General features: G+C 41.9%; 37 protein-coding genes, 1 tRNA gene and 1 pseudogene (2 of these 39 running past the window's edge). 23 read left to right on the top strand and 16 right to left on the bottom strand.

Annotation, left to right across the window (positions count from 1 at the left end; translation table 11 throughout):
• Positions 1 to 622: the beginning of a DUF6119 family protein gene (locus AC59IL_RS07055; RefSeq protein WP_496551398.1), read on the bottom strand. 1,199 nt of this gene lie to the left of the window's left edge; 622 of the gene's 1,821 nt are visible here — the first part of the coding sequence; the start codon lies at positions 620 to 622; the stop codon falls past the left edge of the window.
• A gap of 590 nt (positions 623 to 1,212) precedes the next feature.
• Between AC59IL_RS07055 and AC59IL_RS07050 the strand changes: the two genes are divergently transcribed.
• The 5 genes from AC59IL_RS07050 (at position 1,213) to AC59IL_RS07030 (ending at position 5,296) form a co-directional block, all read left to right on the top strand.
• A complete protein-coding gene (locus AC59IL_RS07050) occupies positions 1,213 to 1,866 on the top strand; it encodes a hypothetical protein (RefSeq protein WP_496551397.1) in 654 nt (217 codons plus the stop codon).
• A gap of 90 nt (positions 1,867 to 1,956) precedes the next feature.
• The gene (locus AC59IL_RS07045) at positions 1,957 to 2,586 is read left to right on the top strand and encodes a hypothetical protein (RefSeq protein ID WP_496551396.1); all 630 of its coding nucleotides are present in this window, start codon (positions 1,957 to 1,959) and stop codon (positions 2,584 to 2,586) included.
• A 240-nt stretch (positions 2,587 to 2,826) separates the two neighbouring features.
• Complete coding sequence (locus tag AC59IL_RS07040) at positions 2,827 to 3,264, top strand: hypothetical protein (RefSeq protein ID WP_496551395.1); 438 nt, start codon at positions 2,827 to 2,829, stop codon at positions 3,262 to 3,264.
• Positions 3,261 to 3,542 (top strand): hypothetical protein, encoded by a 282-nt coding sequence (locus AC59IL_RS07035; RefSeq protein ID WP_496551394.1) that lies wholly within the window; start codon positions 3,261 to 3,263, stop codon positions 3,540 to 3,542. Before AC59IL_RS07040 ends, AC59IL_RS07035 begins: the two co-directional genes overlap by 4 nt.
• Positions 3,539 to 5,296 carry a hypothetical protein gene (locus tag AC59IL_RS07030; RefSeq protein WP_496551393.1) on the top strand — a complete coding sequence of 586 codons (1,758 nt, stop codon included), beginning with the start codon at positions 3,539 to 3,541 and terminating at the stop codon, positions 5,294 to 5,296. Before AC59IL_RS07035 ends, AC59IL_RS07030 begins: the two co-directional genes overlap by 4 nt.
• A gap of 589 nt (positions 5,297 to 5,885) precedes the next feature.
• Here AC59IL_RS07030 and AC59IL_RS07025 read toward each other — a convergent pair.
• Positions 5,886 to 11,879: a right-handed parallel beta-helix repeat-containing protein gene (locus AC59IL_RS07025; protein WP_496551392.1), complete on the bottom strand. Its 5,994-nt coding sequence runs from the start codon at positions 11,877 to 11,879 to the stop codon at positions 5,886 to 5,888.
• Positions 11,880 to 12,562: 683 nt separating this feature from the next.
• Between AC59IL_RS07025 and AC59IL_RS07020 the strand changes: the two genes are divergently transcribed.
• From AC59IL_RS07020 to AC59IL_RS07000, 5 genes are all read left to right on the top strand, one after another.
• Positions 12,563 to 13,408, top strand: a complete 846-nt coding sequence (locus AC59IL_RS07020) for a PIN-like domain-containing protein (protein ID WP_496551391.1) — start codon at positions 12,563 to 12,565, stop codon at positions 13,406 to 13,408.
• Between the two features lie 255 nt (positions 13,409 to 13,663).
• Positions 13,664 to 14,971 (top strand): DUF6602 domain-containing protein, encoded by a 1,308-nt coding sequence (locus AC59IL_RS07015; RefSeq protein ID WP_496551390.1) that lies wholly within the window; start codon positions 13,664 to 13,666, stop codon positions 14,969 to 14,971.
• Positions 14,972 to 15,202: 231 nt separating this feature from the next.
• Complete coding sequence (locus AC59IL_RS07010; RefSeq protein WP_496551389.1) at positions 15,203 to 15,694, top strand: hypothetical protein; 492 nt, start codon at positions 15,203 to 15,205, stop codon at positions 15,692 to 15,694.
• A 265-nt stretch (positions 15,695 to 15,959) separates the two neighbouring features.
• Positions 15,960 to 16,475 carry a hypothetical protein gene (locus AC59IL_RS07005; protein ID WP_496551388.1) on the top strand — a complete coding sequence of 172 codons (516 nt, stop codon included), beginning with the start codon at positions 15,960 to 15,962 and terminating at the stop codon, positions 16,473 to 16,475.
• Positions 16,476 to 16,554: 79 nt separating this feature from the next.
• Entirely contained in the window at positions 16,555 to 18,282 is a 1,728-nt protein-coding gene (locus AC59IL_RS07000; protein ID WP_496551387.1) for a hypothetical protein, read from the top strand.
• A gap of 694 nt (positions 18,283 to 18,976) precedes the next feature.
• Here the strand turns inward: AC59IL_RS07000 and AC59IL_RS06995 are convergent.
• Positions 18,977 to 19,282: pseudogene (locus AC59IL_RS06995) on the bottom strand (TIR domain-containing protein); the annotation flags it as partial.
• A gap of 180 nt (positions 19,283 to 19,462) precedes the next feature.
• Here AC59IL_RS06995 and AC59IL_RS06990 point away from each other — a divergent pair.
• Positions 19,463 to 19,777 (top strand): hypothetical protein, encoded by a 315-nt coding sequence (locus tag AC59IL_RS06990; protein WP_496551386.1) that lies wholly within the window; start codon positions 19,463 to 19,465, stop codon positions 19,775 to 19,777.
• 119 nt (positions 19,778 to 19,896) lie between these two features.
• On the opposite strand, the gene AC59IL_RS06985 is transcribed toward AC59IL_RS06990, so the two are convergent.
• Together AC59IL_RS06985 and AC59IL_RS06980 are read right to left on the bottom strand one after the other, a co-directional pair.
• Positions 19,897 to 20,211 carry a helix-turn-helix domain-containing protein gene (locus tag AC59IL_RS06985; protein WP_496551385.1) on the bottom strand — a complete coding sequence of 105 codons (315 nt, stop codon included), beginning with the start codon at positions 20,209 to 20,211 and terminating at the stop codon, positions 19,897 to 19,899.
• A gap of 53 nt (positions 20,212 to 20,264) precedes the next feature.
• Positions 20,265 to 20,981 carry a hypothetical protein gene (locus tag AC59IL_RS06980; protein WP_496551384.1) on the bottom strand — a complete coding sequence of 239 codons (717 nt, stop codon included), beginning with the start codon at positions 20,979 to 20,981 and terminating at the stop codon, positions 20,265 to 20,267.
• A gap of 242 nt (positions 20,982 to 21,223) precedes the next feature.
• On the opposite strand from AC59IL_RS06980, the gene AC59IL_RS06975 reads away from it, so the two are divergent.
• The 3 genes from AC59IL_RS06975 to AC59IL_RS06965 are packed head-to-tail and all read left to right on the top strand — an operon-like array spanning position 21,224 to position 23,446.
• On the top strand, positions 21,224 to 21,400 hold the full coding sequence (locus tag AC59IL_RS06975) for a hypothetical protein (protein ID WP_496551383.1): 177 nt from the start codon (positions 21,224 to 21,226) through the stop codon (positions 21,398 to 21,400).
• A gap of 2 nt (positions 21,401 to 21,402) precedes the next feature.
• Positions 21,403 to 21,840: a recombinase family protein gene (locus AC59IL_RS06970; RefSeq protein ID WP_496551382.1), complete on the top strand. Its 438-nt coding sequence runs from the start codon at positions 21,403 to 21,405 to the stop codon at positions 21,838 to 21,840.
• A gap of 55 nt (positions 21,841 to 21,895) precedes the next feature.
• Entirely contained in the window at positions 21,896 to 23,446 is a 1,551-nt protein-coding gene (locus AC59IL_RS06965) for a recombinase family protein (RefSeq protein ID WP_496551381.1), read from the top strand.
• On the opposite strand, the gene AC59IL_RS06960 is transcribed toward AC59IL_RS06965, so the two are convergent.
• A tRNA-Lys gene (locus AC59IL_RS06960) sits at positions 23,412 to 23,484 on the bottom strand. The genes AC59IL_RS06965 and AC59IL_RS06960 overlap by 35 nt on opposite strands.
• Before the next feature lie 144 nt (positions 23,485 to 23,628).
• On the bottom strand, positions 23,629 to 24,468 hold the full coding sequence (locus tag AC59IL_RS06955) for an MBL fold metallo-hydrolase (RefSeq protein ID WP_496551380.1): 840 nt from the start codon (positions 24,466 to 24,468) through the stop codon (positions 23,629 to 23,631).
• 191 nt (positions 24,469 to 24,659) lie between these two features.
• Between AC59IL_RS06955 and AC59IL_RS06950 the strand changes: the two genes are divergently transcribed.
• Positions 24,660 to 25,034: an iron chaperone gene (locus AC59IL_RS06950; protein ID WP_496551379.1), complete on the top strand. Its 375-nt coding sequence runs from the start codon at positions 24,660 to 24,662 to the stop codon at positions 25,032 to 25,034.
• 59 nt (positions 25,035 to 25,093) lie between these two features.
• Here the strand turns inward: AC59IL_RS06950 and AC59IL_RS06945 are convergent, their stop codons facing one another.
• The 9 genes from AC59IL_RS06945 to AC59IL_RS06905 all read right to left on the bottom strand — a co-directional run bounded on the left by AC59IL_RS06945 (position 25,094) and on the right by AC59IL_RS06905 (position 47,247).
• On the bottom strand, positions 25,094 to 26,605 hold the full coding sequence (locus tag AC59IL_RS06945; protein WP_496551378.1) for a glycosyl hydrolase family 39: 1,512 nt from the start codon (positions 26,603 to 26,605) through the stop codon (positions 25,094 to 25,096).
• Between the two features lie 368 nt (positions 26,606 to 26,973).
• A complete protein-coding gene (locus tag AC59IL_RS06940; RefSeq protein WP_496551377.1) occupies positions 26,974 to 27,261 on the bottom strand; it encodes a hypothetical protein in 288 nt (95 codons plus the stop codon).
• A 14-nt stretch (positions 27,262 to 27,275) separates the two neighbouring features.
• Positions 27,276 to 27,785, bottom strand: a complete 510-nt coding sequence (locus AC59IL_RS06935; protein WP_496551376.1) for a hypothetical protein — start codon at positions 27,783 to 27,785, stop codon at positions 27,276 to 27,278.
• A 2-nt stretch (positions 27,786 to 27,787) separates the two neighbouring features.
• Complete coding sequence (locus tag AC59IL_RS06930) at positions 27,788 to 32,641, bottom strand: hypothetical protein (RefSeq protein WP_496551375.1); 4,854 nt, start codon at positions 32,639 to 32,641, stop codon at positions 27,788 to 27,790.
• 130 nt (positions 32,642 to 32,771) lie between these two features.
• On the bottom strand, positions 32,772 to 34,547 hold the full coding sequence (locus AC59IL_RS06925; protein WP_496551374.1) for a hypothetical protein: 1,776 nt from the start codon (positions 34,545 to 34,547) through the stop codon (positions 32,772 to 32,774).
• Positions 34,548 to 34,662: 115 nt separating this feature from the next.
• Positions 34,663 to 38,880, bottom strand: coding sequence for a T9SS type A sorting domain-containing protein (locus tag AC59IL_RS06920; protein ID WP_496551373.1), 4,218 nt, complete (start codon positions 38,878 to 38,880; stop codon positions 34,663 to 34,665).
• Between the two features lie 17 nt (positions 38,881 to 38,897).
• Positions 38,898 to 40,970 (bottom strand): fibronectin type III domain-containing protein, encoded by a 2,073-nt coding sequence (locus AC59IL_RS06915; RefSeq protein ID WP_496551372.1) that lies wholly within the window; start codon positions 40,968 to 40,970, stop codon positions 38,898 to 38,900.
• 21 nt (positions 40,971 to 40,991) lie between these two features.
• Positions 40,992 to 45,377, bottom strand: coding sequence for a hypothetical protein (locus tag AC59IL_RS06910; protein WP_496551371.1), 4,386 nt, complete (start codon positions 45,375 to 45,377; stop codon positions 40,992 to 40,994).
• Between the two features lie 352 nt (positions 45,378 to 45,729).
• Positions 45,730 to 47,247: a hypothetical protein gene (locus tag AC59IL_RS06905; RefSeq protein ID WP_496551370.1), complete on the bottom strand. Its 1,518-nt coding sequence runs from the start codon at positions 47,245 to 47,247 to the stop codon at positions 45,730 to 45,732.
• A gap of 826 nt (positions 47,248 to 48,073) precedes the next feature.
• Here AC59IL_RS06905 and fusA point away from each other — a divergent pair.
• The 8 genes from fusA to AC59IL_RS06865 form a co-directional block, all read left to right on the top strand.
• Entirely contained in the window at positions 48,074 to 50,137 is a 2,064-nt protein-coding gene (fusA, locus tag AC59IL_RS06900; protein ID WP_496551369.1) for an elongation factor G, read from the top strand.
• 99 nt (positions 50,138 to 50,236) lie between these two features.
• A complete protein-coding gene (locus AC59IL_RS06895) occupies positions 50,237 to 50,680 on the top strand; it encodes a hypothetical protein (protein ID WP_496551368.1) in 444 nt (147 codons plus the stop codon).
• 70 nt (positions 50,681 to 50,750) lie between these two features.
• Positions 50,751 to 51,434 (top strand): protein-L-isoaspartate(D-aspartate) O-methyltransferase, encoded by a 684-nt coding sequence (locus tag AC59IL_RS06890; RefSeq protein WP_496551367.1) that lies wholly within the window; start codon positions 50,751 to 50,753, stop codon positions 51,432 to 51,434.
• A gap of 20 nt (positions 51,435 to 51,454) precedes the next feature.
• Positions 51,455 to 53,863: a hypothetical protein gene (locus AC59IL_RS06885; protein ID WP_496551366.1), complete on the top strand. Its 2,409-nt coding sequence runs from the start codon at positions 51,455 to 51,457 to the stop codon at positions 53,861 to 53,863.
• Between the two features lie 77 nt (positions 53,864 to 53,940).
• Positions 53,941 to 54,504: a YcxB family protein gene (locus tag AC59IL_RS06880; protein WP_496551365.1), complete on the top strand. Its 564-nt coding sequence runs from the start codon at positions 53,941 to 53,943 to the stop codon at positions 54,502 to 54,504.
• Positions 54,505 to 54,797: 293 nt separating this feature from the next.
• A complete protein-coding gene (locus AC59IL_RS06875; RefSeq protein ID WP_496551364.1) occupies positions 54,798 to 55,250 on the top strand; it encodes an SRPBCC family protein in 453 nt (150 codons plus the stop codon).
• A 36-nt stretch (positions 55,251 to 55,286) separates the two neighbouring features.
• Positions 55,287 to 55,781 (top strand): (2Fe-2S)-binding protein, encoded by a 495-nt coding sequence (locus AC59IL_RS06870; protein WP_496551363.1) that lies wholly within the window; start codon positions 55,287 to 55,289, stop codon positions 55,779 to 55,781.
• 66 nt (positions 55,782 to 55,847) lie between these two features.
• Positions 55,848 to 57,671, top strand: the 5' portion of a protein-coding gene (locus AC59IL_RS06865) for a xanthine dehydrogenase family protein molybdopterin-binding subunit (protein ID WP_496551362.1). It continues 561 nt past the right edge of the window; the window shows 1,824 of its 2,385 coding nt (coding positions 1-1,824); the start codon lies at positions 55,848 to 55,850; the stop codon falls past the right edge of the window.

Here is a 57,671-nt window from a genome sequence, read left to right as displayed (position 1 = left end):
AACCCGACCCTTTTGCTTTGACCTCGTCCGGATTAAAGCCGAAGATTTCTGTGAGTTGTCTTTTTTTTACCTGTACCTGAAATCTGTTTTTCACTTTACCAAACTCGTTTTCGTCGGAAAAACGCTGATCGCCCCTATAGTGTCGCGTTTGCCCCAACACATTTCCTGAAACGCTGCGTTCTTGGCTGGACTTTACAACACGATCATGTTTTTGAAATAACCTGACTAGCAGCTGCATGCCGAAATCGTGCACCAAGAACTGCCTAATAGCAGCTGCTCCGGCACCGCCGCAAACAGCAAAAACATATTCTTTATAATGGATGAACAGGAGAAAGGAATGCGTTTTATTTCTTGCATTTGCCAGAACGGCATCATCTGCAAGAATCCCTTTTAAAAATCCGCGCCACTGTGGGGGTTTAGTTTTTACTTGGTAATAGACTTTAAAAGAGAATTCATCTTTAGGTCGCCGGGCCAGTTTATCAGGCTGAAAGTTGAAGCCGGCCGTTTCTACCTTGTTGATGATTTGTCTGGTGATGTAATTAAAGTCGTCATCAACAAAGAGGGAGGTATCGACTTGGTAAAGCGATACCGGCATTGTGTCTTTTTCGCTACTGGCAGGCATGGTTTGGCTGTTTTATGGGTTATGCGCCTGAAAGGTCGGTGGTTCCTGTTTTTCAGAGATACCGTTTTTTCACGGTACTTCTGATAACGGTACTTCTGATATAAAACAATTAATATAGAAAACACCTACGGGTACCAGAATCGACTCAGGTAAGTGCAAATAATATATGCACTTATGTCAATGGAGTAGAGCTGGCGAGTTCCTAATCGCCTCCCCTTTTTTTATCTCCCTCTATTTCAATTCATTAGCGCATTGGAACTGAGTTATACAATATCCCAGAATAACCTGGAAAGCGCCCTTGTCAGCCATTATTTAATGGTCGACACTGTTTACCAACCGGGGATGGATTAGATTTTTTTTATGTTAATTGCATCCGGAAAATTAACATCATTATGGCTCGTCTAAGACGCGATAACTTTTCTTTAGAAACAACACGGACTCTCGAAGCAAGAGCTGGTACTATGTGCTCGAACCCTGATTGTAGAGTGCACACCACAGGGGCGCATACTGACCCCGCTGGAGTTTTGAGGGTGGGCGTAGCAGCACATATCACAGCCGCTGCGCCAGGAGGACCCCGTTACGATCCTGATATGCAACCGAAGGAACGCTCTTCCATTTCAAACGGTATTTGGCTCTGCCAGACCTGTTCAAGACTAATCGATAGTGACGCCAATCTATATCCGGTGGCTCTTCTTTTAAAGTGGAAAGTAGATGCAGAATCTAGAACCAGAGAATTAGTCCAACAAGGAAGGGAGGCAGTTGCCACAGCTCAGCCAGCGCCCCATATGGATGTTGAGCTAACATGGAGCTACGGAGGTCGTTTCATTCGGGCATATAGCGATAAAAACCCTTTCAAAGAAGTAAATGGGGAAAAGATTATGGTGCTTATGGTGGGTGGTCCGATAATCAGGCACTGGAAATTGGACTGGCACTATGAGTTGCGCCTTTATAATAATTCCAGGAGGGAAATGTTTAATGTGGTTGTCGAAATAGGCGATCCCGGCTTTGATACCATTACAGATCTACCACAATTAAACAATCTGGAACCATTGACAGATTTTAGATTAGATGCTGTAGCCGTCCAGGATTTTGAAGGAACAGCAAAGGAGGCTGATGTTGTACTTCGGCAAGATTATCCAGCTGACCTGGAAGGGATGAGCCTTACCATCCGGTACCGCGACGATCTGCAACAAGCCTACACTCAAAATTATCGCCTGCGTAATGGCAACTTTGAACAGGTGTAGTGGTTGAATACCTGCAAAATCATAGTTTTATGATAGAAAGATATATAGTGGAGGCCTGTATCTTTCCTTTATTTAAAAAGCTTCCATAATATGGAGAACATAGATTATTTAAAACGGAATTTTTTTAATACCGCCGTGGCTGATATTTACCGTACTATCGGGGGCGGCGCATATACGGGTGCATTCATCCTGAATTTTTGTTTGATAGATTCTTTGGGGTTTATAGAGTTTGGCTCATCATCAAGCGGTTTCAATAAAATTATAAAAAAGCGTTATCAGCCATTAAATATATTCTACTCAGGGAAAGAAGAAGAATTATACAGTATTCGAAACGGATTAGTTCATGCTTATGGCCCTTCAAAAGAAATAAGTAAAAAAAGATACGGAGGTTATGAGCTAATGTATGAAAACTGTGCATTCCATTTACAAAAAGTAAATAATAATGTTCTTAAAATTTGTTTATATAGCTTTTTAACAGAAACTGTTTTTGTAGCCCATACAATGTTTGAAGAATTTCGGGTTTCGATGACAGATGCACAGAAAGAAAGAATTAGCCTGCAAATCCGAACCCGGGGCCATAACTATAAACCACCGCACCTATATGCAGACATGCATCCCGCTCTTGCCTGCCTGGATAGTGTGCAAGCAATCACCCTTAATGATATTAAATCAGATTATACAACCAAAGTTTTATATCCTGATATTGGACAAGTCGGTTAGCAAGTAAAAATTATATGTAATACACCTTATAATAATAAAATCTGGGAAAGGTCATGCTTAAACAGTATCAGCGGCGAAATTATAGTTGAATTGATCAAAAAATAACCATCAATTCTATGAGTATCCGTATCTGATTGATTTTCAATTATTTTTGATGCCGTTTTGGGCGGTGTAGAGAATACCAATGATAGCAAATAGTAACTTATCCTTCGAGTACCGGTGGTCTGTATCTTTGCTGTCATGGAAACACGCACTGTTGCTGATGAGTTTTTGGAGACAAAACCAGAACTTTTAAATGCTATCGAATCATTCGAAAGTAGGAGAGGGGTATCGCTGCTTCGCAATCTTCAGGAAGAAAAAAACACAATTAATTTCTTTTCCATGCTGGCAGAAATCCGTACCGGATTGTTCTTTGATGCATTATGCAGTGAGCTACGGTATAATTTCCCGTTGGATGGAATGCGACCCGACTGGTACCTCACGTTAAATGGTCAGCATATACTTTGTGAAGTATTGCGCTTAAATACGCCGGAAGAGGAATGCAAGGCCAGTATCGAGCGCAACCGCGAAATAAGGAGATTCAAATTGAAAACTATGGCGTACCGGTCTTTGCATACGATGGAGCAAAGAGTATTGATACTGCCTTTCTTTGCGGGGCTCAATCCAAACTACAAATGAAAGAGGCCAAATATCGTAATACCATTGAGCGTCATCGGCTCCCTTATATTATTTGTGTTAACCCATCGGTAGAGACTTTTATTAACGAAATTGATCTTAATGATTTCCTGATGGGGCGGTATGGATTCTTTGCTACCGATGAATGTTTCGGTCGCTATGTTACCGGCGTGCTGCTGCAAGGCTATTTTACCGGGCATTGGGTTTATTTTCCAAATGAAAATGCTCAGTTTACGTTGACGGAAGAAAATAAAAGGCTGATGGAGGAGTGGCTTATATGAAGGTATTTACCATTACTGATAGAATCACCGTCTTGCGCGGAGAAAAGAACGCGGAGCCTAAGTATAGGCAAGTGATTTCTGCCCGTATAATTACACAGTTTGGAAAGGGCCCTTATCCGCCGGATATACAGAAAGAGGTTTTTACTTTTTGTCAACAGTATTTTATTGAAGAGTTTGAAAAAGTCTGCGAAAAGGAAACTTCTTATACTTTCTACCGGGAGATATTTACGTTGCATGAGCAGGCCACCGACTTACGGAGATCAGAACATTATCATCAGCTCCCGAATGGAATAGACAAACAATATATCTCTATTTACCGTCGTATATTGAAAATGATTCTTGAAAAAGGTTGTGATATCGATATGCAAAGGGGGGAGAAAAGAGATCCCAGTTTCATCTTTCGCATTCAGCCGGTTCTAAATGTCCTACTGTATTTGGGTCATATGATCTTTGATTTTACAGAGTCCTTTGCTGAGTTTTCTATGGTGGAAGGCATCTCCCAAGTAACTTTTGATGAGCATGATCTGTACAAGCAAGTACGGGAGCCTCACTTGGATCACGTGTTCTATAATATCTCGCAGGATATGGAGAGGGCGCGCGAAGAATATGTTAGCGATCCGACCGGTTCCAAAGATTTCAAGGCTGCTGTTCAGCAAGCCTTTGGGTTTGACTATGATAAAATCGGCCTGTTAATAGCTGCCTTGTATGACAAGTTTAAGTTAGAACCACCTGATTGTTTATCAGCCGATAAACAAAATTTTATCATTGACGCCGCAAACATTTGCGAAGTTTCACGCGAGGTCATCGGGGATTTTTTTTCAGGGCTAATTTTGGATCGGAATAATAAAATGCCGCTAGTCGAATTGGTTCGAAAGCCTTATTTGATGAACCGGTTCTTATATCGTCCATACTTGGAATGGAGAATCAATAGTACCCTGTATCTTATCTGCGGGATTTACAGCATAGATGAAGCCGAAAACAGTCTCATCCTAAATGCAATCCCTTGGGGCAAGATTCCCAATGAGTGGCGTGCGGCTCCAGGCATAAAAGATTATGTGAGTCGCAAACACAAGGACCATGATGATTGGTTGGATGACCACGTTGAAAAAATAGTCACAGGATGTGGGTTGCGATATGATCGTGGTGTTGAAAAAATACACACGAAGGGCAAATCATTTTCGCTCCTCGAAAAATCACTGGGTGAAATTGATTTTCTGATTATCAGCCCAGCTACCAAAAAGCTGCTGGTCACCGAATGTAAACATCTGCTGGGACGCTATGATATGGTCAACTGGAAACAGGATTACGATCATTTCACGGTGGATGGGCCAAAGCTCGGTTACAATACCCGGCTCGCTGCCAAAGTCAAGTGGATCATCAACCATCTACCACAGGTCGAAGAACATTTCAGGATAAAATACAAGGATAGTGCTATTAGTCTCCACAATTACGAAGTGGAAGGGATATTCGTAATTAATACGCCTACCTTTTACATGTACAACGCTCTTTATCGGATTTATACCTACCACCAATTCGAAAATGTAATCACTGGCCAGCATACTGATCCAGTGTATACGCTGGTGCATGAAACGGACGAATCCATTTCGACTTATTGGGTTAAGTATCCTTATTTCGCTAAGCGCGAGGTAATATTTTTTGATCCTGGAGACGATGATGATGGTGAAGTGGATAAGTATGGATTTCCGATTACAAAACCCGGTGGAGATGCATCAATGCCGGAAATCAAAGAATGAAAATCGGTTATTGATCTAATTGATCCCGCAAAAGGGATGTACAGGAGCGGTTATATTTGCACGAATGAAAAAGCGAAGTATCTTGAATAAAAGTGGTACTGGATTGTACCTCGGAGGTTATAAGTATTTAATTTTCAGGATTTAGTAAGTTTTGTATTTGAAGTAATTATATGTAATTTGCTTATAATCAACAAATTAAAAATTCTAAAGATTTCGTTTTTGTTGGTAGTTATGTTTGATAATCAATATGTTATAAAATTGTATCCTATAATTTTACCTCTGTTTCTGGACTTTTGACATTCCCTGCCAGGCTATTTTAATCATTATTGCTTTCTTTTTCGTTTTGCAATTCATTTTATTCCGATTTTATAAGCAAATATGGGGCGTTGAAAAAGCGATTATTCACAGATAGGAGAAAGATGGGAGAAATGGTTTTGAAGGTGCGATCTGTCTTATGGCTGTGGGCGCTAAAGTTGTTTTGAAGTAAGACATAGTAATTGCTCTTTAAATTTCCTATGATAGGCTGCCGGAAGGAGTCACCCTTCCGACAACCGTCCGGTGAGCGAGCAACCATTTAATCCAACAGCATCTATCGAACTACCAACAATTTATACGAAAAGGACCTTTTATCAACGATTAGTTGTAAATGATACATTCCTGCCGGCATTTTATTTAAATCGATCATTTTTTGAATATCGCCCGACCACAATACAGCGGGAACTTCTACCACTTTACTACCAAAACTGTTATAAACTATCAATGAAACCTGTTTGGGTATGCTGGTCGACAGATTGATCACAAAGTTTCCAGTAGATGGATTCGGAGCAATATAGAAACGACTAATACCGGGAATCTCTTCAATACCAGTCGGTACACAGTCAACAAGTATGGTATTCGATTGTACAGTATCTACCTGAACACATGGATTATAAGGGAGCATCTTTGCATAAATTCTGGCGCCTTTTGAGAGATTGTTAATTGTAATCACTGTATCACGAGAACTTAAGAGCGTATCATTTTTAAACCATAAGAGCTTCGCATTTTGCCCGGCATTTGTTACTGATGAAACTTTGAATGTAGAAGGCATCGCACAACCGTTACTCGAAATTTGCAGGGTTGGGATTTGCGACGACAACACCCGTACCATTACTGATTTGGTAGTCGTACACAACCTGTCGTAAGAATAAGCTTTCTCAGTGTATACTAAATTTCCGTCTTGGGAAGGTTGAACTTGTACCACTCCTCCGAAACCCCCATTCAAACCAGGGCCCGACCAAACAATAGAATCTGCGCCTATACCAAGCGGGTCATACAAGTCGACCGTTTGGCCCAGGCAGATCTGAGTGGGATCGGCAACAGGGTAAATGCCGGGCGGATATTTGAAGTTAATTCTTTTTGATGCAGATAACTGGCCACAAACATTGGTTACAGAAACGTAGTATAAACCTGATTGCTTAATAGTGGTGTTGATGGTAGAATCACCAGTGGTCCAGCTGAATTTACAACCTATGCAGGATGCGATCTGCGCGGTTAGTCGAACACTATCGCCAACACAAGCGATATCGGATGCATGATCAGAAACAATAGATAAGCCGGCAGGCTTAGAGGGGCCTGATTCAATGATCAGCTTTTTAAAATATAAATTGTTTTCTTCATCAGACTCATCCACACTATTACTAGGATCAGCAGCCGCAATAAGAAAATAGGTGCCTGCTCCGGTGCCACAAGGAATAGATATAATTTGTTGCAGGATGCCAGTTTGCTGACCTGCCTGCAGGTACTGGTTTATATTGAAAGTACCTATCACTTTATCTATATTGCCTGATTTATTCAACGCACTGTCAGGCGACAGGTAAATCGTTGTTTTATGATAGCCTGCGATTCCTATTCCTATATTCTTTTCCCGGAAACTAAGTGTAAAACTATCGGCACTTCGGGTCGTATTTACAGGAACGGTTATATCTGCAAGTGTTATATCTGCCTTCGGCCCGTTGTTGGTGATAAAGGCTGATCCACTCCCAAACCGATTGATGTAAAATTCACTGATGTAATAAGTGTCCTGGGCAAAGTATTTGAAATTATGCAAGGTGGCTGAAGTATCATTTTGATAAACTGTAACCGCGCCGGAGGGAATATTGGCGGCATGTGCCGAGGTGCCATGGACCTGGTAAAACGTCAATTGTTCATGATTGACAATATCCTGATTGGCGCTTTTGACATCTTCAAAATCTTTTTTAGTGTAGGGGAAGCGAACTTGCAGGCTATCAGTAATATTATAGTCTGATAATGCAAACCAATACTTATTCATCGCATACAAAGACCCACCCGAGCTGTTGAATGTGTTGTTAGACAGGTTGAGAGCTTGCATAGTACCAAAATTGGCATTAGTTACTACACCTATCTTTAATGTACTATCTGCAATGTTTCCAATGTTCCTGTTCAGCTTTTTGATCGATAACAGGTAGGTACAGTCTTTAAAGTAATGCGTCCAGCCCAGAGAATCGGTATATTCTTTATTGGCTATTACTGAATCAGCGGGTTGCTGTACTGTAGCGGTTCCGTCCAGGCTGTGAATGTATTCATAAGCGCCAATGTCTACCGTACTATACCGTATACGGTCATTATCGATGATGTCTTTAGATACATTACTTACCGCATCATTCCGTCCGCGATCGATGCAAGGAGAACAATGGGTAAGGCGAAGGCCGTCATCACCGGTGAGCCATACCCCGTCCTTGCCTGCGGGATTATCAATATCAACAAATGCAGGATTACCGTAAACCGGATTATCACTATTCCAGCCACTCTGTAACTTACAGTTAAAGAAGGGGGTATAGAAACAGCCGCTTAAATCAATACACCTGGTAAAGTAGGCATCAGTCCAGAATGCATTAAATGTACTTCCCACGGTATTTTCGTGAAAGATAGTATTGTAAAATAATGCATCTGTTCCGTCATAATCCTGCTGTATATATACACCACCGCCCTTATAAACGGAGGATGTATTGCGTGTAAAAGTGCAGTTGACGTAATTGACATTTCGCGGATTGTCATTATAAGCGCCGCCTCCCCGGTACATGGCAAAATTGTGATGAAACACCGTATTGGTGATCTGTATATTCCGGTCATCGGTATACAGTCCACCTGCCATGTTATCGGAGAAGTTATCGACGATGGCGGAATTATTTAAAGTGCCCGAAGAGCTGATACTAATGCCACCGCCTGAAAAACCGGCCCTGTTGTTTCTGATAAGCGTCTTTTCAATATTGAATTTCGAAAATGCAGAGATAAATACTCCGCCTCCAGAACTTGCAGTAATATTATTTTGAACGGTACAGTTTTTAACTGTTATATCGCTTGCATTAACATGTATACCAGCTCCCCCAGTTGCATTGATATTGCCATTTGAATAACCTCCCTGAATAGTAAATCCATCCAGTACAACCTTGCCATCTACCTGAATTACATCGACAACATGGATTACATTATCCAGTGAGTCAGTCAGGTTACCGGCATTACCACTTAATATGGTTTGGTGCAGTCGAGGATTTCTATCGTTGTTGGAAGGATTGCCTGTTGCAGGGTATCCTGCCAGTATAATCCGTCCATAACGTATAGCAAAAGAGCTGTCAATCGATTTAATAGATGCATAATACGTTCCCGCTGCCACTTTAACAGTATCGGCACAAATATTATTTAGTGCGTCCTGCAGTCTGGTATAGGCGTTGGGCCATGACGATCCATCATTGGTGCCCATAGCTGCCGCATTAACATATACTGTATTGCTGGTATTGATAACATCCGAAAACTCATAAGCTCCAATATCTATAACAGCCCCATTGAGTCTGGGTTTTCCCCGCAGGTCGGTCGTAACACCTGGAAGATAGAGATTACTGCCCGCATCGATCAGTGGGGAACAGGGCGACAGTCTAAGGCCATCATCTTCTGTAAAAAAGGTATCATCGGGGCCATCTGCATCATAGTAATTTACCAGACGCGGACTGGTTCCTACGATATTATTATTTGTTCCATTCACACCATAGAACTGTGTAACAGAATTGTATACACTGGCCGAAGATGGCCGGGTTGCGCCGGTAACATTATTGATGTCCGAAAAAGTGGTTGCCACAAATTCCCGCACGCCCAGGGCATTGGCCCACAAAATACTGTTCCTGATCACTATAACAGAACTGTCACTATTGACCACCGGAGCTGATCCGCTATTGGCGGTGAAGGTACTGCTCTCCACCTCTACGGTTGAACGTACATTGTTGAGTACACTACCACTAGTGGAATTGTTATAGCTAGCCGCGCAATTGATCAGAGCAACTGTGCGAGAATCAATATTGTAAATAGCGCCGCCGTTACCGGCATTTTGTGCAAACACACATTTTTTAAATAGAGGAGAAGAAGCATTATTATATACTGCACCTCCAACTCTTGCCTGACACAATATAAACTCACATTCTTCAAATAACGGAGAGCAGTTCTTGTTATAAACGGCACCGCCGTTCGGCGTTGTACTCGTTTCAGAAAAACGACATTTATAGAAGCTGGCATTTCCACCATCGTTATACATACTGTTGCCGGATTCCTTAGCAAAGTTTCCGGAAAAAGTGCAATTCCGAAAAGTGACGGGTGGGTTCCCGTTGGTATAAATCGCACCTCCATAATTGTTGGCAAAATTATTCCTGAACTGGCAACTATCAAATACAACACTTGCATCGTTTATATTTCCTACCCCACCATCTCCTTCAATCGTATTGCTCTCTACTACAGAATTCCCTTCAAACATGCAATTTTTGAAAAAGAGACTGGATGAGTTGCCTGTCCAGAAAGCGCCACCACCATCAAATGATCTGTTGTTCGCAAAGCGGCAACCAAAGAAGGATGGCCTTGATTGATTGCTCACCTGCATGCCACCGCCAAAATCGGCTGTGTTATTCTCAAACCGACAATTAATAAAGACCGGATTGCTATTATTGGTAATCCTTGTGGAACTTTTTGAGGTGTACTCCAAAAAAGCATTGGCTTCACTGATTGTAAGGCCATCGATGATACAGGTGCTGTCTACGTGATCTACAAAAAGCACATTGGCCGACTGCCTTGTTCCACCGGGAATTTGGCCGCTGAGTTTAGACGTATTTGAAAATGGATCCCGCTGTGCTTCGGAAGGACTACCTGTATTGGGATAGCCGCCCAATATAATCAGCTTGCTATGTAACCAGAATGCGGACGCAAGATTGTTACTGGATGGATAGTAAGTGCCCGCCGCCACCTTGATGGTGTCTGCACAATAAAGCAAAGCCTGCTGTAAACTGGTAAATGCGTTTGCCCAACTGCTGCCATCATTATTGCCTGTTGCCATTTGATTTACATAAACAACTTTCATAGGAGCAGCAGGAGTGTTTTGCATTTCATAGGCGCCAAGGTCTACTACACCATTATTGAATAATCTTGGCTGATCTATTACATCGGTTGTAATACCGCTGATGGCAGTGTTGTTTCCGGAGTTCAAGGCGGGTGAGCAGGGAACTGTAAGCTGCAATCCGTCGTCACTGGTAAAAAACCTTTTATCGGGCCCTGCTAAATCTGCCGTATCCTTAAAGCGCGGATTTACAGCTGGAAATAGTTGTGATCCCTGAGTGTAATGCTGTGTAATACAATTGGAGATATTGATAGTAGCCCCCAACGCTGTCATCTCCATCGCCTCAAACGTCCCCTTGACTGTATTGGCAAACAAGATAGAGTTATTAATAGAAAGAACTGAACCGCCCATGGCAATGATGGCCCCGTTATCAGAAGTGGTGTTTGGCGCTACAACCGTATTTCGGAAAAAAGTATTGTTTGTGACCGTGATATTGCTTTGAGTAAGGTAAAGCGCCGTTCCTGCAAGGCCTGCTGAATTGTCTGCAAACACGCAATTGATCAGGCGTGTGCCCGAAGCGTTCTGTATGAACACCGTACCGGCTTCCGAACTGTAGTTGTTAACAAAAATGCAGTTGAGGATATCGGGACTGCTGTTTTCAATAATGCCTATTGCTCCTCCATTCCGGCCATTATTGTTCCTAAACAAACAATTCCGAATCATGGGTTTGCTGTTTGATGAAATGAGCATACCACCTCCCATTTCAGGAACATTAAAGTCCGTTATACTGGCATCACCGTTTTCAATTATGAATCCATCGATTATAGTATTTGCGTTGGAACCAGAGATCTTTATGATATGCTTTACTTTTCCGATTCCGGCAGTACTGTATCTTCCGTTAAGAGAGGTGGCAAATGCACTAAAGTTCCTGGCTTTCGTAGAATCCAACGCAGAATAGCCTCCCAACATTATAGTACCACTTTTAATACCGAAATAGGCATCTTCGTAACTACCCGGGATGTAAGATCCTTCTGCTACTTTTATGGTATCACCTGTTTTCGATGAATCAATCGCCTGGCGAAGATTTTTCAACGCGGTAGCCCAATAATATCCATTTTGGACAGTGTTGACGGATGCTTGATTTACATACCAGATTTTGGCAAATAGGCTATTGAAAGACAGTATCAGGGTAAGGAGAAAAAATATTTTTTTCACAAACAGTGGTTAAAAGTTAACATGATAATATACTTATACCGTAAGGCATAATGTCAATGAAATAGGACCTTACAAAGATTGGAACTGTGTAACGGTGTTGGCTTTAAAAGAAAATTGGGATGAAGTGGTTATCACAAGAATACAAGATAGGCTCAATTTTTTTTCAAATATAATCCAAAATACCAGAATATTCTATCTGACCATTCTAAACAGTGGTAAGTGATTCAAACTACAGGCATCATTATTCAGTCATTAATTTTGAATATCAAAAAGCGAATAGGGATTTTCCTCGTTAGAAGCCATCGGCGTTCAATCTAACAGGATAAAAATTGAAAGGACTCTACTTAACAGAACTGAAAGAAGATATCAAATCGCTTTCAAACCTACAGTAGGTTTAAATTCGTTAACAGAAAAATATTTCGATGCGAAGACTGCCATATTGTGAGGGCAGTCACAGGTGTCGTTTGTACATTGGGAACCTCTTATTATTCTAATCAGGCATTCTTTATTGGTAGCGTGCCTGCTTATTTATCGGTAGCATCAGGAACATATAATCGCTTTATGGGGATGTCTTCCCGGTGTTTACGTAAAGCAAGAAACGAAAAATATTGAGATAGGCATGGCCGTGGATTGTACCTCTTGATAGGCAAATATTTGAAAGTCAAAGGAATGTAAATTCTGTATTGGAAATTAACAAAAGAGAAACTGAATTAAAAAAATTGGAAACTGACGACGATGTATATAAGTCGGTATCCGAATATTTTAAAATTACCGGGGGGTATGATTATGAAACAATAGAGGGTATAGTTAAAAATTCAGGTTTTCGGTTTGAAAATAAAATTCCTCCTGGATTCAAAGATGCTCAAGGAAAAAATGAAAAAGAAGGCATTCAGAAGTTTGGAGATTTGATAATTTGGAATCAAATAATTGATTTAGCTAATAAGGAAGATAGACCAATTGTTTTTATTACAAATGACGCGAAAGAAGATTGGTGGGATATTGAGAAAGAAGGAAGAGAAAGATTGAAGCCCAAAGAAGGTTTAATTTTCGAATTCAAATCCAAAACCAAAAAACAATTTTGGTCATATAGATTTAGCCAATTCTTACATAAGGCTAAAGAGTTATTGGGAATAGATATTACAACAAAGGCATTGGAGGAGATTAGAAAAATTTCAAATATCTTAAAAACACAAGCGACTGATAAAGAATATTTTATATACTGGAAAGGTGATAACAATTTGTATTCCTTTTCATTTAATATGGCTAACCAGCAACCTATTCTTTTTTCGATTGATATGTATCGTGCTAAAGAGGAATGTTATAATGCAATTATAAAAGTAAAAATGTATTTGACATTAGACAGTGCTATTGAAAAGCAAAGCCATGCTAATGGGGATTTTTCTTTTAGAGTTTTGGGACCTAAAGGAGCAATCGCCCAAAGTGTTTTGTATTCATCAGCCTTTGAAAGAGATCAAAACATTGAGATTTGTAGAACCCAAAGTCCAGCTTCTTTGATAATGGAATTGTAAATATTTTTCTATAATAATTTATTCTAAATACTCTAAAAAGGGTGATGCGCAAATACAACTTATATAAATTAAGCATCCTGCCTACAAAGGACTTGTGCCTGCATTGCTAAGAGATGGCAAATATTACTAAACATAGTCGCTTCGTATTTCCGGTATCAGTTTCCATACTGTTCAAAAACTGCTATCCCAGCATCTATAACGTCCAGAATTTCTTATCATTGCGACATTAACACTAATTGAATCAATTGAATCACCATGATCAAGACGGTTGCAGACTTCCTTGAAGAATTTAAAAGTAAAGGCTTGTCCATGATAAGCGAAAATGAGGTTGTTGACCACCCTGGTTTAATTGGAAATATGTATGAGGGGCTTACCCAGGCAATGCTTGACAAGGCAATTTTTCAACATCTAAATTTAAAGATCGTTTCTGGCAAGATTACCAACGCGAAAGGGCAAATGACCAAGCAGATCGACTGCATGCTGGTAGAGGGAGAAGGCAGACAGTTACCATTTACCAATGATTGGATATATCATTACAATCAAGTTATTGCCGTCATTGAAGTAAAAAAGAATCTTTTCTCAGCTGATCTTTCATCCTCATATGAAAACCTGAAATCTGTCCTCGATGTTAGTAGAGAACCCGAAAAAGACGGAGATCATTACATTATCGAAGCACTTAGAGACGCTTGGCGCGGCATGCTCCGGACAGAATTACCACTACGGAAGGTAGTTAACGATTTGTCCGAGGAAAAACAAGCCATTTATCATACCCTATTCATGGAGGCATACTTTCCCGTCCGCATTGTAATTGGATACTACGGTTATAAGACCGAAAATAGTCTTCGGGAAGGATTTGCAAATCTATTGGAAGAAAGCCTTCGAAAAGGTATTAGAAAAGGGTTTGGCATCGGAAGTTTCCCGTCCCTTATAATTTGCGGAAACAACTCTATTATTAAGAATAACGGTATGCCTTATTTTATGCCATTCAACTACAATACCCCTTTCTACTGGCATATCTCCGTATCATCGAACAAAACCCCAATAGTCCACCTGCTCGAAGTCATATGGACCAGGCTAAGCTACAAATATGAATTATCGTCCAGCATCTTTGGCGATGATTTTGACTTTGCACCGACACATCCTTTTTTGGATTGCAAGTTTTCTAAACTGCCTGATGGTACGATGGGTTGGGAATACAACTACCAATTATTTACAGATGACGCCCTCAACGCACCTCAATCCGTCACAGCCTGGCAACCAGCTTTTATTTCGCAACTGCAAGCCCAAGTATTACTCCTTATGACCCGAACCGGATCTTTAAACTATATAACTGACGCCAGTATTATTAATCTTATGGAGCATTCAGCAATGAACGTAGACGATTTTGTCAATAATCTGGTTAGCACCGGACTCGTATATAAAAAAGAAAACGAGATCCACTTTTTGACAGACCGTTGTGAAATAGTTGTATTGCCTACCGGAGAATTTGTAGCGGGTGAAAATAAGAGCGGCGAACTTAGCCATTGGCTGAATAAATATTTGAATCAAAGGGAAAATAATTAATATTTCTGCATCATTGTTATAGTGTTGAAGTAAAATTTATAACTCAGCAACTTATTCAAGCCCATTTATTGATCTTGATCAATTCCCTTCGTTAAAAAACTCGATTAATACACATTTGTGAATAAAAATTAATAGAATGACATACAATACTGTTTAAATTGAGATAGCGAATGTTAGAAGATGTTGGTTGTAAATGGAAAGTAAGGCAATTTTAATTATTAATTCAATGCAATGAGGAACCGAGTTTGGTATGAATTAGCCCAAGCAAAATTTAATGATAAATATGCTTGCCTACTTATCGGCCACCAAAGGCAAGGCCTAAATATTTTCAATCTTATTATAACCGCATTTTCAACTGCAGGTATCATGGGTTGGAAATTATGGGATAAGCTCCCAATTGTTGCTTGCGCTATAATTGCATCAATATCATTGGCCAAACTGGTTCAACCACATATTATTCCATCTGATAAGCAAATTGAGAAATTGGATAAAGTAGCTGATTTTTATTTCGATTTTTATTTGAAGCTTGAAAAAATTTGGTTTGATCATGAGCACATGCGAATTTCTGAACTGGAAATGCAAAATCAGTTTCATGCATTAAAACAAACGGAGCGAGAGATAAATAAGATTGTCAATGAAGTACATAAAAAGCCTAAAAGAAAAATTGCGAAAAAATCACAAAACGAATGCGACCTATTTTTTCAAAAAGCATTTAATACATAACAATATGAGTAAAGAAAAGGGAAATTCATCAAATCAATCTGAACAAACACCAAACACTGGCGGGCAATCCCAGGTCCAGGAGGGTGTTGTAAAAGGGAATACATTTCCAACCTATCAAGCGCCTCCTCCACCTCCTCCGCCGCCTGCGTCATCTGATAATTCAGGTAATTAAAGGATATAACTATTCGCCATTAAAAATAATATATTTGTTAATTATTGTTATGAATAAATAACAAGCTTTAATAAGTGTTGAGCAAAATCCTTAATGGAAAAGATTTACGCTGATAATATTCTTAAGCTATTGGCAAATCATTTTTATGTTGCAACAGAAGTACATGGAACTCATTTTTCGGGAGCAAGGGTACGAATTGACGCGGTTTTAAGACCCAAAAACATAGCTGAGTGGAAAAATCCTGACGTTTGTTTTGGAATAGAATTTAAAATAAAGGAGAAACTGAACGGCACTAAGGATAAAACAGCTTGGGTAAAACAGTGCATTGATTATGCAAATACAAGATGGGACGGATATGGTTACATGTATATATTCTCTTGTCCATCTATATTTGAAGATTTGGACCATCCCGTGAACGGTAATCAATGGCTTTGGAATAGAATCCTGTCAAATTTAGGAGTCGGCAGACTCGATAATCATAAATATCATGGCTGGACATTTTTTTTACAAGATACCCATCGAATTTGGAGCCAGCGAAACGGAGTTGCTTCTGGTAAACATTGGGCATTAATAAGAAAATTTGGAAGAGATAGTTATAAACACCTTTAGATGCACGAAAACATTATTTTATCTATTAGTGAATCCTTGTTATTCCTTATTCCTAAAATCGTATTAAAGCCTGCTTAGCGTGTTTAATAGTTTTATAATCATTTTAAAGAAAATTATTAATTGGAGAATTATTGCATTGTTTTCTGTTGCTCTTATTGCAATATTCCTATTCCCCTGGCATTTTATTCCAGATTATTTGAAATTCGGATATAAGGAAGGGAAAAAAGAGGTCGTTTTCAGACTCCTGGGGACGACAATTGGGTTTTCAGGCATTATGCTTACTCTTCTACTCGTCGGCTATAATTTCTATGTAAAAACCACACGCCGGTTTACACTCGAATTTATTACCGACAATCGTTGGCTTCGGTTTATTTTTTCCTTATTCTTTGGAATGGTGATCTTTTTGGGGCTGGGATATTTATTTATTGAATCAGCACATTCCATAAATGATACTACCTTTTTATATTGTTCTTACCTGCTGACAATTCTGTTCATTTTATCTTTATTTCCGTTATCCATTTTGGCACTCAATGAATCTGTTTCGTTAAATCGGATACATAAAATTTTGAATAGACTTTCTGTTTCCGATTTTGACCAACTATATGCTTCCCATCTGCACGGAAAACATTCAGTTGAGGAAATTGAAAAGAATCCAATACTTTTATTAAAAGACCTATGTATTACTGCTATAAATGATAAAGATTGGGTTCTCCCTCAGACTATATTAAATAAATTACACGAGCTTTTGATAATCCGCCTTCATGGAAGAAGTTCTGTTTATGATGTTCAAAAATCCACTTTTATTTGGGCATCATTCTGCAATCATTTAAAAAAGGAGATAATTAAACATAATGACTTAATTACAGGGGAAGTTTTACTGTCTCTTACGTTAAACACCTATACTCATTTTGCTGAAAAGAAAATAATTCAAATTAGAGGTAATAAAATTGACAATTTTTTGAAAGATTATTTAAGGCTGATAATCGAGCAGAATGTTTTTGGTGAAATACAATCATATTTCAGCAGATATTTGTCAGATATTTTGAAAGAACAATTTGAATCTATAAATTATTCGGACGAAGAAATAATTACTGACGCATACCGTTTTGAATGTAGAGACAAGCTTTTAGATTATAATCTTACACCTCTTAGTAATTTATGGTTTTACGTGACAAAAGAATTGCCTGATATCTTGTTTGATACTGTTTCTACGGCAATTGATTGCCGTAGAAAATCAGTTTATGAATCTGCCTTTTGGAATATTCAGTTCACATTTGATGCGATATTCTCATCCGAGAATTTAACTAAATGCCAGAAAAGAGATGCTATAAAAGAACTGTTATTTAAAGCTGATAATATTAGTGATTATGCCATTAAACATGAGATCTATGATCGGATAAATTGCGTTACATACAATCAAATTGGAACATGGTTCATAAAAGATCATCATCTGGGTTTTGAAGCCTTTAGCACTTTTATAAGGATGGTTAAAAAACTGGCCTTAATAAGTGAATTGTCAGAGATTTATATTGATAACTTTTTTATGATTGGGCGTTTCCTTTGTGGGCAACATATAGATGAACATATATTGAATGATGTGGTAAATGAGATACTAAAAATAACGATTCCGATAGTGGATAACGAAAAAACAGAAATTCAAACAAAGCGAGTGATTTTATATCAATTAAACTGGTTTCAATTAAGCTTCTTAAATGAAAACAAATCATTATTGCCAATGAAGGAAAAATATAGTGATAGAATTTCAGACTTGTTAATCCGATTTAAAGACGAAATTCCCTTTTTTTAAAACTTTGAGGGACAAAATCGAAACAAGGTAATATATTGGTTCTTTTCTAAATATTGTCATGGATGCTCATGGCTTTTTTCTGGACAAAGAAGTCGGCAATAAACCAAAGGTTATAATTCCAAATTTAATTTATGTAGGAAGAGAAAGGCCCTTTAATATTAGTTTGTTGATTGGTCTATTTTTTCATTCTTTAGTTTTTCCTCTAATTCTTTTATTGTTAAAAATATTTTTTTACTTCATCACACGATTTACCAGACTTTATTGCCTCATCATATTCCTTCCTTTTCAATTTTAGGTCATCATTCAATACGAAAAATTTATTCTTTGCGGTAAATAAATCTTTCATCATTACTAACCAATCTGTCCCCATATAAAACGCGTTCACAGGTTACCAGTTTGCTGCTTTGCCGGTATTTTAAAATAATCAGGCAGGAACTTAAGCCGAATAGATTTAGTCAGCCAGCATAACGACAAACTGATTTTACGAGCATCATAATAATGAAATTTTTCCTTCGGTCAACTTAAAGTTCTGGTTGTCAAAATCCATTTTTCGAAACTTTACATTTGGATACATTTTAGTCGCAATTTCAATAATTTCAACCTGATGTTCATAGGATTTTTACATCCTGAAAATGGATGTTTTAATGAGATAAATCCATACAAAAGCATCATTTTACAGTCATAGTCATTGGAATTAATCAATGGCTCTGTGTAATTGACGGCAAACCTCTTCTATGCCCAATCTATTCCAATCAAGACCCATTACATTTAACAAACTGGGAGAATATTCGTAAACCTGTCCTTTTGAAACGTTGTACCACACGGGCAATATTAAATTCTGTTCTCCCAAAATTTGTCTCGTAAATATTGAATCAAACTCAGTCTTAGTCCAGGCATTATTGTTTAAAAAATTCGGGCTAAGAATAAGCACACATTTTTTACAGTCTTTTAATCCTTTTTCTATTGTAGCTCTTAAATTGTCGCCAACCTTCAAAGAAAACTCATAGTAAAAAAGTTAATCATTACTAATCCGCAAGACGTAAAGCTCCGTGATCAACCCACGTGGACTAAGCCTGTACTTGTTGCGGAATTCGAGAGTGAAAACAAAGCCTATAAAAGTGGCAGGCAAAGACACCCCGTTATCTTCAAAGGTTTGCGGGAAGACAAGAAGCCCGAAGAAGTGGGGGAGGAAATACCATTACCCGCAGAAAACTTTCTTCACAAAGAAAAAAAGCCGAAAGTAAAAACAAAAACCGCCTCAGCGGATGAAATTCAGGGTAATTGGGAAGATGTGAAAAACAGACCCATTACCAGCAGGAAAGCTGTTAGTATTGGTGGTAAAAAGCTCGAGCTTGTTAACATGGAAAAAAACGGCCGCTGGCTGTGGGCTTTGCTTACAGGAATAATTCAATTCCGAGTGAATCGTTTTTATCCCCGACAATTCGTTTATCCAAAGCATTTATGCTTTGCACTTTGTTATGCACTTTACTTATAAGAAATTGATTGTCAATATTGGTTCAGATCCAGGTCGGACAATCTTAAGCTGACTGGCATTATTAATATGGTTTTGAAAATTTTAATCCCCAGCCCAATGTCTTTTTATTCAATTACCGTTCAAGAAACAAAACCTAGTTCAAAGCTCCGCAGGCGGATGGCGATAGAAGCTAGTAATCGAGAGCAAGCAATAAGCTTACTCAATGAAAAATGCTCCCCAATCTCTTTGAAAGCAAACATTTCACCCTTCAACTTCGATTTATTTCCTATTCCTAGCTCTTCCATCACCTGAAGAACGTCCGCTATTTTAATCAAGGTCGCCAAAGTCGGATTTGACAAACCAGCCTTTAGGCGTCCAACTGAACTATGGAAAATTTCTGCTTCGTAAGCAAATTGTCGGGTACTCAAGCCCTTTGCCTCCCTCAGCTTTTGCATGAAAATTCTTAAATATAACACTGTTCAATGCCTTTGAGGCAAAGCGTTAATTTTTATCTTGAAGTAATCCTGAATGCTTTCCTCCACTTTTCAATTTCTTTTACAATGGCTGGTAAATTACTTTCGGAAGAAGTGGATCGTAGATAGTCAGAAAAAGCGTTTTTTACTTTTTCCTGCTCCCAATCTTTAAAAGTGAGGCTGACAGGGTGCTCAGGGTACAAGTTGGCTGCGAAACTATATAGTACCGGGTAAGGTGGGGCGGCAGAAAATGAGTGACCTATCATCTTGTTGTACAACTCCGGCTTAAGGGCTTTTTGTAGATCCACAATTACCTCATTAATAAGGCGCTCTTCTGCACCTGCTTTTATCGTATCTGCCAGGGATGGCATGCCTTCGGTATAAAAGAAGCTATGTAAATAATCTAAAAAAGGGCCTTCCATCACATCCAGGAGGTCATAACTATAAAAGTCGTAGTCTTTTTTAAATACTTCTAAAGAGAAATTATTTGGATGCTTGTCAATAATGAATTGTATCAGCTCATTTTCTTTGTTCTTCACTATTTGTAAAGTGGGGATGGTTATTTTATCGCCTGGCTGGAGGCGATATTTTGGCTTTAAAAAAAGGTCAAAAAGACTGCTTCTGTAATAAGTGGTTTTCCGGTTAAAAGTCACCTGTATATATAACGGGTAGACTGCCTTGCCATGAAAGTCCAGTTTCTTGAGCCGTTCATTCGGATACACCTTATAGGATATTCGATATTTTTTGTCCATGTTTTGCCATCTTATTTTTGAAAATATGGTCTTAAGAGTTAACAAGAATAAAAGCAATTTAAAGCGAATCAGGGTTTCTGCAAAAATTAGAAAAATTAGGCATGTCAGTTTTGGTTTGTTGTGTATATAAATGTTTGTCAGAATATATAAGTTATCATAACATTTTGTCGTATCTTAGATGCATTTGGAAATTTAATAGGTGCGTACTTAGTGTAGAATGATATTAAAGTGGGAGGTGTAAGATGGAAAGGATAAAACCGATAGAAGCAATTGATCTGCTTAAAAAGGATGGAATGGCAGTAACAACCGAAGAGGCAGAGATGATTTTGGAATTTATTTATGCAATGGCTGAGATAACTGTAGCGCAATGTCTTCGTGGGCAAAATAACGTTAACAGCGAAACTAAAAAATTAACATAAATATGAAAATTGCTGATTTATACCTCAGAGCAGGTAACAGTATGGTCTCCGATAGCAAAAAGAGCCTGCAAGGTCAGGAAGAAATATTACGCCAATATTGTCAACTGCACAATATAAAAGTTCGTAAAGTAATTCTTGACGTTTGTTCAGCAAGCACTTTTAACCGGCCTGAATGGAAAAAAGCATTTTTGGAGTGGCGCAAAAATAAGGGCCAGGTAAATTTGTTACTATTTACAACATGGGATAGGTTCAGTCGAAATGCCGGTGATGCCCTTCAAATGATTACGGCTCTACGGTCTTTTGGAATTGAACCGCAAGCGGTCCAGCAGCCACATAATTCCATTTCCGAAATGCTCGAAAAACCGCAAGCGATTGAAGAGGTACAAAATTCCTTTTTGGAAATCCAGGAAAATAGATGGCCTCGATATATTCTTAATTAGAAACATCGCATGCAAGGAAACAGAACATTTAAACCTTAGTAAGAATTAGCATAAGATGAAAGTTGCCGATTTATATATTAGAGTGAGTACTGATGAGCAAGCTGACAAAGGGTATAGTCTGCGAAGTCAGGAAGAGGTATTGCGCAGATTCTGTGATATGAATAAGATTGAGGTGCGAAAAGTGATTAAGGAAGACTATTCCGCTAAGACTTTCAGGAGGCCCGAATGGACCAGGTTGTTAATTGATTGGCGCAAACACAAAAGACAAGTAGACTTAGTACTTTTTACGAAATGGGATAGGTTCAGCAGGAATGCCGCTGACGCATATCAAATGATCAACACCCTGCGTTCATTAGGAATAGATCCGCAGGCAGTTGAACAGCCACTCGATTTATCAATTCCTGAAAACAAAATGATGCTTGCTATTTATCTGGCTGCCCCTGAAGTAGAAAATGATCGGCGTGCATTGAATGTTTTTTATGGTATGCGGCGGGCCAAGAAAGAAGGGCGCTGGATGGGTTCAGCGCCTGTCGGTTTTGGAAATTTTATTACCGCAGATGGAAAGAAAAAATACATCGCTCCTAAAGAACCGGAAGCAAGCATTATGCGTTGGGCTTTCAACGAAATTGCCAGAAAGCGTTTTAATACCGAACAAATATGGAAAATGGCAAAGATGAAAGGATTGAAATGTAGTAAACCCAATTTTTGGCTGGCCATTCGTAATCCTGTTTATTGTGGCAACATTTTTATTCCCGAATACAAGAATGAACGAGCCTGTATTATAAAAGGACAGCACGAAGCTCTTATTTCCACAATTCTATTTAATGAAGTGCAGGATGTGTTGGATGGCAGGAAAAAGAAACAAAGGACAAAAATTTATGTGGATGACGCTTTCCCATTACGTGGATTTTTAATTTGCCCACGCTGTGGTTGTATGTTAACAGGAAGTTCCTCGAAAGGTAAATATCAATATTTTCCTTATTACCATTGTAATTCTAAATGCGGAACCCGTTATAATGCAAATAAAGCAAATCGGTTATTTGTTGCAGAATTAAAGAAATATACATTCCGTTCTGGTACAATAGCGCTATATAAGCGTGCCATAAACGATGTGTACAAGGTGCAGGCGAAAGACCAGATGGATGAATACCAGGACATGCTTTGCCGGTTAGAGCAATTGACTAAGGAGCTTACCAATGCCCGAAAATTAATGCTAGGAAACGACTTAACACCTACTGAATACCGGGAATTAAAAGCGGAATATGAGCCCCAAATTGACAGCTTAGAAAATCAGCTTGCCAATTTTTCGGTCCGTTCCAACAGCATTGATGACCTATTGGACGCTGCCCTAGACAGAGTTTCCCGGCTGGACGCCTTATACGAAAATGGGACCACCCCAGAGAAGCGACAAATCGTGAGTTCGATATTTCCCGAAAAATTGCAATTTGATGGCGATAAGTTTCGAACTCCCCGGCTTAACGAAGTCATTCGCCTAATATGCACTCTGGACGCGGGCTTCAGCGAAAACAAAAAAAAGACATCGTGCGATATTTCCACGATGTCTTTTCAGGTGTCCCCGCAGAGACTCGAACTCTGGACCCATTGATTAAGAGTCAATTGCTCTACCAACTGAGCTACGGAGACAAAAAATCCGGATCAGAATGCCCCGATCCGAAAGGATTGCAAAAATAAGGGGTTAATTTATTCCAGCCAACATTCGTTCGCTTAAAATCAGGAATTTCAGTCAATTGTGTTAAAAAGTCACACTTTACTATGCATCATGTACGCCTATTTGATTTTGATTACCCCTTCGGTTAACACCGGAAACCTGGAAAAAACGGCGGCATCATGCCCCGGAATGATGTACTTCACATCCGGCACCATAGTTTTCATTCGCTTCATTTGGTTTATATAACCGGTTGTATCGCTGGTACCGCCCGGCGCCAGATGATCGAGGTTGTAATAGATCCAGATATTATCCGAAGCCAGCACCACATCCCCTGCCCCGGTTGCTACACGCGCATATTGCGATTCGAAAGTATGCTTTGAGCCTGTATATACTGTAATTCCGGGAATTATTTCCTGATCATCACCCTGAACAAGGTTTACCCGGCCGGCCATGTTTATATCGATGAGTTTGTGTACATCCCTTTTATTAAACCCGCCTTTCTGTCCATCTTTTTGCCACGCTGCGCCGATGAAATAATAGAAATCGGCCGTTTGCATCCAAACACGGGCATTTGGAAATAAATTGATGCCATCGATATGATCCCAGTGGGGGTGACTAAGAATGATATCAGTAATATCTTCCGGGCGCAGGGAAACTTTTCGAAGTACTGAATCGGGCCGTATGTATTTGATTATATCAAACTCTTTGGCGTCAGGAATATCATTTAAAAAACCGGCATCCACCAATATGTTTTTGCCATTGCTTCCTTTGATCAGCCAGATCATAAAGTTGATATTCACACTGTCTTTTTCGGGACCATTTATTGCCCACTCTGCAATGGGCCAGGCATGTGCCGAAGAAGCAAACCGTAATGCATAAACTTCATATTTTACAGGCTGTGAACTTGCCAATAAGGAAGTCAGTAAAGCAGCAACAAGGATCAGATTTATTTTTTTCATTATTTACGTAATCTTACAATGAACAGGCGTAATGGTTTATTGCAAGATATACCTCCTGCTGCTTTTGCCGGTTAATTTTAACAATTACAGCTATGATTGGGCACATTTACCCCCGCAACTTGTCGCAAAGGCACCCTGCCTGGCGCTTTATTAGTTGTTACTTTTATATCGGAACATCAAATCATTGCTGTATGATAACCAATATACCTAAAAACATAGATGAATACATAGCTGCATTTCCGAAAGAAATTCAGGTGCTACTGCAACAGGTGCGAACCACTGTAAAAAAAGCAGCTCCTGATGCAGAGGAAACCATTAAATATGCCATGCCCACTTACATGTATAAAGGCAACCTGGTTTACTTTGCGGGGTTTAAAAACCATATCGGGTTTTATCCCGCACCTGTCAATAATGAAGCATTTAAAAAAGCGCTGTCTGGTTACAAAACCGGTAAAGGATCGGTTCAGTTTCCATATGATAAACCAATACCCTTAGATCTGATCACAAAAATAGTGAAGCATAGAGTGAAAGAAAATACAGAAAAAGCAAAGGCAAAAAAACAATGAATGCTCACTAAGATGGCCAAAGACCACAGCCTATACATTCGGAGTTGCCCTTCGGAACATCATTTCACCTCCACCACCGCTACTGAAAAAGGTTTTAAGGTAAGTGTATTGCCCGGCAAAGTAATTTCTGCAGGTGGGTTTTCGCCTGTAACTATATCTACATATTTTACAGAAGCGGTTTTTATTTCAGCCGGCAATACAATTTGCGCGTTGGTATTTAATTTATTGATCAGTAAGATCCGCTTACCGCTTTTGGTTTTTATAGCCTGTGCTGCTATAAACGCAGGTTGCGAAAAGGCCGTTTTGCTGATCAAACCGGTATACACCAGCGTATCGCCAGGTGCAAAATTATCCTTCAACAGTTTTAACACCCAATACCGGGCATTGGGGTTACCGTTTTCCCAGTTCATCATACTTACATCTGGAAACTGGGTGGGATAGCCTACCAGTTGTGATTCACCCGCTGCCTCAATTTGCATTTTCGTTAGTTCCAGAAAAATATATGCATATAAAGCACCCGCCAGGTTCCAGTAATTGCCGTCGATCGTTACCGGCTCACGCGGTGAACCGAGAATAACACCAATTTCATTAATAGTGGTAAATGTTTGCGGCGCCAGTCTTTTACGTATGCTTTCGATGTAGCGTACTTTATCTAAAAAAGCTTCGGCTTTATCAAAAAAAGTATACTGGTATGCATCGAGCGGTTGTGCAGTAAGCGAGGGCATTGAGTAATGATGGTATGAAATTCCTTCCAGCGGGATGCCCGGTTTATGATTTTTAGGGTTCAGAAAATATTCAAAATACTGCGGATTACGTACAAGCGCCAGCGATAAACCGATGCATTTTGTTTCGGGCGATATCTTTTTTATTTCGCTTACGATAGCATCGTACATACGGGTGTATAGTTGCGGCGAAATATGATGTTCCAGATCAGGCTCGTTCAGCACTTCCCAATAAGGTATTTTATAATAGTGACCGCTTTTATGAAAATTACCCAGTTCATCGGTAAATCCGCCTTTGGTGTACCAGCTGAATAACCGGGCAAAATAATCGGCTACTTCTTTCATAGAGGTATCGCGCAGTTGAGTTCCATGGTTGTAATTCCAGCAGGTTGCATAAGGATCATCGGGATAATTTACCTCCTGTTTGGTTTTCCACATCCATACAGGCGTTGTGCTGAAGTTGATCACCACCGAATGCCCTTTGGTGGCTTCCATAACGGCCGCCATCGTGCTATCGAGGTAAGTAAAATCCCAGAATGTTTTTTCTTTCGTTGGCGGCTTCAATTCGGCCACTGCCATTTTGGGATATGGAAACCAGGGAACATACCGAACATAATCGGCACCCAGTTCCTTCAATGCTTTAAATGTATTTTTATGTATGGGAGAACCGGGCCGCACCATCGGGTTTTCTACCAATTGCAAAGTAGCCGTAGTTTTTGAAATAGTTACGGTTTTATTCCAGTCGATGGTAATGGTATCGGCAGAGCGTTGGGCATGCAATGGAGAATTAATAAGTGCAATTGTTGCGACAATGAACAATGGCGCTTTGACAGGTTTTATGGTGATCATATACCCTATAACGTAGGGTCAAAGAAATACCACCAGTTTGCAGGTGTGAAAAAGGATGTATTATCCGGCTTTCACGCTGTTTTCTTCTGCCGCTTTGATATCTTCAATAAAATTTAAGTACTTCATTTATTCTCTTTATCTTCTTTCATATTCCAGCACCTTATCCCTATACACTTTCAGCATATTGTAAAGTTCCACGGTAGGCATTTCTTTTACAAAAACATCTCGATAACTAAGTTGTGTGGTTTCTTTTCTCATATGCAAACCTGGTCATATTCCAAAGCCAGTAAGGCATACACATTGAATGCATAAGCCTTACTTTGGTCTTTTCAAAAGATTAAACCGCGCAGGAGTCTTTAATAGATTAATTATTCAAACCTCGGGTATAAATCTTTATTATCGAAATAGCCGGGTGGCAAACCGGAAGTAACCCCTTTATCAAATGCCTCACACATTCTTCCAAAGTTTACAGCTAAATGAAACACATCAGTTTCGGTAACAATGCTATATTGCACAACAGCTCTATTTACTTCGTCACGCAAATATTTAGAAAACTCGAAATCTGTCTCATACGTTTTATTAAACCTGTTGATTGTTTCACGCAGTATATGCTCATAATTGGTTATAATGTATAAAGTCTTTTTATTTTGTTCCATTGCAATTATCACATTTATTTACTCCACCGCGCATCTATTTTCTGCTTCAGCTTTTGTAACTCCTCCTCCATAGCTGCACCCCAATTAGAATTATAATCCAAATAATAATTTCTATCAATATAATCAGGAGCAATACGCATAGACAACCATTGTAAGTATTTTTTCTGCACCTCTATATGATCCTTATATACCTTTAAAAGTGCCAAAGAATAATCATATATAATTTCATCGAACAAAAACTCTTTAATAAAACTGGAACCTACGACTTCATGATAAACTTCAACCTCATCTGGCTGTATTCCTTCTGCATTTTCAAGGTCTTGGCTATCCATAGCCTGATATGCCAGAAAAGATGAAAACTCGTTTGTAAATCCTCCTGACATTGCAACGCTTTTAACAAGTTGAGGATATATGTAAACATCAGTTCCCACTATTAACCCGGTTAATGCATCGTTTGGAGGATCAATTGAAAACCCCAAATTTAGTCTGCCAGGATTTGTAGGTTTGTCAGTTATTTTCCACATAATTATTTAAAATAAAAAGTTTGAATTTTATTATCCCTAAAGAAAAACTCAATTTCATATCCCTCTTTAGTTCTTCCAAAATAAGGTTCAGTTGGTTTAGTAAAAACACCTTTATTTTTTATACTCGCGTCCTGAAAAGCTTCCCTAATTGCATCATCCAATTTATCGTCTGTCCAGATTGTCGGATCATAAATTGTTTTTTTATATGGAGCAGCCCCCTGTCCCCTTAAAACTCCCGTAGTAACAGCCGGTCGCCCATCTGATAGTTTATGCACTTTATATTCCACATATCGAACACCAGGTACACCCGCAGGGTGTGCAATATCTGTAAATATTACGATTTCCGGTACCTGCTCAGGAAGCAAACCACTTGGTACATGGTAGCCGGTAGCCGATACATGGCTGATTCTGGCAAACTCTGTAGCGTCATGACAACCGGAGATGCCCTTTTTAACTCCAGGCAAACTTCGATATTTAATATGCTGAATGAGTGTGGGAATATCCAGAGCATCAAAATCTACTTTTGAAATCGTCCGGACAATCCTACCATTGTCTTCAGTCACTACCCGCAATCTGTGCCCATCCTGATCGAACACTTTTTGGGCTATACCATTCTCCATCCTTGTAAAAGAACTACCGTTTTGAATAACATCTTCTACTACCATTGTAGGCAACGAAAACTGGCTTCCTACGGCCTGTTCTACCGCTTCTTTTGAATACCGACGCTTACCTACAATTGCAAATTCTTCGCCTTTTATTATTTCTTTCTCATATTGAGACCAAAGTAGCCATCCTCCCGAGGCATCATCCGTTCCTCCTGCCACTGCAACGGCTGCATTATCATCTTTATTTGCATCACTCGCTCCATCTGTTAATTTTTCCTCCGTGTTCGCGATGCCTGTTTCCTTTTCCACATTCACCAACGTCTTATTCATTTCCTTCGCCAGTTCCTCATCCGCCGCTAACTTATTAAACTCCTTCCACTCTTTCCCCTGTTTATACAAATTTCTCGCATAAAGTCCCATTTCAGCGGTAATGCTTCCCAATCCATAATACAACTGAATCGTATTCCAGGTATTCAAAAATGCCTTCCCACGGTCCGTTTCATTTAGCTTCTCTGCTAAAACATCACTAATTACTATATCACTCAGTCCCACTCCCAGATCAACGATCGCCTTGGTTACCCGAAATACCTTTTCCAGTTTCGTTGTAGCCTGTAAAGCCGCAGTAATTTCACCTACCCCAATCGCTGTCAACGTTACATCAAGGACTAATTTACCTGCCCTGCCCAGCCTCCTGTTGTTTTCTTCATTAAATATCGCATAGGCCAGTAAAGTAGGCATTGGCACCTTGGCTCCTTTTTTAAAGCTAAGTTTGTCATTTAGTTTAAAGGGGCTCTTAAAGTGTACAATAACCCAATCGGTACCTTTTCCAAAAGCAAGTTTTAAATCATTAGTAAACTGCTTCCGGCTTCCCAGCATCATATCTCCCCTATCATCAATCGAAAGTTCCAATGCGTCACCAGTGAATAGCCCTTCTTTAAATGGTATATAATGTCCACCAAGGAGCGCATTTTCCTGTGTAAATTCCTTCGGCTTTTCAAAATGTTTTAACACCATAGAGCTTAGGCCCGTCATCATCTGGTTAAACTCATCGCCATCTACACGACTAAATAATTCTTTTAAACGACTTCCCTCACTCAGCGTTTGCATCCATGACTTCTGTTGCTCATCGGGCACTTTTGTTACCAGTTTCATTGCTATCTGGTCGCCCATATTCTCGCTATGCAGATTGCCGTCAACCAATATATGCAGCGCACTATCCCTTAACGTATTGGGGATGCTTAAATAATCTTTGTCTTCAAAGCGCCATAATATCCATTTAATTATTTTATTGCGAAGCTCATCTTTATTGTCTTTTGAGCTTTCTGCATACCACTTCTGGCAATAGGTCGATAATGCAGTCACCCTCTTGTTGATCATATCAATAAAGTCCTTCAAACCTTTTTCAAACTGTTCTACCGTACCAAGGCCAAGGCCTATTTCGTACAATGCTTTCTCCTGATCAGTTCTGTCCTGCCAGGCAAGTTTTAAGAATTCACCGTAGGTCTGCTTATTGATCTGATCAAGGAGTTTGGCTATTTCATATGCCTGTTGCTTATCAATTTTTTCATTCTTCTGGATATCTTCAAAAAATTCGCGTGTATAGTTCTGCTTTAACTGATCTACTACCGAATAATTATTGGTAGAGTCGAGCCAGCCTTTTCCGTCATCCAAAGCCTTACGTGCGTACACTCCATTATTGTCTTTTGGAATTCCGGCAAGTTTTGAATCTTCATAAAAGCCCATGAACGTATGGCTGCTTCCGCCATATAACGGCGTATATTTCTTTCCTTCAATAGTAATACTGCCACCCTTTCCAAATTCAACAGGTTTTTTAAAGCGAATCCGTAATCCCCACGGAAATACATGTGAAGATGGGAGAACGATTACAACGAAAGACTCGTCTGCGGTTTCTGCAAATGCATCCAGCCCCTGCGCTGCATCAAATTCTTCCAACACGTACTGACACATGCGCTCGGAACCATCATTGAATTTATCCTGATTGGAAGCCGCCCATTCTTCAACCGTTATATCGGGTTTATTTTTTTCAGCATTCTCCAAATCTTTTTCTTTACTACTGAAAGATGCTTCATCAGCCTGGTTCTTTGCTATTTTTTCCTGCAAGGCTTCTTCATACTTAGTCAAATCTGCTTCCACATTGATTTTTTGCTGCAGGTATTCAAGCAAAGCTTTCTGTTTTTCCTGATCCAACGATCTCATACAGGTAGGCAGGCCAGCAATAAACCTCCTTATTTCATCTTCATTATTAGGCCCATGCTTAGCCAGCGCATTCATTTCTTCGCGCTCCTGGTTAATCGAGGCTATACTGGTTTGTAATTCTTTTATATAGTTTGCGATGATCGCCTTATACAGTTTTTTCCTGGTAAGTCCCAACTTCACCAACACCCCCTTCCCTATATTATCACTGATCTTCTCCAGCAATGGCTCTATCTTCTTCAGCGTTTGACGCAATTTCTTTTCTGCAGCGGCATCGTTTGATGGGTCGTTATCCTGCAGTTCCTGCATGGCTGCTTTTACTTCGGCCAGCGCATCTTTTACCTGCTTGCGTTCTTCTTCAGTATATACATAAGTGTCGTTCCAAACACCATCGCTTATGCCCAGCAGCTCTTTGGCAAAATTTTCTATTTCCGCAAGTGATCCATTATCAAAATCGGGCATGGTTTCAGACCAGCCTTTTATGGTTTCTACATCCTTGTTTACTTTGGTTCGGTCTTTTATCCACGCATCTATCCCCTCAGTAAGCGCAACCACTTCGCCCTGCGTTAACTGCAGTTTATCATTGATCTGCACATCGGTGAATTTTACATTCAGCCGCATGCCGAGTAACGGTGTTGCAACTGCACCATACCCGCTGAATCGGCCGTTACCACCCGATACCTCGAGCAGCTGCATATCAAAATCGCCCACCCGAACTACCATGCCTGCCACAGCGCTGTTTAAGGGCTGGCCTGCTGCATTTGCCCCCAGCCCGTTATTTGTTGTGTCGTTCTTGCCGCATTCGTATACTCTTTTCGGCATGGTTCTGAATACCACCGTTTCGCTCCATGAACCATTGATGCCTTTTATCACCGGCTGCACCTGTGCTTCGTAGGTATTGTCGGGCTCAAGATTAAACAAATGAAACACCGTATCGGTCATGAACTGCTTGTTCCAGTCGTATGCAGTTTTGGTAGTTGTGGTATCGCGTTTACGGTACTGTATATTCCATCCATCTAATGTCTGCGCATTGCCGATATGCCACCACCATTTTCCGCTACGCTCGCCCAGAGCTTCACCAAATAATTCGGGTTTGCCGATATTATTAACTACAAACGGATCAATACCACCATAGGTAAATACACAGGCCTGGCTGTACCCGTTGTTCTGATATGCATCGCGCCCATCCTTATCAAAGGCCTGTACGCGCCATACATATTGCATACTATCCTGCAATCGGGGTTCGCCGGGGCCGTATACCAGCATGGCGTTATCGGTGGTTGCACTGTAAATGGGCGTGCTGCTGCGTACAATGTATTCGGCGTTGCTACCGGCCGGACGAACTTCGAACAGCTCGAAGCGATACCCTGTGCCTGATGAACCGGTAACAAAAGAAGGTGTATTGCGTATGCTCCAGGTAAAAGTGAGGAACTGCGGATCTTTTCTATCTACCCGGCTATTGCACAACGGAAAGTTGAGCAACGGCGCTTCATTTTTCTGAAAGAAAAAAATGTTACAGCCATCATTACTTATCGATACATCATCACTTCGGTTATAATCATAGGCCGTTACACATATGCGATAAGCCCCTTCGGGCAATGCTTTGGTGCGTTCGTAATTATCACGACTGAACCCGTTTAAAAACTGCAGATGGTCCGATACAAGATATTCACTCAGCTGTGTACCCGTAATGATCTGCGGCATACCGGGCATGATAGTTATCGCCGAAGGCCGCCAGGCAGGATCGGTTTGCATGATCGCCCTTCCGTTCAACTCCACTTTAAACCGAAGGCGCACGGTATAGGAAGGCTGACTGAGATCGTTCAGCGTTAATATCACCCGTAACTTATCATTGCCGGGAGCCGCATAATCGGCCAGGTACACGCTGTATGGCGGCACCAGCTGCAACGACGCCGTTACCGGGTGAACGGTTTGCGCGCCGGCGCTGTTATAACCACACAGCCCTGCAATCAACAGCATGCTGTAAACAATCCATTTCAAGGCCATCCTGTTCGTCTTCATGCGGATATCATTCATAAATTTGAAAATGTGCAAATTTGAAAATTTGAAAATGGAACCACTGCATTTAAAAACCCCGATTTAACGAAACAACCCGTTTGCTTTAACAGCATTTTCAAATCGGTTTATTTTCAAATTTTCAAATTGATTAAAAACTAAAGTTGTATCCAACGGTTACCGTTAACTCTGAAAACTGCGGCCGGATAACTACCGCCTGCTGATGCAAATAATTTACAGCAGCATTTAAACTATGCCGTCCTGTTATTTTTTTATTGTTGCCGGCGCCAGCTCCATTAGGCACCGGGTTGTTTTGCGCCTGCGGCGTAAACGAGGCCTGCAGCGAATTGTTCCATACACCATTGTGACTGGTAACATTATTGACTGTTGCTTTTGTAATGTTGTAGGCCGAAGAAGCATTGAGCCTGAGCTTCTTCTTAAACAATGATTTTGCCGCGCTTAATGAAGGACCTGTAAAATATGTTCGCGCACCTGGCATATCCTGTATATAGTAATTACCGCCGGCTGTTACTGAAAAACCGCTCTGCACCTGGTTAAACGTATAGCCTGCATTGGCGGTATAAAAATTACTTTTCTGCGGTGCTTCGCCTTGTTGCGAAGGCTGTGCATCGCCTGCCAGCTGGTAATTAAGCGTAAGCATTATGCCATGCCGCACGTTCTTATTGCCAAACTGATAGGCCACCACGCCATTGTAGCTGGTATTTACCTGATAAAAATTGAGCGAGTCGAGCGGATTATTAAAATAAGGATCGCGCACGGGACGCACTCTGGTATAAGTTGTAAAATTCGAATAAGAACCATTTACCATCCAGTGCTGGTTGGGAATAACGCTGATATTACCACTACCAACAAACCTGCGCGTAGTGGTTGTTTTTGTTTTATCGAGGTTGTTATCCTGTATTCCTACATTGCCCGATAGTTGCACTCGGCTGTTTAACAATTGCACCGAAGGGGCAATGGTAATATTGCGCATATCATTTACGAGATTGTAGGCGCCCAAAGTAGTATAACCGGGCGCTACTCTTTCGTACCGCATTTGAATACTGTAAAAACTACCGGTATATCCTAACCCGGCCTGCAACGCATCGAAGTAAACGGTAGAGGCGGTTGGTGAAAAGAATTTTTTCAGAAAATTATATTGTCCCTGCAAACTGTCTTCGGCACTTTTAACCGCGCGTATATCGCGGTTAAGCACCGATACAGAATACTCCACATCGGCAAACACGCGCTTGAAAAATGATTGCCGCACCGACACTGCCACGGCTGTATTTTCGCGCGGCGTAAGTGTAGCATCTGAAGGAACAAAAGGAATTGAATTCACATCGTCTTTTGCCTTGAAAAAAGCAATACTGTAGCTGTTGCCTTTGTCTTCATAACCGGCTTTCCATCCATATCCCCTGCGTTCAAAAGCAGCGCTGTTATACGTTTCTTTATTGTTCACATCGAAGGGAACGGCTTTTTGCAATACACCGTACATGCCGGCCACCCGCCATTTACCCGGACTTAACTCAACCCCTACCCCATTGAACATATGTCCTGCGAGGGTATAATTGCTGAACGTCATGCTGGTGTTACCAAAATAACCTCGTGCCCATTTATACGATGGCGCAAACTGAAACCGGTTGAAAGGCTGGGCAAAATTACGCCCCTGGTTACTATAGCTGAAGGAAAACGGCATGTTATAACCGAAGAGATTAATATTGAGGTTCCCCTGTAAAAACCAGTTGAACGGATCTCGTCGCGATTGAATACCCGCAGCTGTATAGGCCACGGTATTGGCGCTCACCGATCCGTTGATCTTTATGCCTTTTTTTACACCCAGCTCGTCGATGGCCTGGGCATGCAGCACCTGCCTGCCTGTGAGGCAACAAAGCAGTACGATCAGGTGTTTTATATTTGTTTTCATGGTTTGTTAGGGTTTAATCTGGTTGCCAGGTTCCGGTTACCGGATACCGGTTACTGGTTACCGGTTGCCGGGTTCCGGTTGCCGGGCAATCCGGTAACTGGTAACAGGTAACTAATTATCTGCTGATCACAAACAGCACATCCCTGCTGTCGTTTTCTGCAATCACTCTTAATACATACGTTCCATTGCTTACACTACCCAGCGCAAACTGGTCGTCGGTAGTTAATACCGGGTCATATGCACGGCGCACTATTTCGCGGCCTGTGCCCATATCCTGTATCAGCATGATCAGTTTTTGTTTGCGGTTTAGTTTAACATGCACCGAAAACTGACCGGTATTTGGATTGGGATATAACACCACGGTATCGATAATTTGCACAGGTGGATCATACACAAGTCCTGCATTGGGATCGTATGGATTTATGTATACTGTTTTTCTAAGCGTATAGGCACATCCTTTAAAATAGCCGGTCATAGCAACCCAGTAATTACCGGGGTTACTGAATTTAATACGGGGCGATACGCCTGTTTCAATAACCTGCGCTGCCGGATCAAAACTCCAGTGCACTGAATCGGGAATGGGCATCGACACTTCTTTTATCACCAGTGTATCCAATGCATTTTTACCCGATGCAACGAGGAAGTTGATCTCAGGCATTGCATTGGCCGGATTGATCACTACTGAATAAGCGACCGTACAATTATTAAAATCTTTTATTACCACATTGTAGGTACCGGCAGGAAGGTCGCTCAGTAGCTCATTATCCTGGAAGGTATTACCATTATTAGCCGAGTATTTGTAAGGAGGCGTACCGCCACTGGCCTTAACCGTAATATTTCCGTTTGAACCAACACAAACCGGTTGTGCAGTAGTAATGGCCGATAAGGCAGCGGCAGGTTGCGTAACAAATACTGTGTCATTACTGAAACAACCGGCACCGTCCGTAACATGCAGCACATACTTTCCGGCAATAATACCCGCCAGCTGGTCAGATGTATTGGCAAAGTTTTCCCACTTGTATTGATAAGGCGGTTGTCCGCCGGTGGCTGTAACCTTAACAGCGCCATCATTTCCACTGAAGCACGCCACATTGGTAACAACATTCGAAAACAATACAGGTGGTATCATTGAAACGAGGGTAACATTGGTTGTCCACCGGCAATCGTATTTATCCTTTACCACCACATCGTAGGTGCCGGTATACAAACCGGTAAATGTATTGGCAGTTTGAAATGTATTTCCGTTATCGATGCTGTACTGATAAGGAGCGCGGCCGTTTTGGATGTCAATACCAAATGAGCCGGTAGCAGTTCCGGGGCAACCTACCTCCTGCTTATTGGTAATGGCTCCCTGTAAAGGCTGTGCTGGTTGTGTAAGCGTTATGTTTTTACCAAGTTTACAACCGCGTTTATCTTTTACTGTTACGAAGTAATCTGCGGCCGCCAGCTGATCAAATACGGGTGAGGTTTGATAAGCGCCGCTTCCCAGAGCATACTGGTATCCGCTGCCGCTGCCACCGCTTGCAGTAACAGTGATGCTGCCATTATTACCATTATAACAACTAACCGAAGTGCCTTCGTAATCAGAAGTCTGCATGGTAAAGTCCATAGGTGTCGGCGGCAAACTGATGGGATAAGCTTTATTATCTTCTATACTACAACCTTTGGCATCCTCTACTTTTACATAATAATCGCCGTTAACAGTAAGCGGTGTATTTTCGGTAAACGCTGTATAATGTAACTGATCGCCTATAGAATAGTAATACACGTAATTGCCATTACCACCGGTAGCAGTAATTTTAATACGACCTCCATCGGCTTTACACGCTGCATCAGTGGTTTGTACATCGGTGATCAGCAGTTTTGCGGGTTCTGTTATGATTGCTTCCTGCGAAATCATTTTACAGTTCAATGTTGATTTATTATCCAATACCTGCACGCGGTATCTGCCGGGCTCGAGGGAACTGATTTGTGTATCATCGGGGAACCAGAAATTTTTATGCTGCCAGTTGCTGCCATCCCAGTACTCCCAGTAATAGGAATAAGATCCCGAACCACCACTTGCCAATACACTTACCGCTCCATTGTTCATGCCATTGCAGGTAACCGGCTGTGCGGTTATAGTAGCCATGAGCTCACTACGCTGGGGCACTTCAATCGGTAGCACATAAGTGTCGTTACAGTTTTCATCGGCAGGTTTGGAAGCGATCATTTGATATGTACCTGCTGTTAAACCATTAAACAACCCATCTGTATTACTGCTTACAACAGTTCCGTTATTTTTTAAAGTAAATACGTACCGGCCGCTGCCGCCAGTGCCCTGTACATGAATAGCACCATCATTGCCACCATAACAGCTTACACTATCTGTTTGCAGTATGGTTGCAGTAAGTACCGGCGGAGCTACGAGCGTAACGGTTGTATCCCAGCCGGCACAGGTAAGTCGATCGGCATCCAATACTTTTACCTGGTAACTGCCCGGCAATAAATTATCAAACAAATGATTTACGTCGGTAACAGCTGGGTTTTCGGCAACCTGAGTGCCATCTTTCCATAACTGATAGGTATAGTTACCCATTCCCTGCGACACGGTTACAGCAGTACTTCCATTGGCCGGATCATAACAGGTAGGTTGATTGAATATCGCCGATCCCTGTGTTTTTACGGGTTCCGTTAATACAACCACCAGGCTCTTTTCGGGTGTACAGGCGTTTTTCATGTAAATGGTGTATTCATCAGCCGGCAAACCGGTGCGTTCATATATATCGCCCGAAATGGTAGCGTATTCGGTATTTAATTCAATATGATTTTTTGCCGTTACTTTAAACTGGTAACCACTATTGGGATCTCCCCCTGCCGCCTGCACTTTGAAAGTACCATCGTTGGCAGCAAAGCACGAAATATTGGCTGATGATAATTTGGTAATCGTTAGTTCAGGATATTCTGTAATAGTAATATATATAGGAGAATAGCAATTACCTGAGCTCTCCCCGGGGTTGATCACCCATAAGGTATAATCACCTTTGGGCAGCTTATCGATCACAATCGGTGCATCAGAAGATGATTTGGGCACATTGATCAATCCATCGCTTTGTTGTTCAATCAAACCACAGCTACTCGAAATGGTTCCATCGCTGTTGAATACAATAGAACAGGGACTGTTATTGTTGTTTCCGTTCTTAAGCAACCAGCGTACCTGCGAAAAAGGCGTACTGATGGCATTGTAAGGAATCACCACCTGTCCGTTGTAGGGGAATTGACAGGATGGTTTTATTATGAAATTTGATTGGGTAAGTGTTGGCGGTGCCGGCAAAAAAGTATAAATCGTTTCATTAGACCATTGACTGTTACGTTCTGAACTTTGCGCCAACACTTTGAAATATACATTCTGGCGCTCTGTTATATTATTATCAAAAACAGCCTGTTGTGGTGTAAACCGGGCAAAACGATCAGTATTGCTGTTTGTAACAGGTAGCGTACGCCAGTTATGCTCTGTGAGATTATCAGGCAAATCACAATCGTTAGCATACACAAACCCCAACTCATTTCCCCAGTCATCATATTCCATGTGACCGCAACTATAATAAGGGTAGTCCCAGTATGTGTCCCGGGGATCTTTGTCAGGATTTGGTACCTGATAATCTTCGCTTTGGAGTGCGTATTGCCATTGGTATTTCAATCCGCTATTGTTTGGTTGTACATCTGTGGATAGTTCCAGCACATCATTGGCACAAAATGTATTTAAAAAAGGATTGGGTTGTGGAACCGGCGCCGATGGAGTAGGAATAGAATACCGGATGTACAAATCAGCCCACGCAATTGTTAAACCATCGTCGTTGGTCATTCTTCCGAGTGGCACCATAACACCGGGAGGGAAATTGGCAAGGTTAACCTCCATATCCGATTCCCAGTCGTGTGAATCTCCGTAGCCGCATTTTAAATTCTCTACCGTACACTCATCACTCGCCTTACTGCAATCCCTTTGCCGCTCATGATGCGTGCGCATGAATAGTCTGAATGTGTTGGTTCCTGTAGCCAAACTAAAGGTTTTAAGCGGCTGCCATATATCAGCCGTATAAAATCTGTTGTCCCAGGGCGTTTGTATGCAACGACGATTAGGGTCATTACAAAAGTTGTGCAGAATATAGGCGCATTTATCTTCATCCGAATTATAATAAAAACGGAAACGGCCGCCATAACAAGGCCCATCATCCCAGGTGTAATCACACAACACCGTCTTAACCATAATTTCCACCTGAACCTGTGCATTTGCGGTTAAAAAACCGAGCGCACAAAAAAACGCCAGCCATATACGTTTGTACAATTGTATCATACAGTAATTTGAGGTATTTAATATTCAACAGTTACAGGTTTACTCATCATAGTGATTTTACCACTCGTCCATTCAGCTTTTATCCTGTACGCATACGTGTTGCCTATTCTTATTTCATCATCCGTTACCGACTTTTGTGTGCCGGTAAGTTTTTTGTACAACAGGTACCCCTGGTTATTTACCGAGCGGTATACATAGTACACTGCTGGGTCCTGGTTGTGTTTCCATTCAACACTAATCTGTTTTTTATCACGATTTACCTGTGCCTTTATATCTTTAATGGCCGGGCGATACGCCGTTTCATATACAATATCACCGCTTCGGTCTTTCGACTGATTACCGGCTTCGTCATAAGCAACCAGCTCATAATAATATTTACTGCCTGCCTGTACAGCAGTATCAAGCCATTCGTGTATGTGATTGGCAGTATCGGTAAACACGATGCTTTTATTAAAACTGCCTACCTGTGAACTTACCCGGTACAATACCTGTTTCACCACATCGCTGCTGGTGCTGCTTTTCCATTGCAATAAAATACCGGCAACGGTATCCTGTGCGCGGTTATAGGTAAACACCGGAGCCGAGGGAGGTATTTTATCGGGCCTTGTTAACGTAAATACTTCACTATATGCAGAGGGGTTGTATACTTTATCAACAGCCACCACCCTGTACAGCACTTTTTCGGTAAGCGTTTGTATTTGAACGGTATCAGTGAAACTGTTTTTCCGAAGCACGCGGCGGGTTACTTCGGTAAACTCTTCGTGGGCAGCATTGGCACGAAATACGCGATATCCTTTAAGATCCGCTTCTGTATTGGCATTCCATTCAAGGTGCACAATGCCCGTACTATCTATATTGCCTTTTAAACCAACCGGCATTGCAGGTGGTGTCATATCAATTACCTGACCCAGCTCGGGCAATGAATACACGATGCGGTTATCGGTTGTTTTTATTTTTAACCGGTAATATCCATCGCCGGCCGGTTTTTCATCAGTAAACGAAACAACATCTTTACCAAGCGCGGGAGAAATGTCTTTATAAGGTCCTTCTGCTTTGGCAGCGCGTGTTATAAAAACTGATTGGGTTTTACTTTTTAATAGCGCTGATAAATGCCATTGCACAGATATCTTTTTATTGTCGATAGATGCTAATGTATCGATGAACGGCTGATCAAGTGCACCTGCACCATGACCATTCATTACCTGCGAATACGGGCCTGATTCACCAAATGGAGTTAACCCTTTAATACGATAATACCAGGTAGTTTCATTATCAGTAAGCGTGTCGATGAAATAACTGAACTGCTGATTGGGTTTGTCGGTTGAATACATAACAGGCAGATCTGTTACCGGCTTAAAGTTTTTGCCGTCGGCCGACCGCTCAACCATATAGGCGGTATATATTCCTTTGTCGATGTTCGATAACCATTGCAGGCGTGCGAGACTATCGAGAAATTGTACTGAAAATTCGCGGGGCGGCGAAAGCCGAATGGTTTCCTGCAAAGAAGTAACGCAAACACCGGGTTCAATGGTAACACCCTGGGGTTGCTGCGCCACGGATATTTTATAGGCATACCGCTCCCCTTTTTTAACCGATCTGTCTACAAAGCGCAATCCTGCGGCATTGGCGGCTGCAGGCGACAGATCGCAGGCGAGCAACATAAAACCAAAACGCATGTCGGACTCACCCTGTTTTGTAATAAAATCTCCAATGCCCTTTTCGGGTGCGGTTACCTGAAAGTCTTTACTGTAAATGGCTTCTTTCACCAGTGCAACGCGATCATCTTTTACAGCCATTTGTTCCATTTGTGGCTCGGCAACAGGGCGAATGGGCGTTGCGGTTAACAGCTGTGCCTGCTGAGTAGCCAGATCAACGGCTTTTCCATCACGCGCTACCACAAAACGTTCAATGATATAGCCATGCCGGTTGCCCGACAGCCATGCCACCTGCCCTGCAGGCGCCCATCGAAGAACAACGGAATCGTAACGCGGACTGGCAAGTGCAATTATAGTATGTTGCTTTTGTTGTGCAAGGGAAGTACCTGAATACAACACACAAATCAATACCATCAATTGGTATACGGGTTTCATAGTTTAGGGTTAAATAGGGCGTTATTTATACAGGATATTATAATTTACTGTTGATGTTACCGTGTTGGAGCCGGGCAAGCGATAACCAACTTCAACACCATATTGCTGATTGGCTTCTATTTCGGGATACATAGTGCCAAGCAATTGCTGAATAGCAGCCGGCATAGCCTGCCTGTTACCGGATGTATATTTGGCCACCGCCTTCGACAGCAATTCATGGTAATCCTGATAGGTTACATACGACAGGAAATACATGATGCGAAAGCGGCCTGCCATGGCCGGAGCTGAACCTGCATTCACGGCATCTGCCGTTAGCTGGTAAACATTAGGATCATTATTGAACACACTCACCGCTTTCAACGGTATAGTACCCATTTGTGCAACATTGCGGCGTTCAATTTTTATATTTTCATCCAAAGGATACGACTGGTACAGCAGGGGAATGATCTTGTTTTGCAACCAGTTGTTGGCTGGCACCGCACTGGCAAACAGCAGAGAACTGGTTTTATCGCCATCGCCGCTCAGGTCAAATTTGTCGAACGTTTCGTAGCTGTCGAACCGTTTGCCGATCACCGGCACATAGTCGGTAGCAATATCCATTACATCCATGGTATTGGATGCTGCATTCATTTTTTCGCGGAAGGTGGCATACTTACTGGTTCTGAAAGTTGATTCCAGTAACGATGATTCGGTAGCGGCCAGGGCCACGCCTTTTAATATTTTTTGACTAACCGTGGTAACATTATCGTCATCATCCTGTATGGTGGTGCTTTGTACGGTTACATTGTCGTTGGCCGATACCGCATTGGCCGGTGTTTTAACAATGCCCAGGCGATAGATCATTTCAGCCGCCAGGTTAGCAGGTACATCAAAATTCACCTGTGCTTTATCAGCGTCATAGGCTACAGCGGCATTGATCGCATTGCCATCACCGCCTTCGAAGCGGGCATAATATTTCCAGCTTCCGTCTTTATCGTTTTCAACAAACAGATAAGGCTGCCCTCTTTTCAGCTTAATATAGCCATGGCTATATTCTTTTGGAAAGAAGTTATACTGCTGATTTACGGGGTAACTGTAAGCAATATTTTCTGCAGGTATATAATCCGGAGCTGTTCCTGTATGGAAGCTTACCGATTTTGTTTCATAATCAATTTTACCATTTTCAGTAAGCGGCTGCCACGTTGAGCCGGTCCATTTTTCAATATGCAGTTTAACAGATGCTACCAGGTCGGCATCGGGTGGCAGAATATCGCGAAAGTTCAGGGTAGCAGCATCTTTGGTGTCGTTCCATTCAACATCGCCTGTAATATCTCCGGTCTTTTTATCGGCCAGTTTAAATTCATCCATCTTTACCTGATAGGTAGTTACCACATCTTCATCATTCATCATACTGAACGATTTTTCGAGCGGCAAATTAAAGGCAACCTGCGGTGAGCTGAATACGCTGATATCCTTAGCAGCATCGCCGGGTTGCATATCATTAATGATCTTTATATCGATCTCTTTACCGCCAACGATCTCACATTTTGAACCTACCTCTAATTTTACCACGGCTTTTCCTTTTACCAAACCTCCCAGAATAGAATACTTTACGCCAACAGCACCTCTGAACCAGGCAGGGTTCGGAAATTTAGCCTGCAGTAAAGCAGCGGCCGACAGATATAAAATATCAAACTCTTTTTTCTTACCCAGAATTTTAACGCGCACACCCACGCGCCCCTGCAGGTACGCATACGCCTGGCCCGAAGCATACCAGCCGTTAATACCAATGGGACCGTCGCTGCCTTTGCAATGCGCTTCGCCGTAATCGCGTAATAAGATATCCGCTCCTGCCCCAAGGCCCAGATAGGCGTATAAAAAGCCGCCATCTTTTCCAATGCCTACAGCCACTTTAAAATGCATACCAAACCCTACTCCGCGTCCGGTGCTCATGGCATTTTCCTGTGACATAAAATTATCTGTAATGCCCAGTGTATTGGTTACTTCGGGCGGTGGCGGCGGCATATCTTCTACTTTGGTACCGGCCATGAAATAACTTTGGGTAGTTGCCAGCCCTGCCACATTTAATCCCATCATTTGTGAAGGACGGCCAACGTACATCCACCATTGACCGGGCTCAAAATGTATCACGGCTTCCGCCGCCAGATTATTAGGCCCTGTACCTTTTATCATTTCATATACATTCACATAGGTTTTTATGTTGGCATGAAAACTACTATTGGTATTATCATAGCGCATATATACTTTGGCCGTAACAGGCGCCTTCGCCTGGTCGCCTTCTTTGTGTTGCACCAGGTTACTAAAGAAATAACCGGAACCATCAAATTGCACATATCGCAATCCACCTTCGGTAGAGAACATCACTTCAAACATCACATCTGCATTAAATACGGCAGCTGTAGGATCGGTAGCTATGGTAGCGCCGGCTACAAAACCGAAGCCTGCATCACGGGAAGGAATATATGTTAATAGTTCGTCGGCATTTTTCATTCCCGTAGTATCTGCATCCGGCATACTATATGGGTCGGGAAGTGGCGGACGTTCCATGTGATACGACAATCCACCCAGCAATCTGCGTATTGAAAAACCGGTGGCTACGGGAATTCGAATGGGAACAAAAGCATCTGCATGCCAGTAACGGTAATCGTCTTTTGAACCAAATATCGCATGGGCCACAATTTCCTGCGGCAAAGATGGTAATTTAAGCGACAGTCTGCCTTTAAATCCGGTGCCATACACGGGATGATCTTCATACAAACTAATGACACCTGAGAGATGAAAAGCACTGGTTTTACAATCGATCGACACATCGCCTACTTTTACTTTATCAAACTTCCAGCGCGTGTGTGTTCTTTCGTACGAAAATTTGTCATTGCTGACGATTTCTTTTTCTTCCTGCACACTGCCCAGCACCATAACACCGGCAGTAGCGCTAAAGCCTTTATCTTCGGCATTCATTAAGGCCATACGCACATGCGCACCAATGGCAAACTGCCCCTGTGACAATCCCAGCGAAATATCATCAAACCCGCAACTGAAGCTTCCGATCTTAAAACCAACACTTCCGTCAAGGCTCAGCGTGCCTTTATGCACGTACGGTTTTTGGGTACTGATGGTAAGATCCTGAAATTTGATACCGGGCGCTTTCAGCACTCCCTTGTTCAGATCAACTCTGCCATGCAGCACGGCACTGGGAATAAACTGTCCCTTATACTTTTCAATTTTTACCTGGCTATTGGGGAATAAGTGAACATCACCTATAAATGTGTGAAATATTTTTTCTTCGGTTGTTTCAAGTACAAAGGCATAATAGGTATCGTCCTGGCGTGTTTCAATAGCAGCCGTGTAATGCATGGAACTATCACCTAAAAAGGAAATATTGATATCTCCTTTTAATGTGCCGCCCATTAATTTATTATGCTGCAACTGCACTTCAACATAATCTACCGATAATGGCCATCCGCCTGCAGAGGCATCGCCTATTTTAATGATATTGGCAGCGCTGAATTTTCCTGAAATGCCGCTGTTGTCGATGGTCATATCGGTAGCTCTTACTGTGGGGCGTTCACCATTACCGTTGTTCAGCTGCGGCGGCAGATAAATGTTCAGCTGTTTCAGGTAAAAGCCTTTCCATAAATTGGGTTCGCCATCCCACGCCGCCAGATCGCTTGATGTAAGCATCAGGCCATCGGGGTTGGCAACATCACTCATGTCAACAGTCGCTTCCTTTACTTCAAATCCAAAATCTTCAATGCCTTTGATAGAGAAGGGCGTAATATCTACACGGGCCAGTATATTATGAAGGTCTTTAGCGTTTATTTGAAAGGTGGCAGTAACTATACTATCTCTTTCGTTCATCGGCACCAGCCAGCCTTTTTCAAACTCAAACCGTCCTTTCAGGTTAACGCTTTTAAAACCACTGCAATCCCATTCAATATAATTACTGTGATCGCCGGGCAATACCAGGTCAACTTTACTGCTTATTGAAATAGTATGAGTGCTCACCAGTTCGAGGCGGGTACCGGCCGCAGCCGCAATGCCACCCGGCGTAAAAGCTACATTTACGGCAGCAAATGACAGCTCTTCATTTGTTCCCGGTAATGCAAGCTGTGCGTAAATATCAAAAAAAGCGCCCTTGGGAGTAAAACGGGCTTTGTCGATGGCTATAATATAAGCCTTGCCATTGATCTCTTTCAAAATACCAACAGGCAGGGAAGCCATGTCGGATTCTTTGAATTCGCCAACAAGCCGGTTTTCTCCTTTTATTTTTTGAAATGTGGCTGAAATTTTTGAAACAAGCGCAGAAGATGTATCTGCAAAATTTGTCTCACTCGCCTGCGGGACAAAATGACAGGTAAGGGCAACAAGCACAAATATGCACTTGCACAGGGCACTGGGCATTCTCATGGGGTTCGGACAGGGTTAACTGTGATAAAGATTTTTGGTGGCCGAAAATTAGAAAACAGTTTTGGATTTTGCAAACGGGTGCTTTTCAGTTTTAAACACATGGGCATAAATACGCATTTACCGGAAAGCCTAACCGATACCATAAACTCACCGGAACATATATCTTTTTTTAATCACTTAAATTAAATATCAATCAATTATAGAAGATATCAATGTGTGTAGCTTTAACAATTAAATTGCTTCCAATTTTAGCCGGTGTTTTTTTTCTCCTGTTTGTTCCGTTTTTTTCTCCGGTTATGTGCAAAAAAAATCCCGCCTCGCGGCGGGATCGTTATAAATGAAAGGTAACCAATCACAACAATAAGGTAACATTGCGATGGTAAGATGAGTACCCAATGTACCCATAACCGTTTGTTGTTCGTGCCCAGGCGCTTACTACAAAACTGTAGGCGCATTGTACAGGAGGCCGCCATGGATTAGGTGTTGAAGGCACCACGAAATTCGATACGCCTGCCCAATCGGCACCCGGAGGTACAGCGGTATCATAATTCTGACTGAAAATACCTACCGACTGATTTTCGCCATAGGTGGCAGCAAAGCTCCACGATTGCAGGTTGCCTTCAGGATCGTGTGCAGTTACCCGAAAACCTAAGCCATCGGCTCCGGGTCCGATATTTTCAATAGCACAGGCAGCAATTTCAGTAGCGCCATGCGTTATGCTATTGATATTTACTTCAGGCACATTGTTATCGATATACAACGAAAGCACCTGCGGTGCAGAAGGTACAGCTGTTACACCATCGGCCTTAAAGAACTCCACTTTAAATTTATGCAAACCGGTATCCATGCCGTATGTTGAGAACTGCACGAGCAGGTCGTCAATTGAATACTCTTCGGCCGGGTTCCAGAGCGTATACTGCTGACTGGCATTAGCCGTGAAAGCCTGCGGAACATAGTTGCTGCCATTCCACCGGTAGTTGGTCCAGGCCGAAACCAGCGGAAGAAAAACAGCGCTGCCCGGAACAGCATGCAAAATGCGGTATTTATTGGCGCCGATGCCGATCAGGGCATTGACGTTTACACGGTTGCCTATTAAATTCAATACACCACCAAAGGCTGCATTCTTAACCTGTACATAATAACCCGGCGCCGTAGTGGCTTTGCCGTTAGCTGCCAGCACCGATGCAGATGTAGGAATAAGTCCTACGGTTCCGATAATGGCGCCCAGCAAACCAGCGGCTGGTGAGGGTTTGGTTGAAAAGTACAGTCTTGTCAGCTGTGAAAAATCTTTATAAAAATTTACGGGGTAATCTGCTGTAAAAGCAGGGTTTGAAGAACTAATTCTGAAACCAAAATACGTATAAGGCGTACCAAAAGGACTAAAAAGACTGGCACTGATTTCGGTCAGCGCAATCTTGAACTTCCATATGCGGTGAGGCGTAGATGATTTTGGCGAAGCGCCGAACTCAACCCTTGATTTTGATTCGGGCGGTTCTGATATACCTGTCCATACACCGGGGCCCAGGTATTTTTGCAGACCAATTTTATTAGGGCTACCAGGAAACAGGCCATAGTTTAGATCTTTGTTAGCCGAAATACCTCTGTTTTCGTCTACATCGAAACTAAGCCAGTAATAATCGCCGGTACCGAAATCGTTACCGGTATCGGCTACAACATCGAGGGCCAGATAAAGGAACTTTGAATCGTTTTGAGCATAGACCCATCCTTTGTCGAATTGGTAAAAGCCTGAATCGCTCCAAACAGGATCCATAATAGAAGTAGCAGGATCGATGGGGGTTTCGGCCCATTTACTTCTGAGCCCCAGTAATGAAGGGAACACCGGAGGCAATGAAATGCTTTCTGTTAGCATGATCGTGAGATTTAACGTTGGTTAATGAAAAATGGTTATAAAGAACACGTAATCGCTATGCAATGGGTGGATTAAAAACAATTATGCTACTATCATTAACCTTAGTTCAGTGAAGTGTTACAGCGTGGGATATCAAAGGTTCGTTTTATTATTTGTTCATATACCCGTACTAACACCTGAAAACAATACGTAATACTACGGTTTTGTTGGATAAGAAGTTATAAGTATACCCTGTTCGTGTTACTTTTTGATCATGATCATTTTTTGAAGCGGAACGCGGAACGCAGAACGCAGAATGCGCGTAGAACGCTGACCAAAATGCTGAACGCTGAACGCGAAAAGCCCAAAAGCAGTTGCACACACGATAACTTCTTTTCGTAACACGCTGTTGAAGATTTGCGCATTTCAATTTTTTTTATAATTTTGCGCCCGACAATTGAACTAACAATCATGATCACTATCAGGACATACAAATTTCGTGTTATTGCCAATACTGCTATCAGAGCGGTAATTGCCAGCACTTGTATTGTCTTTATATACAAGGGGGAGGCAAATCCACCGGGTATAAGAGGGTAAGATCATTTTTATATAAAAATATCAGCCTCTTCATTCCCGAAGAGGCTTTTTTGTTTGTCTCCCCTGCTATAGTATTACCAACAACATTCACAACAATTATTTAATCAGCAATATGAAATTCATCATCAAAACATTTACAAGTGCCATTACAGAACAAGGTCCGTAATGTTGGAGTTGATATGCATATTGCAAAAGCCTCCCGTTACGAAACAGGAGGCTTTTTTTATTTATTATTTATCAGTACAGAATTATGAAACGGTTACATCTATTTAGAAATATTGGAATTATGGCGCATGTTGATGCAGGTAAAACAACGGTTACCGAACGCATGCTGTATTATACAGGACTTATTCATAAACCCGGCAATGTCGATGATGGCAATACGGTAATGGATAGCGATCCGCAGGAAGAAAAACGGGGCATCACCATTTCTTCTGCCGCTATTACCACTTACTGGCAACTGGCCAATGAAACATTTCAGGTGAATATCATCGATACGCCCGGACACGTTGATTTCATTGCCGAAGTAGAACGGTCGTTGCGGGTGATCGATGGCGCCGTAGCAGTATTCTGTGCAAAGTCGGGCGTTCAGCCACAATCTGAAACGGTATGGCATCAGGCAAACCGGTATAACGTTGCGCGTATAGTGCTCATCAATAAAATGGACCGGCAGGGAGCCGATTTTATGCGGGTGGTACAGGAGATCAGGAATGTGTTGCATGCCAATGCAGTTCCTGTGCAGATACCCATTGGCGCAGAAGATGCTTTTACCGGTATGATAGACCTGATAAGCATGAAGGCATTGATATGGAACAATGATGATGGTAAAAACTGGTCTGTGACTGATATTCCGGATCATCTGTTGCCTGAAGCAGAACAGGCCCGTACCCATTTGCTCGAAGAGTTGTCGTTAACAAACGAAATGATCCTTGAGCAGTATACGGATAATTCATCTGCCATAACAGCCGAAAGCATTCATGCTGCATTACGGCAGGCAACTATTCAACAACAGATAGTTCCCGTTTTATGCGGCGCTGCCTATAAAAACAAAGGCATGCAGCCTTTGCTCGATGCGGTAGTGAATTATCTGCCCTCACCGGAAGATATACCATATGTAACAGGTAGCGATCCGAACACAGAAGAAAATGTACAGGTGGCAACCAATACAAACGCACCGTTTACCGGATTGGCATTTAAGATCATTTCGAATGATTACACCGGTAAACTAACTTTTATACGGGTGTATGCAGGAGTGCTTCGCCAGGGCGATGCGGTATGGAACAGTCGCACAGGAAAGCATGTACGTGTAAGCAGGATCATGCGCATCATGAGTAACAAGTATGAAACTGCCGAACAGCTGACCGCCGGTGATATCGGAGCCATTATTGGAATGAAAGATGTGCGAACAGGCGATACACTGGCAACTCCTGATTGTAAGGTGTTACTCGAAAACATAAGGTTTCCTGATCCTATGATCGGGTATGCTATCGAGGCAAAGTCGGCAAAGGAAAACGGACAATTGAGCGAAGCATTATCAAAGCTGCTTGAAGAAGATCCAACGCTGGTGGTGGAAACGGATGCGGCATCAGGACAAACCATTCTGAAAGGCATGGGCGAACTGCATCTGGAAGTTGTATTGGAAAAACTGGCAACGAACTACCAGGTAGCCGTTAATAAAGGAAAGCCGCAAATTGCGTATAAAGAAATTTTCACGCAGGCGGTTGTGCATAAAGAATTGTACAGAAAGCAAAATGGCGGTTCGGGCAGTTATGCCGAAATACATTTTGAGCTTTCGCCACGTGATAATGATGCGCCGGGACTTGAGTTTATTAACGACATAAAAGGTGGCGCCATTCCGAAGGAGTTCATCGGCTCGGTAAATAAAGGCTTTGAGCAGGCCATGCGTACAGGTGTGCTGGAAGGCTATCCTGTTCAATCGATGCGGGTGCGGTTGTTCGATGGATCGATCCATACCAACGACTCACACGCGCTGGATTTTGAACATGCGGCGCTGATTGGTTTTAAAGCAGCGGCTGCAAAAGCCATTCCGAAACTGCTTGAACCAGTTATGCAGGTACAGGTTACAACGCCTGAAGAATTTACCGGTGCGGTTACAGGCGATCTCAACCGTCGCCGCGGCCTGATACAGGGCATGGAAATGAAGAATAACATGCAGTGTATAAAAGCCGAAGTGCCTTTATCGGAGTTATTCGGTTATATCACTGTGTTAAGAACATTAACAAGTGGCCGGGCTGTTGCCGATATCAATTTTCAGGATTACCAGCTGGTGCCTGAAAAGGTAAATGGCAGGTAGTTTTAAGGTGAGTCGTTCTTTAAGGGCGGCTCACCTTTTTTCATTTGAGAATATAAAAAACCATTTCTATATTGCTGAATAAACCAAAAACCGTTTGTCATGAAATATGTGATCCTTTTCCTTGCCGTAGCCATAACCTCCTGCAACTGGGCCAAACAAAAAACAAAAGAAACCGTAAACAAAACAGGTGAAGTGGTTGGAAAAGCAGGCTCCGAATTTGCCCAGGGAGTAGCTAAAGGTGTTGAAAAAACCTTCAGCAATGAAGTTAAATTCTCTGAGCAATTAACCAAACTCGGATTAAAGTCAGGTAAGATAACAATAAGAAGTACCGATTCAGCTACCGACAATAAGCTGACAGTATATTTCATCTTCGACAACAATATCGACCAGAAAATCACCGCCAAAGTATTTGACGAAAACGGACAGGAATATGGTCGTTCCAAACAACAGATCAAAGGCGAAAAAGGCGATGCCCGGTATGTTGATTTTATATTTGATAACAGAACAAATATCGATAGTAAGGGAACGATTCAGTTTGAGTAGTCCCCTTCCTCCCCCTCCCCCAAAAAATCCTAACTTTACCATGAAGTGACTGATGAAATAAGGGTGTGTTATGCGCATCGCTTCATTGATATGGCTTTTGCTGCTGGCGGCTCCATGGCAGGAAGACGCGTTTAAGATAAAACGCGAAAAAATGGTGAAGCAGCAGATCGAACAACGCGGCGTGAAAGATGCTGCTGTTCTAAAAGCAATGCTGACCGTAAAACGACATGAATTTGTTCCTGCCGACCTCGTTGAAAACGCCTACGACGACCGCCCCCTTCCTATTGGTCATGGCCAAACCATTTCGCAACCCTATATAGTGGCGTACATGACCGAAGTAATCAAAGCTCAACCGGATTTTAAAGTGCTCGAAATCGGAACCGGTTCGGGTTATCAGGCCGCCATCCTTTCAGTAATAGTTAAAGAAGTATATACCATCGAAATCGTTCCGGAACTGAGCAAACCGGCTGCCGAAAGATTAAAAACAAACTTCACCAACGTACACGTAAAAACAGATGATGGTTATAACGGATGGATTGAACACGCTCCCTACGATGCAATTGTAGTAACAGCTGCCGCTGAATATATTCCACCCCCTTTGATCAAACAACTGAAAGACGGCGGTAAAATGATTATTCCCGTTGGCTCTTCCTTTATGACGCAAACGCTGATGCTGGTAGAAAAGAAAGGCAATAAAACAACAACGAAATCATTGCTGCCGGTGCGATTTGTTCCGTTAACGAGGAAACAATAGTTTAATTTGAAAATGTGAAAATGAAATACAGGCTACAAGCCTCCGTAGGCCTGCTATCTGCTGCCATCATCGCTTTTCAGTTTGCCCTGATGCAGATACTCTCTATTGTTCAATGGTACCATTTTGCGTATATGATCATTTCAGTAGCCTTGCTTGGCTTTGGCGCCGCAGCAACTGTACTGTCGATATTCCGGCGCCGGTTATTAAAACACCTGCCTATATTGCTTCCTGTTTTAATGATCACCTGTGGTTTAACCATGTCGCTGGTAACAGAGCTTTCACAATTATCTTTTTTCAGATTCGATTCTTACCTGCTGTTTGCCGATTACGCACACATCGGCAAACTATTGCTTACATACCTGTTGTTCTTTATTCCTTTCTTCCCGGGTGCACTCGCTATCGGACTCATTTTCGATCATCATGTATCTGAAATCGGAAAAATTTATTTTTCAAATCTGTTCGGCTCCGGCATTGGGGGATTACTGGTACCCGTACTGATATGGTTTTTATTTCCCGTACAACTGCCTGCACTTATTTCTTTATTGCCTGTAATTGCAGGCACAATCATCATACCACCCCACGATAAAAGCGGGCCGGTACTACATCAGACCAAAACCCTGTTATTGAATTTCGCTTTCATTGCCTTTGCCATTGGTATATTTAAAATATTTTTTCCACCCGAATTGCAGCTGTCGCAGTTTAAAGACCTGAGCAAAACATTATTACTTCCCGATGCAAAAATCATTATCAATAAAACAAGTCCTTACGGATTGATACAGGCCGTTACTTCACCGGCTTTACATTATGCACCTGGTTTAAGTTTAACCGCGCAGCAAACGGCAAACGTTAAGGCGGCTATATTTATCAATGGCGATTGGCATGGGGTAGTTACCGGCCGAAGCGTGCCGGATAGTTCGTTCATTCTTAACTACACCAGTTTTGCACTTCCCTATAAAATGGCCGAAAGAAAGAAAGTGCTGGTATTACAAAGCGGTACCGGTACAGGCGTATTGCATGCACTCAGTAATAATGCGCAAAAAATTACAGCCGTTGACCCCAATACGGTGCTGCAGCAAATTGTAAAAAAAGAGCTGGCAATAAAAAATGATTCGCTTTTTTATAACCCTGCTGTAACGGTGCACTATATGGAACCGCGCAGTTTTTTGTTTACCGACACTGCTCATTACGATCTCATCAGTTTGCCCGTAGCAGGCAGCTTTGGCGGTTCATCGGGTATGTATGCCACGCATGAACAATTTCTGTTTACAAAACAGGCATTCATCCAAATGTGGCACAGGTTAAACGAGGGAGGCGCCATCAGCATTACTGCATATATAGATTACCCTTCGCGAAATCCTTTGAAATTAACAGCCACATTGGTTAAGGTATTGGAACAATTAAACATCGCTCAGCCACAAAATCATATCGCAGCAGTGAGAAGCTGGGCTACCATCAGTTTCGTATTAACCAAATCGCCTTTAACCACAATAGAAATAAATAATATCCGGAATTTTTGTAACGAGCTCCAATTCGACCCCGCCCTGCTACCCGGCCTTGCCCCTGAAGAACGGACAGTTTATCACCAGTTGCAGGACAGCAGCTTTTTCACCAACCTCGATAAATTATTTTCGGCTGAAAGAAATGAATTGTATCGCAACTACGATTTTAATATTATACCGGCTACAGACAACCGTCCTTATTTTTCACAATTCATCCGGTTAACAAACCTGCCCCATCTTGCAGCATATTTTGGCAACCGTTCTATTCCTTTTTTCGAAATTGGCTATTTGCTGATGGCCGTTACCCTGATACAAATTGCCCTTGTTTCACTTGTACTGGTGCTGCTGCCGCTTTTCAAACAGGGTTTTAAAGGAAAAAACAAATGGCGGATTATGCTGTACTTCAGTGGAATTGGAGCAGGTTATATGTTTGTAGAAATGGTTTTCATACAACAGTTTATTTTATATTTCGGACAACCCGTTTACGCAGCCGCTGCCGTGATTACCTCCTTATTGATATTTTCGGGTTGCGGCAGTTATGCATCCGGTTATTTTAGTGCAAATAGAAAAAGATTACTCATCATTTTTACAGCCATTATGCTGCTTCTTTCGTTGTATTCTTTTATGCTTACGCCTGTACTGCAGCAAACAATGAATACAACGCTTTTATTAAAAGAAGGGATCGTTTTTTTATTGATGGCGCCGCCTGCGTTTTGCATGGGCATTCCCTTTCCTGCCGGACTAAAACGGGTAGCTCAGCCCAATACCCCGCAAATTGCCTGGGCCTGGGGAATCAATGGCTGTGTTTCGGTGATCAGTGCGGTGCTGGCCACTATGCTTGCGATAGATGGAGGATTTATGCTGGTGATGCTGCTGGCTGCTTTGGGGTACGGTTTGTCGTTGGGAGCGATAATCAGCAATAAAAAATAAAGATATCTTACTAAAGCTGCCTTTTGGGAATCCGAAAAAGGATTATATTGCTGTAAACCCTCTTATCCCTCAAAATAATGGAACTATTAATAAACCTTACGATTACCCCGGAAAGTATAATAGAAAAAAACAGGCTTGTCTGGAAATTATCTTCCCGAAAAAACTTGTACATCTTTGCTTTTGAGTTTCTGATCGGAGTATTTGTTTTGGTTGAGGGAGCAACCTCAGCGTATACTTTTAAAACTGAAATTAACAATAATACTACAATATATAATGTACACCTATCCATTTCGGTTGGACTTGCATTTATTTTGCTTTCCCTGATATACCTGATTCACCAGTTGATAAACAGGAAGAAATTCTTTCAAAAGGTTAATCAATACTTTAAACGATTCCAGTCAGGTTCCGAAACCATTTCAATACAGATAAATGAAACTGGTGTAAAGTACGTTGATTCAGAAATTATACAGGAAGTTAAATGGAGCGCATTTTCACATTATCAGGTTTACAAAGACTATATTTTTTTGGTGATGCACAATTCACTGGCAACATCTTATACAATTGACAAAAAGCAACTCACCGAAACAGAATTGTCACAACTGCTTGCGTTTATAGATGAAAAAAAATTACCCAAAAAATGATTCTCTGGTTCCAACACGCAACACAGCTGCTATAATACGCTGCAAAGCTGAAAAAACAACAAACAATGGATTTTGGTGCTTTGGAACACCTCAAACAGCTGGTATTACTCCTAACCCGCCCCGGGTTTCCATGCCCAAAAGGCTCCCCCACATTTTTATTTCCCCCCTGTACTTTTTTTCCCTAACTTAATAGAGGAATTGCTAACGATTGGATATATTCCTTTCCCTCCGCACTGTTACCTTTTACAACCGATCTTATATTCCGTTCCCGTCATCTTTAATACGATTGCCATATGCAACTCGCCGGGAAATATATTTTACATGCCGAACCGCCCAAAGTTTGGGCTATTTTAATGGATATGGACACCCTTGCCAAAGTAGTTCCGGGCGTATCGCGCCTCGAAAAAACGGGCGACAATACCTTTAAATCAATTCTCGACATCAAACTCGGCCCGGTAAGCGGTTCTTTTACCGGAAACATGCAACTCGAAGATCTGCAGGAACCCCGCGCCTTTACCCTGAAAGCACAACAAAACAGTAAAATTGGCAATGCCAATGCCGCTGTTAAAATCAACCTGCAGCCTGTTAATGATAACGAAACAGAAATTGCTTTTGACGGCGACGTGAAATTGTCGGGCACATTGGCTGCCTTAGGACAAAGAGTGATGGGCGGCGTTTCCAATTCCCTTACGCGGCAATTCTTTTCGAACCTTGAAAAGGAACTATCAAAATCACCCGCACCCTGATAAATTATATTCTTAATAAAACTTAAATAAAATCACATGAGCATCCGGATTAACATAACGGTTAACGGTGTTAAATACAATCATCTCGTTGAACCGCGATTGCTGCTCGTTACTTATCTGCGCGATGTGTTGCGATTAACAGGCACCCACGTTGGTTGCGATACCAGCAGCTGCGGCGCCTGCACCATTCACGTAAACGGCAAAGCCACCAAAAGCTGCACCTTACTGGCCGTACAGGCCGATGGCTGCGAAGTAACCACCATCGAAGGATTAATGCTTAAAGGCGAACTGCATCCGCTGCAGGAAGGCTTTAATGAATGCCATGGGTTACAATGCGGCTTTTGCACACCGGGCATGATCATGACGGCGGCCGATCTGTTGCAACACAATGCCAACCCTACCGAAGAAGAGATACGCCATGCGCTGGAAGGCAACTTCTGCCGCTGCACCGGTTATCACAATATTGTTAAGTCGGTACAGTACGCAGCAAGTAAGATGAAAACGCAGGTAGCAGTAGGCAATGAGCATTAAACGCCAGGCCTCCGGCTGAGCCGGGACAAACTTAAAATTAGTAATGATTAAAACAATTTTCAACATATGAGCGCCAATGGTCTCATCGGAAAATCCGTTAAACGGGTTGAAGATAAAAGGTTCATTACCGGAAAAGGTAACTATACAGATGACATTATACTGCCGCAGCAAACCTACGCCTGTTTTGTTCGAAGTATGTATGCCCATGCCAGAATTACAAGCGTTGATATTAATGCAGCTAAAGAAATGCCCGGCGTAGTGGCTATTTTCACAGGTACCGATCTGGCGGAAGTCAATGGTGTTCCCTGTGGCTGGCAGGTTAATTTTAAAAATGGCGACACCATGAAGGAACCCAAGCATCCCCTGCTGGTAGCCGATAAAGTACGGCATGTGGGCGATGCCATTGCAGTTATAATCGCCGAAACCCGCGAACAGGCAACCGATGCCGCAGAAGCAGTGAATGTTGAATATGAAGAACTACCCTGCGTAACAGATGCCTTCAAAGCCGTTCAGACCGGCGCTCCGCTGGTGCATGATGATGTTCCGAATAATATTTGTTTCGACTGGACATTGGGTAACCCCATCAATGAAGTAAACGATGCCATGAGCAAGGCAGCCCATATCACTTCGCTCGAATTCGTAAACCAGCGCATGGTGCCCAACGCCATTGAACCGCGCAGCTACAACAGCTCATACGATGCCGCTACAGAAAAATATACTTTATATACCAGTTCGCAAAACCCGCATCTCATCAGGCTGCTTATGTGTGCTTTTGTACTGGGTATTCCCGAACATAAAGTTCGGGTGGTAAGTCCTGATGTAGGTGGTGGCTTTGGCAGTAAAATATTTCACTACACCGAAGAAGCATTGCTTACCTGGTGCACCAAAAAAATAGGCCGGCCGGTTAAGTGGACTGCCGAAAGAAGTGAAAGCTTTGTAACGGATGCGCATGGCCGCGACCATGTTACCCATGCCGAAATGGGATTTGATAATGATGGAAAAATATTGGCATTGCGCATAAAAACGTATGCAAATCTCGGCGCTTACCTTTCTACCTTCAGCACCTGTATACCTACTTATTTACACGGCACTTTACTGCAGGGTTTATACACCACCCCTAAAATAAATATCGACGTAACAGCTGTTTTAACGCATACCACACCGGTAGATGCCTACCGCGGAGCAGGTCGCCCCGAAGCTACCTATTTGCTCGAAAGACTGATTGATCTCGCCGCGCTGGAAATGAATATGAACCCGGCTGAGCTGCGTTTTAAAAACTTTATTCCGCCATTCGATGGGGTGAACCAGCCCGGTTACCAAACACAGGTAGCCCTGCAATACGACAGCGGTAATTACGAAGGCGTGCTTCAGAAAGGGCTCGAAATGCTTAACTACGCCGATGTACGCAAAGAGCAGAAAGAAGCGGCCAACAATGGTAAGTTAATTGGTGTAGGGTTTTCGACTTATATCGAAGCCTGCGGCATTGCCCCTTCGGCAGTAGTGGGCGCGCTTGGCTGCCGTGCCGGTTTATTTGAAGTAGGACAGGTTCGGGTACAGCCAACCGGTAAAGTAAGCGTGTTCACAGGCGCCCACTCACATGGCCAGGGACATGAAACAACATTTGCACAGGTAGTTGCAGACAAGTTAGGTATTGGCATCGATGATGTGGAAATTATTCATGGCGATAGTGATAGTGTAGCGTTTGGTATGGGTACTTATGGTTCGCGTAGCCTGGCTGTTGGAGGCAGCGCTATTGTAAAAAGCATTGAAAAGATCATTGAAAAAGGAAAGAAAATAGCAGCCCATAAACTCGAAGCCAGTGCCGATGATATTGAATTTGCATCGGGCAGATTCACCGTAAAGGGTACCGATAAATCGATCGCCTTTGGC

The organism is Niastella sp. sgz303648 (assembly GCF_059587045.1).
The sequence above is the reverse complement of the archived record's forward strand: the minus strand, read 5'-3'. Positions and strand labels throughout refer to the sequence as shown.

Excerpts from the sequence above, each read along its gene's own strand:
- AC59IL_RS07050 (WP_496551397.1), top strand. The coding sequence starts at position 1,213 with ATGCAACCGAAGGAACGCTCTTCCATTTCAAACGGTATTTGGCTCTGC.
- AC59IL_RS07045 (WP_496551396.1), top strand. The coding sequence starts at position 1,957 with ATGGAGAACATAGATTATTTAAAACGGAATTTTTTTAATACCGCCGTG.
- AC59IL_RS07040 (WP_496551395.1), top strand. The coding sequence starts at position 2,827 with ATGGAAACACGCACTGTTGCTGATGAGTTTTTGGAGACAAAACCAGAA.
- AC59IL_RS07035 (WP_496551394.1), top strand. The coding sequence starts at position 3,261 with ATGAAAGAGGCCAAATATCGTAATACCATTGAGCGTCATCGGCTCCCT.
- AC59IL_RS07030 (WP_496551393.1), top strand. The coding sequence starts at position 3,539 with ATGAAGGTATTTACCATTACTGATAGAATCACCGTCTTGCGCGGAGAA.
- AC59IL_RS07015 (WP_496551390.1), top strand. The coding sequence starts at position 13,664 with ATGATCAAGACGGTTGCAGACTTCCTTGAAGAATTTAAAAGTAAAGGC.
- AC59IL_RS07010 (WP_496551389.1), top strand. The coding sequence starts at position 15,203 with ATGAGGAACCGAGTTTGGTATGAATTAGCCCAAGCAAAATTTAATGAT.
- AC59IL_RS07005 (WP_496551388.1), top strand. The coding sequence starts at position 15,960 with ATGGAAAAGATTTACGCTGATAATATTCTTAAGCTATTGGCAAATCAT.
- AC59IL_RS06985 (WP_496551385.1), bottom strand. The coding sequence starts at position 20,211 with ATGCAAAAGCTGAGGGAGGCAAAGGGCTTGAGTACCCGACAATTTGCT.
- AC59IL_RS06980 (WP_496551384.1), bottom strand. The coding sequence starts at position 20,981 with ATGGACAAAAAATATCGAATATCCTATAAGGTGTATCCGAATGAACGG.
- AC59IL_RS06975 (WP_496551383.1), top strand. The coding sequence starts at position 21,224 with ATGGAAAGGATAAAACCGATAGAAGCAATTGATCTGCTTAAAAAGGAT.
- AC59IL_RS06970 (WP_496551382.1), top strand. The coding sequence starts at position 21,403 with ATGAAAATTGCTGATTTATACCTCAGAGCAGGTAACAGTATGGTCTCC.
- AC59IL_RS06965 (WP_496551381.1), top strand. The coding sequence starts at position 21,896 with ATGAAAGTTGCCGATTTATATATTAGAGTGAGTACTGATGAGCAAGCT.
- AC59IL_RS06955 (WP_496551380.1), bottom strand. The coding sequence starts at position 24,468 with ATGAAAAAAATAAATCTGATCCTTGTTGCTGCTTTACTGACTTCCTTA.
- AC59IL_RS06950 (WP_496551379.1), top strand. The coding sequence starts at position 24,660 with ATGATAACCAATATACCTAAAAACATAGATGAATACATAGCTGCATTT.
- AC59IL_RS06945 (WP_496551378.1), bottom strand. The coding sequence starts at position 26,605 with ATGATCACCATAAAACCTGTCAAAGCGCCATTGTTCATTGTCGCAACA.
- AC59IL_RS06940 (WP_496551377.1), bottom strand. The coding sequence starts at position 27,261 with ATGGAACAAAATAAAAAGACTTTATACATTATAACCAATTATGAGCAT.
- AC59IL_RS06935 (WP_496551376.1), bottom strand. The coding sequence starts at position 27,785 with ATGTGGAAAATAACTGACAAACCTACAAATCCTGGCAGACTAAATTTG.
- AC59IL_RS06930 (WP_496551375.1), bottom strand. The coding sequence starts at position 32,641 with ATGAATGATATCCGCATGAAGACGAACAGGATGGCCTTGAAATGGATT.
- AC59IL_RS06925 (WP_496551374.1), bottom strand. The coding sequence starts at position 34,547 with ATGAAAACAAATATAAAACACCTGATCGTACTGCTTTGTTGCCTCACA.
- AC59IL_RS06920 (WP_496551373.1), bottom strand. The coding sequence starts at position 38,880 with ATGATACAATTGTACAAACGTATATGGCTGGCGTTTTTTTGTGCGCTC.
- AC59IL_RS06915 (WP_496551372.1), bottom strand. The coding sequence starts at position 40,970 with ATGAAACCCGTATACCAATTGATGGTATTGATTTGTGTGTTGTATTCA.
- AC59IL_RS06910 (WP_496551371.1), bottom strand. The coding sequence starts at position 45,377 with ATGAGAATGCCCAGTGCCCTGTGCAAGTGCATATTTGTGCTTGTTGCC.
- AC59IL_RS06905 (WP_496551370.1), bottom strand. The coding sequence starts at position 47,247 with ATGCTAACAGAAAGCATTTCATTGCCTCCGGTGTTCCCTTCATTACTG.
- fusA (WP_496551369.1), top strand. The coding sequence starts at position 48,074 with ATGAAACGGTTACATCTATTTAGAAATATTGGAATTATGGCGCATGTT.
- AC59IL_RS06895 (WP_496551368.1), top strand. The coding sequence starts at position 50,237 with ATGAAATATGTGATCCTTTTCCTTGCCGTAGCCATAACCTCCTGCAAC.
- AC59IL_RS06890 (WP_496551367.1), top strand. The coding sequence starts at position 50,751 with ATGCGCATCGCTTCATTGATATGGCTTTTGCTGCTGGCGGCTCCATGG.
- AC59IL_RS06885 (WP_496551366.1), top strand. The coding sequence starts at position 51,455 with ATGAAATACAGGCTACAAGCCTCCGTAGGCCTGCTATCTGCTGCCATC.
- AC59IL_RS06880 (WP_496551365.1), top strand. The coding sequence starts at position 53,941 with ATGGAACTATTAATAAACCTTACGATTACCCCGGAAAGTATAATAGAA.
- AC59IL_RS06875 (WP_496551364.1), top strand. The coding sequence starts at position 54,798 with ATGCAACTCGCCGGGAAATATATTTTACATGCCGAACCGCCCAAAGTT.
- AC59IL_RS06870 (WP_496551363.1), top strand. The coding sequence starts at position 55,287 with ATGAGCATCCGGATTAACATAACGGTTAACGGTGTTAAATACAATCAT.